General features: G+C 45.5%; 68 protein-coding genes (2 of these 68 only partly in view). 48 read left to right on the top strand and 20 right to left on the bottom strand.

The genetic code is table 11. The features are described from left to right. Positions 1–1,125: the 3' end of an ExeM/NucH family extracellular endonuclease gene (locus tag NB504_RS10965; protein WP_258428892.1), read on the top strand. It extends 1,491 nt beyond the left edge of the window; only the last 1,125 of its 2,616 coding nucleotides appear in the window; the start codon falls outside the window, past its left edge; it ends in the stop codon at positions 1,123–1,125. 45 nt (positions 1,126–1,170) lie between these two features. Here NB504_RS10965 and NB504_RS10970 read toward each other — a convergent pair whose 3' ends face one another. Further along, positions 1,171–2,061 (bottom strand): LysR family transcriptional regulator, encoded by an 891-nt coding sequence (locus NB504_RS10970; protein WP_047690555.1) that lies wholly within the window; start codon positions 2,059–2,061, stop codon positions 1,171–1,173. Positions 2,062–2,396: 335 nt separating this feature from the next. On the opposite strand from NB504_RS10970, the gene NB504_RS10975 reads away from it, so the two are divergent. From NB504_RS10975 to NB504_RS11010, 8 genes are all read left to right on the top strand, one after another. Beyond that, positions 2,397–3,233 (top strand): TauD/TfdA family dioxygenase, encoded by an 837-nt coding sequence (locus NB504_RS10975; RefSeq protein WP_164996791.1) that lies wholly within the window; start codon positions 2,397–2,399, stop codon positions 3,231–3,233. After that, positions 3,230–4,666: an FAD-binding protein gene (locus tag NB504_RS10980; RefSeq protein ID WP_258428895.1), complete on the top strand. Its 1,437-nt coding sequence runs from the start codon at positions 3,230–3,232 to the stop codon at positions 4,664–4,666. The genes NB504_RS10975 and NB504_RS10980 overlap by 4 nt, the downstream gene beginning before the upstream one ends. Positions 4,667–4,742: 76 nt before the next feature. Then, positions 4,743–6,485, top strand: coding sequence for an L-tyrosine/L-tryptophan isonitrile synthase family protein (locus tag NB504_RS10985; RefSeq protein WP_258428896.1), 1,743 nt, complete (start codon positions 4,743–4,745; stop codon positions 6,483–6,485). Between the two features lie 310 nt (positions 6,486–6,795). Continuing rightward, the gene (locus tag NB504_RS10990) at positions 6,796–7,374 is read left to right on the top strand and encodes an aminodeoxychorismate/anthranilate synthase component II (protein ID WP_010318736.1); all 579 of its coding nucleotides are present in this window, start codon (positions 6,796–6,798) and stop codon (positions 7,372–7,374) included. Positions 7,375–7,752: 378 nt separating this feature from the next. Next, positions 7,753–8,964 (top strand): aspartate aminotransferase family protein, encoded by a 1,212-nt coding sequence (locus NB504_RS10995; protein WP_026027324.1) that lies wholly within the window; start codon positions 7,753–7,755, stop codon positions 8,962–8,964. 66 nt (positions 8,965–9,030) lie between these two features. Next, entirely contained in the window at positions 9,031–10,050 is a 1,020-nt protein-coding gene (gene astA, locus NB504_RS11000; protein WP_026028416.1) for an arginine N-succinyltransferase, read from the top strand. Positions 10,051–10,081: 31 nt separating this feature from the next. Beyond that, positions 10,082–11,539 carry a succinylglutamate-semialdehyde dehydrogenase gene (gene astD / locus NB504_RS11005; protein ID WP_017046749.1) on the top strand — a complete coding sequence of 486 codons (1,458 nt, stop codon included), beginning with the start codon at positions 10,082–10,084 and terminating at the stop codon, positions 11,537–11,539. A gap of 68 nt (positions 11,540–11,607) precedes the next feature. Continuing rightward, a complete protein-coding gene (locus NB504_RS11010; RefSeq protein WP_258428899.1) occupies positions 11,608–12,399 on the top strand; it encodes a DUF1338 domain-containing protein in 792 nt (263 codons plus the stop codon). Positions 12,400–12,474: 75 nt separating this feature from the next. On the opposite strand, the gene NB504_RS11015 is transcribed toward NB504_RS11010, so the two are convergent. The 9 genes from NB504_RS11015 to NB504_RS11055 form a co-directional block, all read right to left on the bottom strand. Continuing rightward, on the bottom strand, positions 12,475–12,888 hold the full coding sequence (locus NB504_RS11015) for a hypothetical protein (protein ID WP_017047285.1): 414 nt from the start codon (positions 12,886–12,888) through the stop codon (positions 12,475–12,477). Between the two features lie 10 nt (positions 12,889–12,898). Beyond that, positions 12,899–14,080, bottom strand: coding sequence for a porin (locus tag NB504_RS11020; protein ID WP_017047286.1), 1,182 nt, complete (start codon positions 14,078–14,080; stop codon positions 12,899–12,901). 76 nt (positions 14,081–14,156) lie between these two features. Further along, complete coding sequence (locus tag NB504_RS11025) at positions 14,157–15,776, bottom strand: methyl-accepting chemotaxis protein (protein ID WP_258428902.1); 1,620 nt, start codon at positions 15,774–15,776, stop codon at positions 14,157–14,159. 205 nt (positions 15,777–15,981) lie between these two features. After that, positions 15,982–16,614, bottom strand: a complete 633-nt coding sequence (gene crp, locus NB504_RS11030; protein WP_010318741.1) for a cAMP-activated global transcriptional regulator CRP — start codon at positions 16,612–16,614, stop codon at positions 15,982–15,984. 241 nt (positions 16,615–16,855) lie between these two features. After that, positions 16,856–17,725 (bottom strand): phosphoribulokinase, encoded by an 870-nt coding sequence (locus NB504_RS11035; RefSeq protein WP_010318742.1) that lies wholly within the window; start codon positions 17,723–17,725, stop codon positions 16,856–16,858. An 82-nt stretch (positions 17,726–17,807) separates the two neighbouring features. After that, the gene (locus tag NB504_RS11040; RefSeq protein ID WP_010318743.1) at positions 17,808–18,014 is read right to left on the bottom strand and encodes a YheU family protein; all 207 of its coding nucleotides are present in this window, start codon (positions 18,012–18,014) and stop codon (positions 17,808–17,810) included. A 59-nt stretch (positions 18,015–18,073) separates the two neighbouring features. Then, positions 18,074–19,081: a hydrolase gene (locus NB504_RS11045; RefSeq protein WP_258428905.1), complete on the bottom strand. Its 1,008-nt coding sequence runs from the start codon at positions 19,079–19,081 to the stop codon at positions 18,074–18,076. 56 nt (positions 19,082–19,137) lie between these two features. Beyond that, positions 19,138–19,617, bottom strand: a complete 480-nt coding sequence (locus tag NB504_RS11050) for a TIGR02444 family protein (protein WP_047690537.1) — start codon at positions 19,615–19,617, stop codon at positions 19,138–19,140. A 1-nt stretch (position 19,618) separates the two neighbouring features. Beyond that, complete coding sequence (locus NB504_RS11055; protein ID WP_017049199.1) at positions 19,619–21,538, bottom strand: ABC transporter ATP-binding protein; 1,920 nt, start codon at positions 21,536–21,538, stop codon at positions 19,619–19,621. Between the two features lie 132 nt (positions 21,539–21,670). Between NB504_RS11055 and kefG the strand changes: the two genes are divergently transcribed. The 37 genes from kefG to rplQ all read left to right on the top strand — a co-directional run bounded on the left by kefG (position 21,671) and on the right by rplQ (position 45,835). Then, positions 21,671–22,258 carry a glutathione-regulated potassium-efflux system ancillary protein KefG gene (gene kefG, locus NB504_RS11060; protein ID WP_174223808.1) on the top strand — a complete coding sequence of 196 codons (588 nt, stop codon included), beginning with the start codon at positions 21,671–21,673 and terminating at the stop codon, positions 22,256–22,258. Continuing rightward, positions 22,242–24,041, top strand: coding sequence for a glutathione-regulated potassium-efflux system protein KefB (gene kefB, locus NB504_RS11065; protein ID WP_013855911.1), 1,800 nt, complete (start codon positions 22,242–22,244; stop codon positions 24,039–24,041). Before kefG ends, kefB begins: the two co-directional genes overlap by 17 nt. Positions 24,042–24,072: 31 nt before the next feature. Beyond that, positions 24,073–24,273, top strand: coding sequence for a YheV family putative zinc ribbon protein (locus NB504_RS11070; protein ID WP_010318749.1), 201 nt, complete (start codon positions 24,073–24,075; stop codon positions 24,271–24,273). 97 nt (positions 24,274–24,370) lie between these two features. Next, positions 24,371–24,961 (top strand): peptidylprolyl isomerase, encoded by a 591-nt coding sequence (gene slyD, locus NB504_RS11075; RefSeq protein WP_088732892.1) that lies wholly within the window; start codon positions 24,371–24,373, stop codon positions 24,959–24,961. Between the two features lie 216 nt (positions 24,962–25,177). Further along, positions 25,178–26,119: an isoaspartyl peptidase/L-asparaginase family protein gene (locus NB504_RS11080; protein WP_013855914.1), complete on the top strand. Its 942-nt coding sequence runs from the start codon at positions 25,178–25,180 to the stop codon at positions 26,117–26,119. Between the two features lie 129 nt (positions 26,120–26,248). Continuing rightward, complete coding sequence (locus tag NB504_RS11085; protein WP_013855915.1) at positions 26,249–27,547, top strand: adenylosuccinate synthase; 1,299 nt, start codon at positions 26,249–26,251, stop codon at positions 27,545–27,547. Between the two features lie 218 nt (positions 27,548–27,765). Next, positions 27,766–28,401 (top strand): flagellar protein MotX, encoded by a 636-nt coding sequence (motX, locus tag NB504_RS11090; RefSeq protein ID WP_013855917.1) that lies wholly within the window; start codon positions 27,766–27,768, stop codon positions 28,399–28,401. 161 nt (positions 28,402–28,562) lie between these two features. Next, positions 28,563–31,010: a ribonuclease R gene (rnr, locus tag NB504_RS11095; protein ID WP_258428911.1), complete on the top strand. Its 2,448-nt coding sequence runs from the start codon at positions 28,563–28,565 to the stop codon at positions 31,008–31,010. Positions 31,011–31,027: 17 nt separating this feature from the next. Further along, complete coding sequence (gene rlmB / locus NB504_RS11100; protein WP_017042851.1) at positions 31,028–31,768, top strand: 23S rRNA (guanosine(2251)-2'-O)-methyltransferase RlmB; 741 nt, start codon at positions 31,028–31,030, stop codon at positions 31,766–31,768. 423 nt (positions 31,769–32,191) lie between these two features. Beyond that, positions 32,192–32,503 (top strand): 30S ribosomal protein S10, encoded by a 312-nt coding sequence (gene rpsJ / locus NB504_RS11105; RefSeq protein WP_001181007.1) that lies wholly within the window; start codon positions 32,192–32,194, stop codon positions 32,501–32,503. A gap of 14 nt (positions 32,504–32,517) precedes the next feature. Next, positions 32,518–33,147: a 50S ribosomal protein L3 gene (gene rplC, locus NB504_RS11110; RefSeq protein ID WP_013855921.1), complete on the top strand. Its 630-nt coding sequence runs from the start codon at positions 32,518–32,520 to the stop codon at positions 33,145–33,147. A 16-nt stretch (positions 33,148–33,163) separates the two neighbouring features. After that, positions 33,164–33,766 (top strand): 50S ribosomal protein L4, encoded by a 603-nt coding sequence (gene rplD, locus NB504_RS11115; RefSeq protein ID WP_010318759.1) that lies wholly within the window; start codon positions 33,164–33,166, stop codon positions 33,764–33,766. Further along, entirely contained in the window at positions 33,763–34,065 is a 303-nt protein-coding gene (rplW, locus tag NB504_RS11120) for a 50S ribosomal protein L23 (protein ID WP_010318760.1), read from the top strand. The genes rplD and rplW overlap by 4 nt, the downstream gene beginning before the upstream one ends. A 16-nt stretch (positions 34,066–34,081) precedes the next feature. Further along, positions 34,082–34,906 (top strand): 50S ribosomal protein L2, encoded by an 825-nt coding sequence (gene rplB, locus NB504_RS11125; RefSeq protein WP_013855922.1) that lies wholly within the window; start codon positions 34,082–34,084, stop codon positions 34,904–34,906. 20 nt (positions 34,907–34,926) lie between these two features. Beyond that, positions 34,927–35,205: a 30S ribosomal protein S19 gene (rpsS, locus tag NB504_RS11130; RefSeq protein ID WP_010318762.1), complete on the top strand. Its 279-nt coding sequence runs from the start codon at positions 34,927–34,929 to the stop codon at positions 35,203–35,205. A 10-nt stretch (positions 35,206–35,215) separates the two neighbouring features. Beyond that, a complete protein-coding gene (rplV, locus tag NB504_RS11135) occupies positions 35,216–35,548 on the top strand; it encodes a 50S ribosomal protein L22 (protein WP_026027327.1) in 333 nt (110 codons plus the stop codon). A gap of 19 nt (positions 35,549–35,567) precedes the next feature. Continuing rightward, positions 35,568–36,266 carry a 30S ribosomal protein S3 gene (rpsC, locus tag NB504_RS11140; RefSeq protein ID WP_010318764.1) on the top strand — a complete coding sequence of 233 codons (699 nt, stop codon included), beginning with the start codon at positions 35,568–35,570 and terminating at the stop codon, positions 36,264–36,266. Between the two features lie 11 nt (positions 36,267–36,277). After that, entirely contained in the window at positions 36,278–36,688 is a 411-nt protein-coding gene (rplP, locus tag NB504_RS11145; protein WP_010318765.1) for a 50S ribosomal protein L16, read from the top strand. Beyond that, positions 36,688–36,879 (top strand): 50S ribosomal protein L29, encoded by a 192-nt coding sequence (gene rpmC / locus NB504_RS11150; RefSeq protein WP_010318766.1) that lies wholly within the window; start codon positions 36,688–36,690, stop codon positions 36,877–36,879. Before rplP ends, rpmC begins: the two co-directional genes overlap by 1 nt. Then, positions 36,879–37,133, top strand: a complete 255-nt coding sequence (gene rpsQ / locus NB504_RS11155; RefSeq protein WP_013855925.1) for a 30S ribosomal protein S17 — start codon at positions 36,879–36,881, stop codon at positions 37,131–37,133. Before rpmC ends, rpsQ begins: the two co-directional genes overlap by 1 nt. Positions 37,134–37,293: 160 nt before the next feature. Continuing rightward, positions 37,294–37,665: a 50S ribosomal protein L14 gene (gene rplN, locus NB504_RS11160; RefSeq protein ID WP_010318768.1), complete on the top strand. Its 372-nt coding sequence runs from the start codon at positions 37,294–37,296 to the stop codon at positions 37,663–37,665. Positions 37,666–37,677: 12 nt separating this feature from the next. Next, positions 37,678–37,995, top strand: coding sequence for a 50S ribosomal protein L24 (rplX, locus tag NB504_RS11165; protein ID WP_010318769.1), 318 nt, complete (start codon positions 37,678–37,680; stop codon positions 37,993–37,995). 24 nt (positions 37,996–38,019) lie between these two features. Next, positions 38,020–38,559: a 50S ribosomal protein L5 gene (gene rplE, locus NB504_RS11170; RefSeq protein ID WP_010318770.1), complete on the top strand. Its 540-nt coding sequence runs from the start codon at positions 38,020–38,022 to the stop codon at positions 38,557–38,559. Between the two features lie 17 nt (positions 38,560–38,576). After that, on the top strand, positions 38,577–38,882 hold the full coding sequence (gene rpsN, locus NB504_RS11175) for a 30S ribosomal protein S14 (protein WP_010318771.1): 306 nt from the start codon (positions 38,577–38,579) through the stop codon (positions 38,880–38,882). Positions 38,883–38,911: 29 nt separating this feature from the next. Further along, positions 38,912–39,304 (top strand): 30S ribosomal protein S8, encoded by a 393-nt coding sequence (gene rpsH / locus NB504_RS11180; protein ID WP_010318772.1) that lies wholly within the window; start codon positions 38,912–38,914, stop codon positions 39,302–39,304. Positions 39,305–39,314: 10 nt separating this feature from the next. Next, positions 39,315–39,848 (top strand): 50S ribosomal protein L6, encoded by a 534-nt coding sequence (gene rplF, locus NB504_RS11185; protein WP_010318773.1) that lies wholly within the window; start codon positions 39,315–39,317, stop codon positions 39,846–39,848. 9 nt (positions 39,849–39,857) lie between these two features. Beyond that, positions 39,858–40,211, top strand: coding sequence for a 50S ribosomal protein L18 (rplR, locus tag NB504_RS11190; RefSeq protein WP_013855926.1), 354 nt, complete (start codon positions 39,858–39,860; stop codon positions 40,209–40,211). 14 nt (positions 40,212–40,225) lie between these two features. Then, positions 40,226–40,726 carry a 30S ribosomal protein S5 gene (gene rpsE / locus NB504_RS11195; protein ID WP_010318775.1) on the top strand — a complete coding sequence of 167 codons (501 nt, stop codon included), beginning with the start codon at positions 40,226–40,228 and terminating at the stop codon, positions 40,724–40,726. A 5-nt stretch (positions 40,727–40,731) separates the two neighbouring features. Continuing rightward, a complete protein-coding gene (rpmD, locus tag NB504_RS11200) occupies positions 40,732–40,908 on the top strand; it encodes a 50S ribosomal protein L30 (RefSeq protein WP_004398455.1) in 177 nt (58 codons plus the stop codon). Positions 40,909–40,913: 5 nt separating this feature from the next. Beyond that, complete coding sequence (rplO, locus tag NB504_RS11205; protein ID WP_010318777.1) at positions 40,914–41,348, top strand: 50S ribosomal protein L15; 435 nt, start codon at positions 40,914–40,916, stop codon at positions 41,346–41,348. A gap of 20 nt (positions 41,349–41,368) precedes the next feature. Continuing rightward, positions 41,369–42,703: a preprotein translocase subunit SecY gene (gene secY / locus NB504_RS11210; protein ID WP_017046739.1), complete on the top strand. Its 1,335-nt coding sequence runs from the start codon at positions 41,369–41,371 to the stop codon at positions 42,701–42,703. 27 nt (positions 42,704–42,730) lie between these two features. Next, the gene (gene rpmJ / locus NB504_RS11215; RefSeq protein ID WP_000868186.1) at positions 42,731–42,844 is read left to right on the top strand and encodes a 50S ribosomal protein L36; all 114 of its coding nucleotides are present in this window, start codon (positions 42,731–42,733) and stop codon (positions 42,842–42,844) included. A 147-nt stretch (positions 42,845–42,991) separates the two neighbouring features. Then, positions 42,992–43,348: a 30S ribosomal protein S13 gene (gene rpsM, locus NB504_RS11220; protein WP_010318779.1), complete on the top strand. Its 357-nt coding sequence runs from the start codon at positions 42,992–42,994 to the stop codon at positions 43,346–43,348. A gap of 20 nt (positions 43,349–43,368) precedes the next feature. Beyond that, entirely contained in the window at positions 43,369–43,758 is a 390-nt protein-coding gene (gene rpsK, locus NB504_RS11225) for a 30S ribosomal protein S11 (RefSeq protein WP_001118870.1), read from the top strand. A gap of 27 nt (positions 43,759–43,785) precedes the next feature. Continuing rightward, positions 43,786–44,406, top strand: coding sequence for a 30S ribosomal protein S4 (gene rpsD, locus NB504_RS11230; RefSeq protein ID WP_013855928.1), 621 nt, complete (start codon positions 43,786–43,788; stop codon positions 44,404–44,406). Positions 44,407–44,429: 23 nt separating this feature from the next. Next, positions 44,430–45,422, top strand: coding sequence for a DNA-directed RNA polymerase subunit alpha (locus tag NB504_RS11235; protein ID WP_010318781.1), 993 nt, complete (start codon positions 44,430–44,432; stop codon positions 45,420–45,422). A gap of 26 nt (positions 45,423–45,448) precedes the next feature. Further along, the gene (gene rplQ / locus NB504_RS11240; RefSeq protein ID WP_017042856.1) at positions 45,449–45,835 is read left to right on the top strand and encodes a 50S ribosomal protein L17; all 387 of its coding nucleotides are present in this window, start codon (positions 45,449–45,451) and stop codon (positions 45,833–45,835) included. A 180-nt stretch (positions 45,836–46,015) separates the two neighbouring features. On the opposite strand, the gene NB504_RS11245 is transcribed toward rplQ, so the two are convergent. Continuing rightward, positions 46,016–46,636: an FKBP-type peptidyl-prolyl cis-trans isomerase gene (locus NB504_RS11245; protein ID WP_010318783.1), complete on the bottom strand. Its 621-nt coding sequence runs from the start codon at positions 46,634–46,636 to the stop codon at positions 46,016–46,018. A gap of 235 nt (positions 46,637–46,871) precedes the next feature. On the opposite strand from NB504_RS11245, the gene NB504_RS11250 reads away from it, so the two are divergent. After that, positions 46,872–47,435 carry a LysM-like peptidoglycan-binding domain-containing protein gene (locus NB504_RS11250; protein WP_026027801.1) on the top strand — a complete coding sequence of 188 codons (564 nt, stop codon included), beginning with the start codon at positions 46,872–46,874 and terminating at the stop codon, positions 47,433–47,435. A 23-nt stretch (positions 47,436–47,458) separates the two neighbouring features. On the opposite strand, the gene NB504_RS11255 is transcribed toward NB504_RS11250, so the two are convergent. Further along, positions 47,459–47,911, bottom strand: coding sequence for a GNAT family N-acetyltransferase (locus NB504_RS11255; RefSeq protein ID WP_013855931.1), 453 nt, complete (start codon positions 47,909–47,911; stop codon positions 47,459–47,461). Between the two features lie 177 nt (positions 47,912–48,088). Here NB504_RS11255 and dbpA point away from each other — a divergent pair, with 177 nt between their 5' ends. Next, positions 48,089–49,474: an ATP-dependent RNA helicase DbpA gene (gene dbpA / locus NB504_RS11260; RefSeq protein ID WP_017042859.1), complete on the top strand. Its 1,386-nt coding sequence runs from the start codon at positions 48,089–48,091 to the stop codon at positions 49,472–49,474. A 50-nt stretch (positions 49,475–49,524) separates the two neighbouring features. Here dbpA and NB504_RS11265 read toward each other — a convergent pair whose 3' ends face one another. The 8 genes from NB504_RS11265 to cpdB all read right to left on the bottom strand — a co-directional run. Then, entirely contained in the window at positions 49,525–51,294 is a 1,770-nt protein-coding gene (locus tag NB504_RS11265; RefSeq protein WP_094145496.1) for a lysophospholipid acyltransferase family protein, read from the bottom strand. Between the two features lie 4 nt (positions 51,295–51,298). Beyond that, positions 51,299–51,751, bottom strand: a complete 453-nt coding sequence (locus tag NB504_RS11270; RefSeq protein WP_088721327.1) for a hypothetical protein — start codon at positions 51,749–51,751, stop codon at positions 51,299–51,301. 13 nt (positions 51,752–51,764) lie between these two features. Then, a complete protein-coding gene (locus NB504_RS11275; RefSeq protein WP_017042861.1) occupies positions 51,765–52,202 on the bottom strand; it encodes a YHS domain-containing (seleno)protein in 438 nt (145 codons plus the stop codon). Between the two features lie 10 nt (positions 52,203–52,212). Beyond that, positions 52,213–52,980: an NRDE family protein gene (locus tag NB504_RS11280; protein WP_129532841.1), complete on the bottom strand. Its 768-nt coding sequence runs from the start codon at positions 52,978–52,980 to the stop codon at positions 52,213–52,215. 1 nt (position 52,981) lies between these two features. Continuing rightward, positions 52,982–53,530, bottom strand: coding sequence for a hypothetical protein (locus NB504_RS11285; RefSeq protein ID WP_258428916.1), 549 nt, complete (start codon positions 53,528–53,530; stop codon positions 52,982–52,984). A gap of 34 nt (positions 53,531–53,564) precedes the next feature. After that, a complete protein-coding gene (locus NB504_RS11290) occupies positions 53,565–54,698 on the bottom strand; it encodes a D-alanine--D-alanine ligase (RefSeq protein WP_258428917.1) in 1,134 nt (377 codons plus the stop codon). Then, a complete protein-coding gene (locus NB504_RS11295) occupies positions 54,695–55,282 on the bottom strand; it encodes a DedA family protein (protein ID WP_017049187.1) in 588 nt (195 codons plus the stop codon). Before NB504_RS11295 ends, NB504_RS11290 begins: the two co-directional genes overlap by 4 nt. A 318-nt stretch (positions 55,283–55,600) precedes the next feature. Next, positions 55,601–55,785, bottom strand: partial view of a 2',3'-cyclic-nucleotide 2'-phosphodiesterase gene (gene cpdB / locus NB504_RS11300; RefSeq protein WP_258428919.1) — the 3' end only. The gene runs 1,777 nt beyond the window's last position; 185 of the gene's 1,962 nt are visible here — the last part of the coding sequence; the start codon falls outside the window, past its right edge; it ends in the stop codon at positions 55,601–55,603.

Raw genomic sequence — 55,785 nt, forward strand, 5'->3', positions numbered from 1 at the left:
CAGCATGGTGATAATCGTGGTGCTAATAACCTTGCAGAATTTGAATTGCAGCAAGCGAAGATCGTTAATGCGATTGTACGTTTGGATGCCGATATTGTCGGTTTGATGGAAATTGAGAATAACGGTTTCGGTGCAGGTTCGGCGATTGCGCAATTGGTCAATCAGATCAACAGCCAGATCTCGGATAAGAAAAAGCATTACCGTTTTGTCGCGATTGATTCTAATCATGATGGTAAAGCCGATGCGCAGGACTCGCTCGGTACGGATGTGATCACCACTGGGGTGATTTATCGTGAAAAAGTGGTGAAGTTGACAGAAAATCGTGTAATTCCAATGCCAAGCCAACAAGCACCTGAAGTGTTGGATGACAAAGGCAAAGTGATTGAAGATGGTAAAAATTACCAGCGTGACACGCTTGCACCGACCTTCAAAGTTAAAGGTGGCAATGAGAAAATTACCGTCGCGGTTAACCATCTAAAATCCAAAGGCTCGGCATGTTGGGAAGATGCTGCACCAGTTGAGCAAGGTGGGCAAGGCGGTAAAGATCTTGATTTTCAAGGTGCATGTGAACAATTCCGTGTCGCAGCTGCAGTTGCTTTAGGTGAAGCGTTACAAAAAATAAAAGGGCATAAAGTCATTTTGGGTGATATGAACTCTTACGGTATGGAAGACCCGATGCTCGTATTGACGGACTACAGCCCGGAGAAGTATGGCAAAACCATTCGTGCGGCACGTAATACTTACATTGCAGGTACTCCTCAGTTTGGTGATGATGGCGCGTTGATTACTCACAATTATGGGTACCTTAACGCTGTGGCGATAAAACACCCAGAGAGCTGGAGTTACTCATTTAATGATGAAGTTGGCGCACTGGATCATTTGCTGGTCAGCAAAAGTTTGAAAGGCAAAGTGGTGGATGCGACCGATTGGCACATCAACGGTGGTGAATCGACACTGTTTGATTACAACAGTGAATTCAAAGGTGATTTGCCCAAATATCAAGATCATTTCCGCGCATCTGATCATGATCCTGCCGTGTTAGAACTGAACATCTATGGCGGTTCATTCAGCCTAGGAGCACTCTTCTCATTACTCGGCTTTGGTATGTGGCGACGTCGTCGTTAAGGCTTAAATTGCGCCCCGTTAACTGACGGGGCGTTTTTGTTTTGCTCAAGCTCGGATTTTTTCAATTAAATAATCAATAAATAGCCTTACTCGTGGCGCAAGGTGGTGACGGCTCGGGTAAAGAATGTTCATGGTGTTATCTGATAGATAATAATCTGGAAAAAGCCTGACGAGGTTAGGATCATTAATTTCGTCAGCGAGAAAATTGGCAATCAAGCCGATCCCCATGCCTTGTTGTACCATTGACATCGCACCAAGCGGCGCATTGCAGATATGTTTCGGGCGGGTTTTGATGTCGCATCTCACTCCCTTTGGATTGATTAGCGTGACTTTATCTTGAGGAAGATTCAATAAAGTTAACGCAACCCATGGGTGCTGCTCTAAATCTCGTAGTTTCCTTAATAAAGGTGCACTAGCTAAGTATTTTTTACTGGCGTATATCCCCATTTTAAAAGGCATTAATTCGCGGCCAACCATTGAGCAAGATGTCAGTTCACCCATTCTGATCAGCACATCTAATTGTGTGGCTACTGGATCTTGTAAACCATCTTCGAGTTGAATATCAAACAGCACATTGGGGTAACTCTCAGAAAATGTTGAAATCAGCGGACTTAAAATATAGCTGCCGACATCAATGGTTGTACCGATCCTAATCACGCCTGCCACATCGGTAGAAAAATGCTGGACGGCCCGTAGCGCGTCTTCTGCCAGCGGTAAGAGGCCATTGGTATGTTGATAAAATGCGTGCCCTTCAGTCGTTAGGCTAACTTTACGGGTAGAGCGATGCAGTAAACGTACGTTAAGATGTGATTCTAGCAAGCTAACTTGCTCGCTCACTTTCGATTTTGCTATACCTAACGATTCACCAGCCGAGGTAAACGAACCGTATTCAACCACTTTATTAAAAATGGCAATACGTTTTAACTCACTCAACATAATTGTTCCCTTATTGGTAACCTTTCGTTCTTGTTTTGTTATCTAGTCAACCTTTGTCATTCATCAAATAATGACAGCTCTAATTAGAGAGATATAAACCATTTTGGTTTCCTTTAAATACGGGTAAATAATAAATTTCTTCTGAATGATGGCACTATTGAGATATCTATTCCTAAATAAACTGGGATTAATAATTAAATTAGCAATGTCAATCTTATAAATATCAATATTGTGTAAATATTTTTAATATTATCCAGCCGAATTTTCGAAAATGATGGATGCAATGTTGTTTTATTTCTAACGTTTTATTAAAAATTAATTTAAAGGAACGGGTGATGAATTATCAGGTCACGAAGCTCCACCCTTTTGGAGTAAAAATAGAAGCAAATGGATTAAAAATTCCCATTAGCGAAGTACCAATAGCACTACTGCGTAAACTATTTATTGAGCATCAGTTGGTATTGATACGTGGATTTAAAGCCTTTGAACAGGCCGAGCAATTTGCGGAATATTGCGAGCAATGGGGAGAGATCAGTATTTGGCCATTTGGCAAAGTGTTAGATTTAATTCAAAAAGATCAGCCAAAGGACCATATTTTTGATAGTAGCTATATGCCGCTGCATTGGGATGGCATGTTTCGTCCTCAAGTGCCTGAATATCAGATATTTCAATGTGTTCAAGCGCCATTGCCAGCACAAGGCGGCCGGACGACCTTCACTCATACAACCAAGGCGCTACAGAACGCAACCGAACAGCAGCGCTCATTGTGGCGAAAAGTCACGGGGCACTACCAGCGAGAGATGGAGTTCTATTGCAGTCACACCATTTCCCCGATTATTGCTCAACACCCCTATCACTCACACGAGGTCATTCGTTACGCCGAACCGCATTTCGCTGAACGTGGCGATCTGCTAAACCCACCAAATGTGACCTTTAGTGGCATTGATAGTGAGCAAATAGCTGAGTTCCACCGTAGCTTACGTGACGCACTGTATGACCCTCGTCATTTTTATGCTCACGAGTGGCAAAATGATGATGTGGTCATTACGGATAACTTTAACTTACTGCATGGTCGAGAAAGCTTTTTATCGCATACCCCACGTCATATCCGTCGAGTTCAGGTGCTAAGCGATCCACCGTTTGATAACCCAAGTTTGGAGTCTTACCGATGAGTGATTACCACACTGATATTATGATCGTTGGAGCAGGCCCTGTTGGGCTTATGTGCCACTATTTAGCGCAGCGCTGCGGTCTGAACTCACAAGTTATTGATAAATCTAATGGGCCACTGGTGGTCGGGCGGGCCGATGCGCTTAATGCTAGAACTCTGCAGTTACTTGATATCGTTGACTTATTTGAGCCACTTTACGTGCAAGGCAAACCCTGTAATACCAGTTCGGTATGGGCTAATGGTCAATTTTTGTCACGCCAGTCTCATTGGTGGACAGCGCTGCAAGGCTGCTTCTATCCTCACTTTCTGATGTTGGGGCAAGCACATATTGAAAAAGCGCTAGATAGTGCAGTCAAAGCGCAGAACGCGGCCGTGCGCCGTGGTTTATCTGTGGTCGATATCACTGTTGATGAGCAAGGCTGCGTGACGGAACTGAGCAGTGGCGAGCGAGTTCGTTCACGTTACGTGATTGGTGCAGACGGTGGGCGCTCTTTTGTACGTCAGCATTTTTCGATTCCATTTGAAATCGAGAGACCAGAAATTATCTGGGCGGTGATTGATGGTGTTATTGAGTCAGATTTTCCGAAAGTGCCAGAAATCATCGTATTTCAGGCTGAGACGTCAGATGTCGCCTGGATTCCACGTGAAGGTGATTTGGATCGTTTTTATATCCGTATGGACACCGAAGAGTTTACTCAGCAAGAGGTTATTGCGCGAATTAACCGAGCAATGTCGCCGCATTCACTGACGTTTAAGCAGGTTGAGTGGTTTTCTTATTTCTCGGTTAAGGAGTCTGTTGCAGAACGGTATGACCACCAGCAACGGGTCTTTCTAGCAGGAGATGCCTGCCATATACATTCGGTCAATGGCGGGCAAGGGCTCAATACCGGAGTTGCTGACGCGTTCAATTTGATCTGGAAGCTCAATATGGTGTTGCGTGGTCAGGCATCCACTACGCTGCTGGACAGTTATCAGGCTGAGCGCCAACCAGTGGCTCGCAGTGTGATTGAAAGCTCTGGTGCATTGGTGCGTGCAACTAAATACTCAGAACGAGGAACCCATGCGGAGGACTATGTACAAATCGTTGAACAGCGAGCTGGTAACATCACAGGTATGGGCATTGGGTATGGCAATGGTGGCTTAAACGGTTCTCGAGTGTATGACTTTGAGATGCATCGTGATCAGCAGAGTTGCCGCTTTTATCAATGGCTAGATTACCGCTCCTTTACGCTTCTGTTGACTGGCGATGCGGAGTTACCACCAGAAATTCCTCCGTTTGTGCGTTGCCTTCATCTGTACGATCAGGCGAAGCCTGGGCAGTATTGGAGTGAGAGTTCATTCTACCAGGGGCAGGCTTTACTGATCCGCCCTGATGGTTATATTGCGGCTTTCGCGTCGCTTGCGCACGCGGCTGAACTGTTAGCTGGCCTATAAACTTTTTAACCGAGAGTGAAGGCCGAGGGTTCTGCATCATTCCGTCAATGGTCTTCGCCTTTAATAAGGAAACACTATGCTTGATCATCAACAGCAGCAATGTGTGGATAATATTGCTTTTATTTTATTAGACCAATTATTAGCACAAACAGACGCCACTTTTACTGGGTATCTGAAGTTAAAAAAACAGATAGCTCAGTGTGTCATTGAAAACAAAGTCATTACATTATTACTACCCGCCTTTCCATGTAAAACGAATAACCTAGATAAGGTATTAGGTTATAAGCCTGACTTGGGTGAATATCGAGTTTTACAAAAATTTGTTAATGCCATTCGTGATATTCAATCTGTCTATTCTTCAGGAGTGATGTTTTACATTTTTTCTGATTATCATACATTTTCTGATTATATTAATGTCGATTTAGAACATCACTACACTTATTCTGATGAATTACGGAATATGGTGGAAAATATGAACGCCAGTGATTGTCTAAAAATTATCAACTTTGAGCACTTCTCTGCGTTTGATGACTTAAATGAATATCAATATTTCAATGGATTAAAGCAGCGCTTTGGTGATGCGGAATATGAGCGTGATTTTGCACGTCTTAAACAGCATGATAATGCAATGCACCATACCTATCTGGGCTTGAAAAAATTCATGCATCAGGATCAGAAATATGCGCTTGCTCCGCTGAGTTATAAGAAACGACGTGAGCGATTAGCCCTTATGGCTAAAGGGATGATGGTGCAAGGACGTGCACTCGATAATTTCCTCAATACTCATTTGAGCCACGCTATCCGTCTCAGTATTCATGAACACCCAATGCAAGGCAAAAAATATTCGCTGTTTCTTTTTGATGAGCGATCGTTTAAGACACCTTGGCATACTTGTGTCTTATTTGATTCTTGCCACGGAGAATTTATTATTGATACGCAGGCCAATCACAAACAACGTGAAGGCGTGATTATTCCCGTAATGCATCAAGGAACGCTGTGGTGTTTACTGCGTTTCAATATCGAAGACGCTAACGAGGCACAGTTGATGCGTGAGGTAAAAGCCACTCTACAAACAGAGCAGTTTGGCCTGACGTTAGAGTCACACCATGGATGCTCACTGACCGCGCTACCGCAGGCTCAAGTGAGCCAATTGGTGAAGGCGTTCTCTGCTGTCTGTTTAAAAGGCTTTGGCCCGTTGCCTCAAGCTTCATTTTGGTCTTCGTGGTTTGCCGGAAATAATGCTCTGCTTCCGGAAGAATATGTTCGGAGTAGTACATTAGCAGAGCCCAGTTGGTACGGGCTCAAAACACCGTCAACGAGCATATCGCGTCGCTATTCTTATACTGACATGACTCCTGATGAATGGGCGATTTACTGTTCATCTGCTCCGCTGAAGGTTAACTTACTGGATGCCTCACTGGCTGCGTTGTGTCTTAATGGTCAAGCAAGTGGTTGGCTGAAAAATACCATTGTACAGTACGATGATATGGCTGCTTATCCTGTGATTATGTCGGGGGATTGGGGAATGAATTTACGCTGGAGCCCATCATTGGCGAAGCATATATCGTCGTCGACTGAAATTGACAATATCAATCAAGTAGCCAATGTTTTAACTCCTATTCTTGAACGTTCACAAGTACAGCATGTTTTTGATTTACAACTTGGCGATATATTACTGGTGAATAACCACACCGTACTTCGTTATGGCGTGTTATCCGAAACAGAATTAGCGGTGCGTCAGCCTTATTCGGTAAATTCCCCTTGGCAGCCTCATAACAAACAACCAAGTAGTGAGCATTTACAAGAAAGCCCTGCTTAAATAAACGACATTTTTAGGAAATAAGCATGAAGAGCCAAGTAAGCGGATTACTTGGCTTTATTTTTATCGATCATTAACTATGGGATAGATTTATTTTATCGTTGTTTCCATTCTCTTATTCGACCATACGATGAGAAGTGTTACTTTCAAATGAGAGCAAGTAAAATAATGATCACAACCGAACTGGTTACATAATAAACGAATGTGCAAATAGTGTATTTAGCACAGAATCGATAACTTCTTGCCTTTCCAAACCAGTATTGCACAATAGCGCCTCTCGCTGACTTTTACCCAGAGCGTTTTAATTCACATGTTACTTATCATCGATAACTACGATTCGTTTACCTACAACTTGTACCAATACTTCTGTGAGCTGGGAGTTCAAGTGACGGTGGTGCGTAATGATGAAATCGATATCGCTGGCATTGAAGCGCTCAGCCCAACGCATCTGGTGATTTCCCCTGGGCCTTGCACGCCGAATGAGGCGGGAATTTCACTGGCAGCGATTGAACATTTTGCGGGTAAACTTCCGATTTTAGGAGTCTGCCTTGGGCATCAAGCCATTGCGCAAGTGTTTGGCGGGCAAGTGGTGCGAGCCAAAAAGGTGATGCATGGTAAAACCTCACCGATCCAACACACCAACCGTGGCCTCTTTCTAGGGCTCAATAACCCGTTAACCGTTACTCGCTACCACTCGTTGGTGGTCAAAGCTGATTCTCTTGCGGACTGTTTTGAGCTCACCGCTTGGACTCAACAGGCTGATGGTTCGATGGACGAAATCATGGGTTACCAACATAAAACACTGCCAATTGATGCCGTGCAGTTTCATCCTGAATCAATTAAAACAGAACAGGGCCATCAACTGCTCGCAAATTTTTTGCGCCGTTGAGCTATTCTCAACCGGACTGCGATCACCTTTCTTAACATTTTCTTCATCATTTCTGCTGTTTTTTATCTTTGAAATATTATGCACCATACATCCTGTTGGAATGAGGGATAGCTTGTCGCCTCAAGGCCTTGTTGTGCTTATTCATATTATTTATAAAAAAGTGCTTCATAAAAGAGGTGACTTAATGCATAAATAATCATAAGTAGTGACGATTGTCGGTGGTTCTGCCGATCTAAAAGAATAAATCACTATTGAAATGGTTAATAATTTGTAAATACAATGCTGCATTAGCTAAAAAGCAAAACAATATCTTCCACTCAAGCGTTTAATAGGAAGATCGCAATCTGCTTGGCATGCGGTATCAAGAGGGAATGTGTAATGACAGTGGAAAATAGTGTAGATCGCAGTCTGTTTGATGAGGTGATGGTCCCTTGTTATAACCCGATGGAAATGATTCCAGTTAAAGGGCAGGGCTCTCGAGTGTGGGATCAACAAGGTCATGAATACATCGACTTTGCTGGCGGTATTGCAGTGAGTTGTTTGGGCCATTGCCATCCGGCGATGGTTGATGCGATCACCAAGCAAGCCAATAAGTTGTGGCATCTCAGTAACGTGATGACTAATGAGCCTGCTTTGCGCTTGGCGAAAAAATTAACGCAAGTCAGTTTTGCTGAAAAGGTGTTTTTTGCTAACTCCGGCGCGGAAGCTAATGAAGCGGCGCTCAAACTGGCGCGTCGCTGGGCCGCTGATGTCCATGGTGAACAAAAGTCAGAAATCATCGCCTTTAACCAAGGCTTCCACGGCCGCACTTTCTTTACAGTGACGGTCGGGGGGCAAGCGACTTATTCCGATGGATTTGGTCCTAAACCTGCGGATGTTACCCACCTACCGTATAACGATATTGAAGCGTTGCAAGCGCACATCTCTGATCGCACTTGTGCGGTAATGATGGAACCCTTGCAAGGCGAGGGTGGCATTGTGTCGCCTTCGGCTGAGTTTGTCCAAGCCGTGCGTGAATTGTGCAATAAGCACAACGCCCTGTTGATCTTTGATGAAGTGCAAACCGGTAATGGCCGCACTGGTGAGTTCTATGCTTATCAAGGATTGGGCGTCACGCCGGATATTTTAAGTACCGCGAAATCACTCGGTGGCGGCTTCCCTATTGGCGCTATGCTCACCACAAACGAATTAGCCGCGCATTTTAAAGTGGGCACTCACGGTTCGACTTATGGTGGTAACCCACTGGCTTGCGCGGTAGCGGAAGCGGTGGTGAATGTGGTTAGCCAGCCAGAAACCTTGGCTGGCGTGAAGGAGCGTGAAGCGCTCTTTCGTGAAGGATTGGCTAACATTAATGAGAAGTACCACATTTTTAGTGAAATCCGTGGTAAAGGTCTACTGCTTGGCGCGGCATTAAATGAGCAGTGGCAAGGTCGCGCTCGCGATATCCTACAAGCCGCGGGCAAGCAAGGTTTACTGGTGTTGGTTGCGGGTATGAACGTGGTTCGTATGACGCCTTCATTAGTGATCACCAAACAAGAAATAGAAGAAGGCTTAGCAAGATTAGATAAAGCTATTGCATCACTCATGTAGTGAAAAAGCCTAGCAGCCCAAGGTAGGATGCCTTGGGCCACTTCAAGCATCTGGAGGGAAGTATTGATGCTAGTTGTTCGCCCTATCGCAATGTCGGACTACGATGCGCTACACACATGCGCTATTGAATCCGGTCACGGGTTTACATCACTACCCGTGAATGAAAAACTCTTAACCAACCGTATTACTCATTCTGAATACAGCTTCGCTAAACCCGACGTCTCAGAGCCAGGAGATGAAGGTTACCTGATGGTCGGTTTTGATTCTGAAACCGGTGAGGTAGCAGGGACGACTGGCGTTGAGGCATCGATTGGCCATGACGTACCATTTTATTCTTATCACATCAGCACGATAGTGCATTCGTCGCCTAAGCTGAAGGTCAACAATACCGTCAAGTTGCTTACTTTTGGCAATAACTACACTGGATGCAGTGAAATTTGTACGCTTTTTTTACGTCCAGATTTTCGTCAAGGGTTGAATGGGCGTTTGATGTCGAAATGCCGTTTTCTGATGATGGCGGAACACCCACATCGTTTTTCTAAAACCATCTTTGCTGAAATGCGTGGTGTGTCTGATGCCGAAGGCAACTCGCCCTTTTGGCAATGGCTGCAAGAGCATTTTTTCTCGATTGATTTCACTATGGCTGATTATTTAACCGGCATTGGTAAAAAAGGGTTTATTGCTGATCTGATGCCCAAACTGCCGATTTACGTCAACTTATTGAGTAAAGAGGCACAGGCGGTGATTGGTCAAGTGCATGACAATACCCGTCCAGCGTTAACGCTACTCGAGCGCGAAGGATTCACCTGCCGTAACTATGTAGACATTTTTGATGCAGGTCCAACGGTTGAGTGCGATTTGCGCAATATCGAATCCGTACGTCACTCGGTGCGAGCTAAAGTGGAAGTGGCCGAGCATTCAAGCTCGCAAGATTATCTTATCTGCAATAGCTCGTTTGAAAACTTTCGTGCTACTGCTGCAAAAGGTGCTTATAACCGCGAAACGGAAACGGTGATCATCTCACCTAAAGTGGCGCAAGCTCTATTGGTTGATAGTGGTGATTTTGTTCGAATTTTGGCGCAGTAAAATAGGTACATTGGAAGGTAAGGATTAACAGATGACTCAGTGGATTGCAGGTGAATGGTTAGCTGGACAAGGCGAGGCAATGCTTTCGCTTAGTCCCTATAACAATGAGACGATTTGGCAGGGCGATAGCGCCACACCCGCGCAAGTAGAAGCTGCGGTAACGGCGGCAAGAGTCGCATTTATAGAATGGAAAAAACGTCCTTTTGTTGAGCGTGAGCAATATGTATTAGCCTTCGCTGAAAAAGTGAAACAGCGCAGTGAAGAGCTTGCGCAGATCATCGCCAAAGAGACAGGAAAGCCACTCTGGGAAACGCGTACTGAAGCGGCAGCGGTGGCGGGTAAAATCGCTATATCCATTCGAGCTTATCATGATCGCACTGGTGAAAACACACGCGAAGCAGCGGGTAATCAACTGGTATTGCGTCATCGTCCATTGGGCGTTCTTGCGGTTTTTGGTCCGTATAATTTCCCTGCCCACCTGCCGAATGGTCATATTGTGCCTGCACTTTTAGCGGGTAATACGGTTGTGTTTAAACCTTCAGAGCAGACTCCGTGGACGGGTGAGTTTGTGATGAAATTGTGGCAAGAAGCAGGCCTACCTGCGGGTGTACTTAACCTAGTGCAGGGCGCGAAGGAAACGGGTATTGCGCTTGCTCAGGCCAAAGGCATTGATGGCCTTCTTTTTACTGGCAGCGCCAATACAGGTCATTTACTCCATCGCCAGTTTGCTGGGCAGCCGGGGAAAATGCTGGCTTTAGAAATGGGCGGCAACAACCCAATGGTTATCTCTAAGCAGTATGGCGAGCTTGATGCGGCAGTGTATACCATTATTCAATCCGCATTTTTAAGTGCAGGCCAGCGCTGTACCTGTGCGCGGCGTCTTTATGTTCCAGAGGGAAATGAAGGCGATCGATTGCTTGAAAAGCTGGTCAGTGCCACTCAAAAATTGCGTATTGATCACCCCTTTGCTGAGCCAGCACCTTTTATGGGGCCACAAATATCACAAGCGGCGGCGCAGTTCATTCTTGCTGCTCAGGACAATTTACGCGCCTTGGGTGGCGTCAGCTTGCTGGCCGCGACACCTTTGCAGGCGGCGTTTGTCACTCCGGGCATTATTGATGTCACCGCAGTTAGCCAATTGCCTGATGAAGAGTATTTCGGACCATTGTTACAAGTCGTGCGTTACCAAAGCTTAGAGCAAGCGGTACAACTGGCTAATGAAACTCGCTTTGGTTTATCGGCAGGCTTAGTGTCGACCAATGATGCCGAATGGGACTACTTTGTCGATCATATCCGCGCTGGCATTGTAAATCGTAATCGACAATTAACCGGAGCCAGTGGTGATGCACCGTTTGGTGGGCCGGGAGCGTCGGGAAATTTAAGACCAAGCGCCTATTACGCGGCCGATTACTGCGCATACCCAATGGCATCAATGGAAGGCCGTTCGACAGAACTGCCTGCCACGCTCAGCCCTGGGGTTGAGCTATAGCAGTAAACTTTATCTAAAACCCCATGCCTACTAGCATGGTTTAAACCGAGCACAGACAAGGAGGCGTTATGACGCCAACCGTTTTATTTCAATCATTGTGGAATGACTACATTCAGCGCCTTTGCCCTTCTGCCGACAAAGTCCATCACTTGCTTCAAGAAGAGGAAGCGTTGATTAATGACCATATTGCGTTGCGAACCTTCAATGTTGCGCCATTAGGTATTGAAACGCTGGCTAAGCCTTTTCTTGCCTTAGGCTACGTTGCCTGTGGTGATTATGTGTTTGAAAGTAAGAAGCTGGTAGCGAAGCACTATGAACACCCTGATCCGACCCAGCCTAAAGTATTCATAAGCGAGCTGAAAGTGGAAGAGTGCTCGCCTGCGCTCCAAGGCATTGTGGAGAAGCTGGTACATCAAGTCGATAGCAATAAATTAAACAGCAGTGACTTTTTATATGGCGGTCGCCTGTGGCAACTAAGCTACAGCGATTATTTGCAGCTTGCCAACGAAAGTGAATACGCCGCTTGGTTGGCGGCGCATGGCTATGGCGCGAACCATTTCACTGTTAGTGTTAATCAACTGCAGGCGTTTAATGAAGTGAAAGCGGTCAATGATCACTTACGCCAAGCGGGTTTTACCATCAATAAAAATGGTGGAGAAGTGAAAGGTACACCTGATGTGCTGCTTGAGCAGTCGTCGACCATGGCCGATAAAGTATCAGTGCAATTTACGGAAGGAGTGGAGGTGATTCCCGGTGGATTCTATGAATTTGCTAAGCGCTATCCAATGGCCAACGGTGAACTCTATAGCGGTTTTGTGGCGGCCTCTGCAGATAAGATATTTGAAAGCACAAATAGCTAACAATAAGGGCTGATAAAGACACAGGCCAGTGGCATTACCTCCACTGGCCTTTTTTACAACAAAAGTAGCTTAGATTTAAGGTGTGTAAACCACTTTGACTTGGTCTGTGACTTCGCTTGAGTCGATATAACCAATTGCTGCTGCATTTTGGCTCACTTCAGCGATAGCTGCGGCACTTGAAGCAACGGTTTTGGGTGGGTTAGCTTTGCCAGTAAAAACCAATTTTGCCCAATAAGCTTGTAGCTGAGACTCTGATTTATTCGTGACCTTTTCGTGAAACTCAATGCGTATCGGCGTACCATCAGCGTACTCAATCACAATCGGTTCAGTGCCATTCGGGAGCTGTTTTAATTTGCCTAAAAATAGCTTTTTCACATCACTATCGCTTAGTTGGTCAACACCACTAAGGTTACTTATCACAACAGGTGCAGAGAATGCAGACAATGACAAGGTCGATAAGCTCAAGAGCATTAAGATAGTTTTAATCATTCTGCACTCCTTAAAAAACGCCATCAAGGCGAATAGAGTAAATCAAAGAGTCATCTTCTAATGCTTTGCCTGTATTGCCAAAGTTAGTACTACCGATGAGGCCTGAGGTATCACCAAAATTATCGATCATAGTGACATCTGCTTTAATGGATAAGTTAGAGAGCAAGTCATAACGGACACCAGCGGAGTATGCATTACGCTCTGCATCGAACAACCAAGCGCTTGGAATATTGGCTGTGCCAGTATTGATCAACTTACCGATGCGCTCGTCGTCATCTTTGGTTCTGAGTGTTGCTACGCTAACATAAGGCACCCAAGACTGAATCCGATAACCTAAGGTTGCATACGCGGAGTCGACATCTGAATATTGCCCTTCGACTTCGGTACGAGTTAGCTCTGTGACAAAGAGCAGTGAGCCATTGTCATAGCTTAAGCCTGTACCATAGAATTTAGCGATAGTATCTGGAGCGACAACTTGTTTAAATACGCTGTGTCCTGATGTGATTTTTGTCGTGCCGTAGACGGCTCGTATGGTTAGATAATCGTAATTCCAACCTAGACTGGCGCCATACATATAGTTGTATTCTGTATTATTGTCAGACGTTTTACTTTGGCCTGCAAAGGCTTGTAAGTAGAGGGTTGACTCATCCATTTCCACGTCATAGGCGATATCACCGCCTAAGTAAGAGTTGAATGGCACATTGCCATAAACTTCAACGGGCGGGCGAGCCCAGGGCTGGGCAAAGCCTACATCAATATAATCAGAGTACATATAGAGAGGTACACGCAACTTACCCGCTCTGACGGTAACGTAGTTATCAAATGTGTGTTTGAGATAAGCCCATTCTATGTCGGGTGAGAAGTCATCACTGCCACGTGCGATTAACTGAGTGACGAAACTGGTTTTATCCGCCAAACTAAACTCGGCTTGAAGCCCAACTAAACTCAGTTCATCAAAGCTATAACTGTCTCTGGAACTTGCATAGCCTAGCTTGTTACTCGAACGAGTCACTCCCACACTAAAGAACCCATTGAATTTGATACTGTCTTGCCAGCTACTGCTGGATGAGCTTTTCAGTATCGCCAATTCATTTTCTAGCTGCGAAACTCGTGCTTCAACCGATTCGTCGGCGATACTAAGCCCGGGTAATAGCATTAGGGCAGGGTAAAGGCTGTATTTTGCTTTTATCATGATTACTCCTATGTATCGAAAATGGCATCATGCCGTTCACTTTCACATACTGCAGAGAGTGAGTTTTACTGAGAATTTAAACTTTATATTGTCGAATAACATCGCTGAGGTTTTGTGTGACGCTTTGGATGTCCGTACTGATCTCATCCAGTGCTCGAGAGCCGTCAGACACTGAGCGGGAGATTTCATCCATATCTTGTATGTTGTCGAAAATGATTTTTGAAGTGCGGTTTTGTTCTTCTGTCGCGGCGGCAATTTGTTGGTTGAGCTGAACAATACTTTTAACTTTCTCCGTGATATTGACCAAAGCCACGCCAGATTGCTCAGACTCAGATACTGTATTGGAGGCACTTTGTTGCCCTTTGGTCATGGCATCCACAACTAATGATGAGCCCTTTTGTATTTTTTCAAGAACTTGTTGAATTTCTTCAGTAGAGGATTGAGTGCGAGAGGCTAAAGTCCGAACTTCATCGGCAACCACGGCGAACCCTCGCCCTTGTTCACCAGCTCGAGCAGCTTCTATCGCGGCATTTAAGGCAAGTAAATTCGTTTGCTCGGCAATGCTGCGGATGGTGTTTAAGATCACTCCCGCATTATTGGTATAAGATTCGAGCTCATTTACCACTTGAGCGGCTTGGTTGACGTCTTTGGCTAAGTGTTCAATCGAGACAATCGTGCTTTCTACAACTGCGCTGCCAGTTTGCGCCGTATCATTTGCTGAAGTGGCTTCTGAAGAAGCGAATGCTGCATTTTCAGCAATAGAGGTCACGCTATCGGAAAGAGAGTTCACCGCAGAAGAGACAGATTGCATGATGTTTTCTTGAGAGCGAACTTGTTGTGACGTGTTGGAACTGGTACTAGAAAGCCGTGATGAAACACTTTCTAAAGTGGCAATGGTTTCACGAGTTGAATTTAAACTTTTATGTATTTTAGAAATGAATTGGTTAAACCAATATACTAAATCGGCTACTTCATCACGGCCATTATAATTAATACGAACCGTGAGGTCGCCTTCCCCTTCGGCTATTTCTCTTAGCGATCCGGTGACTTGTTCAATTGAGCTAACTACGCTTTTTATTACGACCAATGCCACGATAATTAAGACGAGAATAGTTACCGCCCCTAAACCTATGCCGATGTGAATGGAACGTTGAGCCGATGAAATCGTCTCCTCTACGGTTTGATTGAAATCGACATTACTGGCTTCAACTAACGCTTTAAATTCACTATTTAATTGTTCTAAAAATTCGTTCGACTGTTTTGCTCTGGCAGGTAAAGTCGCAAAATCTGTGCTGCCATCAATAAGTGAGGCTGCAATATCAAACGCAATTTCTTGATAGCTATTGAGTAATCTCTTTAGGTTCTCAACGAGAGCCGCGTGTTGAGGTGACACTCTTTTTAAATTATTGAGCTCCTCATTGATTAAGTTCAAGTAGTTTTTAGCGCTGTCCATCAGTTCATCATCACCAGTGCTAACCGCAGTTTGCAGTGCTTGGTCTAGATTTTTTATAGTATTGCGAGCATTAGTTACTGAGCTTAATGCGGGGAAATATTCATCGCGTATCTGCTCAATACTGAGTTGAGTCTGGGTTTGAACTTGGTATTGTTGAAATAAAAATACGGCAAACCCGACAATGGCAATAATAGATAGAATTCCTACCTTATGCTTTATTTTTAATTTATGAGCAATATCCATATTTCCCACCATTCACATCGAGATTATTACGTACTATGTCAATACGTTAGGTATTTTTATCTGTGAAATTAGTATAGTTCAGATTTTTTAAGTGATGAACGGATGAGAGATAATTTAAGCGAATGGAAATAATTCAAAGAGTTGGCGAAATAAAAAAAAGAGCCAGTAAAACTGGCTCTTTAATCAAGGTGTTTGCGTTTGAAAATTAACGAGTTCCGTACACCACGATAGTTTTACCGTGGGCAGAAATTAAATTCTGCTCTTCGAGCATCTTCAAAATACGTCCCACAGTTTCACGAGAACAGCCTACAATTTGGCCGATCTCTTGACGGGTGATTTTGATTTGCATGCCATCTGGGTGCGTCATTGCATCAGGTTGTTTCGCTAGGTTGAGTAGCGTTTGTGCAATACGACCCGTCACGTCTAGGAAGGCTAAATCACCCACTTTTTGACTGGTGACTTGTAGACGTCGAGAAATTTGTGCAGACAGACGCATTAAGATGTCTGGGTTCACTTGGATAAGCTGACGGAATTTCTTAAATGAAATTTCCGCAACTTCACAAGGAGATTTTGCACGAACCCAAGCAGTACGCTCTTGGTCTTCTTCAAATAGACCAAGCTCACCGATAAAGTCACCTTGGTTTAGGTAAGAGAGGATCATCTCTTTACCTTCTTCGTCTTTAATCAATACCGCTACCGAGCCTTTGACGATGTAGTACAGCGTCTCTGCTTTTTCGCCCGCATGAATCAACGTGCTTTTCGATGGGTATTTATGAATATGACAGTGTGAAAGAAACCACTCTAGTGTTGGATCGGTTTGAGGTTTACCTAGAACCATAATATCTCACTTCCTCTGCAGGGTACGCTTGCCGCTTTCCATATTGTAGCTAAGCCTAAAATAAGCTTACTAGGATAAGAGCACTTTCCAAATGCTGCAAGCTAACTTGTGTTTCGGTTAAGGATAGTATCCTTTTTCAGAAACGATTTCTTGATTTTAATCGTGTCAGTGGCATGATTTTTTACGCAAAACTGTGCACATGATCACGGTATGAAAAGTAACCGTCAACTTGTCCGATCACTTAGCCAATTTTACCTGTTTCAATCAATTGCTGCAGGATCGGTCTGACGATCAATTCCATCGCAAAACTCATCTTGCCACCCGGTACCACAATGGTGTTGTGGCGCGACATAAAAGAGCCATCAATCATGGCGAGCAAATAGGGGAAATCAACATTCTTTATGCCGCGCAGGCGTATCACGACGAAGCTTTCATCCAAACTAGGGATGCCCTTGGCGTTAAGTGGGTTTGAAGTATCAACCGTCGGTACCCGTTGGAAGTTGATGTGAGTTCGTGAGAATTGGGGGGTGATGTAATTGAGGTAATCATCCATCGAACGGACGATGGAATCCATCACCGCTTCACGTGAATGGCCTCGATCACGAGTATCACGCACGTACTTTTGTATCCACTCAAGGTTAACGATTGGCACCATGCCTATCAAAAAATCGACATGCTGCGCGACGTTTACATCGCCATCGACTACACCGCCATGCAGACCTTCGTAAAACATCACATCCGAGTTTTCTGGTAAATCTTGCCAAGGTGTAAAGGTGCCGGGCATTTGATTGTAGGGCACAGCTTCGTCAAAAGAGTGTAGATAACGACGAACTTGGCCTGTGCCTAATTTCCCATATTGGCGGAAAAATTCTTCCAATGCAGGAAAATCATTGGCTTGTGGACCAAAGTAACTGATGTGCTTCCCTTGTTCGCGCGCTTTACGAATTTCCACATCCATTTCTGGCCGGGTAAAGCGGTGGAAGCTATCCCCTTCAACCCATGCTGGTTTTATGTTCATCATATTGAACATTTTGCGAAAGGCTTCAGAGGTCGTAGTTGTACCGGCACCGGACGAGCCGGTGACAGCGATAATTGGATGTTTTGCTGACATGACAAACCCTGTCTGTATGTAACGTACTTGTTATCGATGGCTGCAATATAGCACGAAAAGAGTAGATTGTTTTGTGCGGAAATTATTTACGCAATTGAATATCCACACTTTCGTGCAACTCAGAATAGACGATGATCGCTTCCCCTGTTGCGAGCTGTTTCTTTATTTGCTCGATTTTTTGCTGCAATGGTACTTCCTGCTCTCCGTAATCAGTACCTTCGCGTAATACAAACGTTTCAATCAAATTATCCAGTGTTTCAGGCGCAATGTGCTGCCAAGGAATAAGCATGACGACCTCTTAAACTGTCATGGAGAAAAGGGTATCGATTTAAAGCGATATGTGATTAATCATGCGTTGCATTGATGGTCAATAGGGTTGCCGTGACGCAGGTTTTCGTAATAAGTTGGAAGTGCTTCTTCGAGCCAAAATTTAGGCTTAAGCGCGCTACCGCTGAGAAAACCGACATGGCCACCTTGGGTAAATAAGCGGTAATGGATATTCTCTGGTAAAGAAAATTTGGGGATCACGGCATCCGTCATAAAGGGATCATCTTGCGCTTGAATGATTTGTAGCGGCACGCGAATTTGTGTCAGCTTTGAAAGGCCTGAGCACTGCTGGTAGTAATCCTGCGCATCTTGAAAACCATGCAAAGGCGCGGTGATGAGATCGTCAAATTCGTAAAGTTTTTTGATGTGTTTAATTTGATGGTGAGAAATACCTAACTCATTATGTAAAAGATGCTGTTTCTTTAGTGCATTTTTTTTCAATGATGTCAGTAAGTAAGCGCGATAAACCTTTGAAAATCCCTGTTCAATGCGTGTGGAACACGCTGCCAGATCGAGCGGAGCGGAGACAACGGTTGCCGCGCTAACGATCGGGTCGTGATTATATTGCGCTAAGTAATTAACCAACATATTGCCGCCAAGAGAAATGCCCACCGCGACGACAGGTCTATTCGGGCATTGCTTGCGTATGTATTCGAGCACAAAGCGTGCATCTTCAACCTCACCAGAATGGTAAGCGCGTGCCAAATGGTTCGGTTTGCCGCTACAGCCGCGAAAATGCATCATGACCGATAACCATCCCTGCTGTGCGAAGGCGTACATTAAGCCATTGGCATAAGGGCTATGAAAACTGCCTTCTAAGCCATGAAACAAGATAAATAGGGGTTTATTTTGTACTCGCTCTGAGCGCCAATCATCACTCCAAGCAAGGTCTAAAAAATCACCATCAGGTGTAAACAGCGTTTGCCACAGCGGCTCAAAACGTGCGCGTTTGCGCAATAAACGAGGAAGCAGAGTCTGAAGGTGTGGATTTGTTAGTCCAGTAGCAGCGATAAATGGAGTCATAACCATGGCGTATTATTTTTATGAATTGCGACCAGTATACACTGAGCGAGCAATTGATGTAGTTACGGTTTTTGAGAATGAGGTGCCGGGCTTTTAAAGGCGAGATGCAAATGCTCACAGCCAAGCTGGCGACAGTAACGCAGCGTTAATTGTTCACCATGGTTATTCTGCAATGCCAATGCGTTGATACATTCCACAAGATCAGCTTGCTGCTGCTTTTCAAGCTGCAGCTCAAATTGCAGCGCCTCGCGGTACAGCGTATCTGGCACCATGCTTTTCAAACGTCGTCTTAACTCTCGGTAACTGTGTAGCAGCGCTTCTGAACGGCCGATACATTGAGTGACATTTTGCCAGTCAGCATCGGCAACCGTCACTTGTTGCTCATCAAGCCATTTGAGTAGCAGCAATAAGTTGACGTTGCCGTGGAAGTTATTTTGTAAACTTAAGCACGCCTCTTTCACTTCTCGCACGCTGTAGTATTGCAAACTGAATTGCCATAAGCGTTCTAAGGTCAGTGATAATCGTACGTGCTCTTGGCTCATCTTAGCGACTGAATTCCTGCTCTAGTTGTTCGAGTGTCTCTTGTTCCGACATCCATTCCATTTCGATCGCTTCAAGTGCCGATTTACTGCGAGCTTGAAGCGCAATCACTTCGGTAAGTTTAGCTTTGTTTTCGGCTTCATACAGCGAAGTATCAGACAATTGCTCTTCAGTTTGCGCCAGTGCCGCGTTCAATGTGTCCATTTTCGCTTCGAGTTGTGTCAGTTTTTTGCGAATTGGTGCGGTTTGGATGCGAAATTCCGCTTCTCGGCGCTTTTGATCTTTTTTGGCTGCGGCACTGTTGCTGCTGTCTTTGGCAGGTTGCTGAGATTGAACTTCTCTACGTTCCGCTTTCTGTTGTTCTGTCAGCCACTTGTAGTAGTCGGTCAAATCCCCATCGAAAGGCGCGACTTGACGATCGTGCACCAAGTACAAGTCATCGGTGGTTGCGCGCAGTAGATAGCGATCATGGCTGACGATGACCATCGCACCTTCAAAGGTTTGCAGGGCAAACGTTAGGGCTTGACGCATATCCAAGTCTAAGTGGTTGGTGGGTTCATCAAGCAGCAGCAAGTTCGGTTTTTGCCACACAATTAGCGCAAGCACTAAGCGAGCCTTTTCACCCCCGGAAAACGGAGCGATTTTCTCTAGCGCTTTGTCGCCTTGGAAACCAAAACTACCCAGATAATTACGCAGCTCAAGTTCGTTTTTATCTGGGGCGATTTGCATCATGTGCTGCAGAGGGGTCTCTTCTGGATGCAGTGTTTCTAACTGATGCTGGGCAAAGTAACCAATTTTTACACCTTGCGAATAAGTGAGATCGCCGCCTTGTGGTTTTAACTCACCGGAGAGCAATTTAATTAATGTTGATTTACCCGCACCGTTACGCCCGAGTAATCCAATACGGCTTCCCGGTACAAGGTTGAGGCGAATTTTTTCTAAAATTAAACGTTCACCATACCCGGCGTAGACTTCGTCCATCATCATGATTGGGTTAGGCAGTGCTGAAGGCTCTCGAAATTCGAAATTAAATGGGTTATCAAATTGAGCTGGCAGCACTTTTTCCATTCGTTCCAACGCTTTGATACGACTTTGTGCTTGGCGAGCTTTGGAGGCCTTGTAGCGGAAACGGTCGATGTAGCTTTGCATGTGCACCATCTGCTTTTGCTGCTTCTGGTACATGGCTTGCTGCAAGATCAGTTTTTGCGCTCGTTGATTTTCAAACGATGAGTAGTTTCCGGTGTATTCATTCATGGTTTGATTTTCGATATGGATGATGCGTCCGACGATCGGATCAAGAAAATCGCGGTCATGGGAAATCAAGATCAAGGTGCCGGGATAGTTTTGTAACCAACGTTCAAGCCACATGACGGCGTCCAAATCCAAGTGGTTGGTTGGTTCATCAAGCAGCAGTAAATCCGAGCGGCACAACAGCGCTTGCGCTAAGTTTAAGCGCATCCGCCAACCACCTGAAAATTGCGTTAAACTCCATCCCATCTGTTCTTGGCTAAACCCCAAACCATCAAGCAGTTCAGAAGCACGGGCACGAATACTGTATCCGCCGATGGTTTCAATTTTTCCATGCAGCTCTGCAACCAAGGTTCCTTGGTCAGCCTCTTCAGCAACGCTGAGGCGTCGTTCTAATTCACGATATTCACGATCGCCATCGATGACATATTCAATCGCATTGCGATCAAGAGCCGGAGTTTCTTGGGCAACCCAAGCCAGTTCCCAGTGAGCTGGTTTACTGAAGGAGCCAGCGTCAATAGATAGCTCATCTTTGAGTAGGGCAAAGAGCGTTGATTTGCCACAGCCATTTTTGCCTACTAGGCCAACTTTATCTCCCGGCTGGATAGTTGCAGAGGCCTTTTCAAGGAGCGGTTTACCGCCGCGCAGTAATTGAATATCAGAGAAGGTAATCATAAAAATCTATTTTTCATATCGAGACGTTATCGCGTGGAATAGTAGGGGCAATAAGGATAAATGTCGATCATTATGCAAATTGCGTTATTATGCTTAATAACATATTGATAACTATTGGGAGCGCAGACAAAAATGTCCACCACCGTCATGCCTGACCAAATTACACCTAAAATATTGGTGATTTATGCGCATCCTGAGCCATTAAACTCCATCGCCAATCAAACCATGCTGCACAATATTGCGTCACTTTCCCACGTCACAGTACATGACTTGTATGCAACCTATCCCGATTTTTTTATCGATGTGCACGCAGAGCAGCAAAAACTACTTGAGCATGATGTGATTGTGTTTCAACACCCTCTTTATATGTATTCCTGCCCAGCGCTGCTCAAAGAGTGGTTTGATCGCGTGCTTGCCAAAGGGTTTGCCTTCGGCGGACAGACGGCGTTGCATGGTAAATACTGGCGTAGCGTCATCACCACGGGCGGAAAAAAAGAAGCGTTTGATGAGCGGGGCTACAACAAATACCCACTGGATCAAATTCTCCAACCATTTGAATTAACCGCGGCTCTGTGTTGTATGAACTGGATGGAACCGTTAGTTCTCTACTGGTCACGTAATGTGAGTGATATGGAGCGCTATCAACACGCTGAGCATTATCGACACTGGTTGCAACACCCACTGGCCACACAAGGAGAGCTTGATGGCGTTAAGCGGTGATTTTTTACAAAGCAGCGTGGTGTTTTTAACCGCGGCTGTGGTGGCCGTACCGATTGCTCAGCGTGCAGGGCTGGGTTCGGTGCTCGGCTATTTGTTAGCTGGTGTAGCCATAGGCCCTTGGGGGCTGGGTTTAATCAGTGATGTGCAAGCCATATTACACTTTGCTGAATTTGGCGTGGTGCTGCTGTTGTTTCTGATTGGGCTGGAATTAAACCCCAAAAAATTATGGCAGATGCGTGGGCCGATCCTTGGTTTGGGTGGCGCGCAGGTGGTGGTAAGTACCTTAGTCATTGCCAGTATTGCTTATCTATTAGGCGTTAACTGGCAGAGTAGTTTAGTGATTGGTATGGGCCTTGCGCTCTCTTCGACAGCAATCGCATTACGCGTAATTGAAGAACAAGGGCTAACGCGCAGTGAGGCAGGCCAGTCTGGTTTTGCAGTACTGCTTTTTCAAGATATCGCTGTCATCCCGATGTTGGCCTTTTTGCCTTTACTGGCAGGCAACGCCGGTGGAAGCTGGTTAGATGTGATTTGGATGTTGGGTGGCATTACCGCTTTGCTGGTCGGGGGGCATTTTCTATTGAGCCCGCTATTTCGTTATATTGTGACCAGTGGTGTGCGTGAACTTTTTACCGTTGCCGCCTTATTGTTGGTGATTGGGATTGCACTGTTAATGCAGCAGCTTGGCTTGTCAATGGCGCTCGGTACTTTCCTTGCTGGCGTGTTGCTGGCAGAAAGTGAATTTCGCCATGAACTTGAGATCGCGATTGAACCGTTTAAAGGGTTATTGCTCGGGCTATTTTTTATTGCCGTTGGAATGGCGGTTAATTTGGGCTTATTGGCGCAAGCGCCGCTGCAAGTGTTGGCGGCTGTATTAGGTCTAGTGGTGCTGAAAGGAGGAATCCTTTATCTCCTCGCACGTTTATCGGGTACGCGTTCTAAAGCACGCAGCAAAATGGCGGCGATCCTCAGCCAAGGCGGCGAGTTCGCGTTCGTGATTTTCACTGCGGCAAGCGCACAGGGCGTGCTATCACCGGATCAAGTGGCCTTTTTGCTCGTTGTGGTCAGTCTGTCGATGGTCACCACACCTTTATTACTGACGATTCAGGACAAATGGTTTGCGCGAAAATTGAACCTCAGCAGTGACGATGAGATGCATTCCGATGTCGTCAATAAACAGCCGCAAATTATCATTGCGGGTTTTGGCCGTTTTGGGCAAATTGTAGGGCGTTTGATGTACGCCAATAAGATTAAAATTACCGTATTAGAAAGCGATGCCAGTCAAATTAAATTATTGAGAGAGTACGGTTATAACGTTTTTTATGGTGATGCGACTCAACTTGAACTGTTGCGCGCCGCGGGTGCAGAAGAAGCTGAGGCGATTGTCATTTGTACCGATGCGCCCGATGAAGTGATGAAAATTGTCGAGCTTTGTCAGCACCATTTCCCGCAGTTAAAGATCTTAGCTCGCGCTCGTAGCCGGGTAGAGGCGTATCAGTTACTCAGCCATGGGGTCGATAAATACTCGCGGGAAACTTTCTTAGGCGCTTTGGACCTCGGCCGACAAGTACTGGTCGAATTGGGCATGCACCCTTACCAAGCCAAGCGCGCCGAAGCACATTTTAGAAAACTCGATAATGCGATGCTCAAAGAGCTGCTACCGCAACATAACCAAGACAAACAACTCGCACTGCGCGCCAAAGAGGCACGTAAAGAGCTAGAAGAAATATTTGGGCGTGAAATGGATAATGATCGCCAATCTCGTCATTATTGGGAAAAATAACGCCAATCAATATTCAGTTGTAGGATGTAACGTGAAACAGAAAAAACGCTTTATTGCCGGTGCAAAGTGCCCAAGTTGTCAGTCACAAGACACTCTGCGCTGGTGGGTTGAAAACAACATAGAGCTCGTTGAGTGTGTCGAGTGTGACTACCATGAGCAGCGAAAGCCCAAATCTGTAGAAAAAAGTGAACATGCTCGGCAAGAGATGATCGGGATTTTTAAACCAGAATAATTGAGTTTCTGGAATAGATCTTCATAATACGCCTCATACCGATCGATTTCTTAGGTTTGAAGATGACAACCTAGGAACAAACCTCCTTGGAGTTGTTATGAAAATTGAAAAGAACGTGGTTGTAAGCCTAGCCTACCAATTAGTATTGGAAGATGGTGCAGTCGTAGACCAATCAACAGTTGATGCACCACTAGATTACCTTCACGGTCACAACAATCTAATCACTGGCCTTGAAAATGAGTTAGAAGGAAAAGTTGTGGGCGATAAGTTCACAGCAACTATCGCTCCTGAAGAAGCGTACGGTGAATACAACGATGAGCTTGTACAACGTGTACCTGCTGAAGTTTTCCAAGGCGTTGATGAAATTGAAGTGGGTATGCGTTTTCTAGCGGATACTGACCAAGGCCAAATTCCAGTTGAAATCACGGAAGTGGATGGTGACGAAGTAGTAGTTGATGGTAACCACATGTTGGCTGGCCAAACATTAACGTTTGATGTAGAAGTCGTTGCGATTCGCGCTGCAACTGAAGAAGAGATCCAACATGGTCACATTCACCAAGCTGGTGGCTGTGGACATGGTCACGACCACGATCATGATCATGAAGGTGGTTGCTGTGGTGGTGAAGGCCATGACCATGGTGAGAAAAAAGAAGGTTGTTGCGGTGGCGGCAGCTGCGGTTCACATTAATCATTTTTTGGTTGGTAGTGCTAAAGTAGGCAGTAATAACCGACTGATACAATGAAATGGAAAGCGTTAATCGTCATGCGATTAGCGCTTTTTTGTTGCTTGTTAATTATTACAGTACTCACTTGCCGCCTACCTGCAACTTCAAGTTATTTGGGTATAGTTAATGTGTAGAACAGAAGTGTATTGCCTCTCAATTTATTAAGTTAAGGAATTCTCATGTCACAACCTTTTGCTATAGCAATTCATGGCGGCGCCGGAACCATCATTCGTCAACAGATGAGCGAATCATTAAAGCGCGATATTTTGAACACGCTAGAAAGTGCTGTCCGAGCGGGGCATCAAGTACTGGCACAAGGTGGTGATGCACTGGATGCGGTGGTTGAGGCTGTGAAAATACTTGAGGACTCTCCGTTGTTTAACGCAGGAAAAGGTTCGGTGTTAACGCATCAAGAGATGGTGGAGATGGACGCCTCTGTCATGCATGGCAAAATGATGGACGCAGGCGCGGTCGCTGGGGTTCGGCACATTAAAAATCCGGTGCAGCTCGCGCGTGATGTAATGAAGCACAGTGATCATGTGTTGTTGATTGGTGAGGGCGCAGAAGCGTTTGCTTTTACTCAAGGGCATCAATATACAGAACAAGATTACTTTTTTACTGAGCGTCGTTATGAACAGTTGCTAGCGATGAAAAGCAACAATCAATTTGCTTTGTCGGAATCAAAATTCCCAGATGACAAGAAATTTGGCACTGTTGGCGCAGTTGCATTGGATAAACAAGGCAACCTTGCGTCTGCTACTAGTACCGGTGGCATCACGAATAAAAAATTTGGTCGCGTCGGCGATTCTCCCATCATCGGTGCAGGAACGGTGGCTGAAAATGGCAATGTGGCGGTATCGACAACGGGCATGGGGGAATATTTCATTCGTAAAATGGTTGCCAGTGACGTTGCCGCTCGCATGCGTTATTTAAAAGAAGATGTTCATACCGCATGTGAAACCATTATTCAGGGTGAGCTTAAAACGCTCGGTGGTGAGGGTGGATTGATCGCCATTGATGCGCAAGGCGACATTCATTTTGCAATGAACAGTTCTGGTATGTACCGTGCTTGTGTTGATCGTCAAGGAGAGCTGATCGTAAAAATATATTCGGATGAGTAACTTACGTGCCTAATAACTGAATCATTTATTAAGTTATATTTTTATGACATTTTCGTGTTTAAAAAAGGACTGCAAGGAAAAGGATTCGGTGCTAGAATCCTTTTTTAACTAGCAATCAGACTTGGAAAGATGGGAAATAACGTAGTCGTTCTAGGCACCCAATGGGGTGACGAAGGCAAAGGTAAAATCGTAGACCTTTTAACTGAAGATGCAAAATACGTGGTTCGCTACCAAGGCGGCCATAATGCAGGCCACACTTTGGTCATTGACGGTGAAAAAACCGTTCTTCATTTAATTCCATCCGGCATTCTTCGCAATAAAGTGAAATGCATCATCGGCAACGGTGTTGTGCTTTCACCTGACGCACTAATCAATGAAATGAAGCCTCTAGAAGAGCGTGGTATTCCAGTCCGCGAACGTCTTTTCATTTCTGAAGCTTGCCCACTTATTCTTCCTTACCACATTGCGCTTGACCAAGCTCGTGAAACGGCTCGTGGTAAAAAAGCAATTGGTACGACAGGTCGTGGTATCGGTCCTGCTTATGAAGACAAAGTGGCTCGTCGTGGTTTACGCGTTGGTGACTTGTTCGATATGGCTTCATTTGCAGAAAAGCTAAAAGAAGTGATGGAGTTCCATAACTTCCAACTTGAGCATTTCTACAAAGCTGAACCAGTAAGCTACGAATCCGTACTTGAGCAAGCACAAGGCTATGCTGATTTGCTGACTTCGATGGTGATCGACGTGACCGATGAACTTGATGCAGCGCGTAAGCGTGGCGACAAAATCATGTTCGAAGGTGCGCAAGGTACTATGCTTGATATTGACCACGGTACATACCCATACGTAACGTCTTCTAACACGACTGCTGGTGGTGTTGCTGCAGGTTCTGGTTTCGGCCCTCGTCATCTAGGTTATATTCTAGGTATCGCGAAAGCTTACTGTACTCGCGTTGGTGCAGGTCCATTCCCAACCGAATTGGATGATGAAATCGGTAATCACCTAGGCACGAAAGGCCATGAGTTTGGTGCTACAACAGGCCGTAAGCGCCGTTGTGGTTGGTTTGATGCGGTAGCGATGCGTCGCGCCATTCAAATTAACTCAGTCACAGGCTTCTGCTTGACTAAACTTGACGTACTTGATGGTTTAGAAGAGCTAAAAATCTGTACGGGTTACCAAATGCCAGATGGCTCAATTGCTCAAGTATCACCAATGGCAGCTGACGCTTTTGAAGCGGTAACACCTATTTACGAAACTATGCCTGGTTGGTCTGAAAATACTTTCGGTGCTAAATCAATTGATGCCCTGCCACAAGCGGCGCTTGATTACATCAAACGTATTGAAGAGTTGACTGGTGTACCTGTTGACATCGTTTCTACAGGTCCAGATCGTAACGAAACCATTATCAAGGTTCACCCATTTTCAGTTTAATGGTTGATTGATAAACGTTTTTAAAACCGGCTTTCAGAGCCGGTTTTTTTATACCTGTATTGATGATATTTTGTCCTTGGTGTGGCAATAAATGGCCGAATAACGGCAAATTTTGTCTAAAGAGTTTGCCGCACTGGTCGATAAAGTTATCAAGCCCAGCCCTAGATGAAACTGAGGCTATAATTTTAAGGCTATCGATAGACATAAAGAGTGCAGGTATGAAGCTACGAACGGTAGCAGCTTCATTGTTTTTAGCGCTGACCTCATCCTTGAGTCATGCCAACGTGGCGGAAGTGGGTGAGCCAGTCCCTATTTACACCGAAGCTGAACTAATCAAGTTAATTGAGCAAAATAAACATTTAGAGCAAGTCAAGGCCGACAACTGCCAATTGGTAGAAGATATTGTTGCGCGTGCTACTCGCATCAGCCTGCCTTCCTACGAGTTTTTGTATGGAGATATGCTAGCGTGGGGGGTCTGTGTAGATCAAGATGTCGAACTTGGCTTGTACTATATGGAGAATGCAGCTCATCAAGGTTTACCCGCTGCGTTAGAGCAGCTTGGGCGTTATTATTCGCGTGGTACTTTAGTACAGCAGGATAAAGAGCGAGCCATTCCCTATCTGCGTGAAGCCGCTGCGATGGGCAATATTAATGCTCGTATCCATCTAGCTGAGCTTTTGCTGCGTGATTATGGCAGCCCGCTTGATTATGAAGATGCTTATCGCTGGCTTTATAATTCGGTGACTATCGATCAAAGAATACATTCTCGGATCTCTATGCTCCGGCAGGGGTTAGAGCAGCGAATGCCACAAAATGTGGTTGCGCGAGCCAAGCGCAGAGACACGTTTTGGTAGCCTTCATTAGTGCTTTTTTTATTTCGCCCACACGGTTGGGCGAAGTCATTTCTACGCTTTTCCTCTAACGCATTAGCCTATAATAATCAATACGCTGCTGTAGCTTCTGCCGTGAGTCAGTTATACTCTGGCTATCTCTCCTTGCTTTAGCAGGTCTGCCTATGTCTGAAATTATCAATAACGATCCTTTTGCGGATCGAGAATCTAGCAATTACGAAAATCCAATTCCAAGCCGAGAATTCATCCTCGAATTTCTAACCGAAGCCAATGTACCGATGAATCGTAATGATCTTTTTGAGGCATTGGGTTTGTCTGGTGAAGAGCAATACGAAGGGCTACGCCGTCGTTTGCGTGCGATGGAGCGAGATGGCCAATTGGTATTTACGCGTCGCCAATGCTATGCATTGCCAGAAAAACTGGAAATGATCAAAGGTCACGTAATCGGACATAAAGATGGTCATGGGTGGGTTCGTCCTGATGGCAGCGTTAGCAAAGATAACGATGTTTTGCTACCTCATCACCAAATGCGTACCATTATTCATGGCGACTACGTGCTGGTACAACCGACAGGCACGGATAAAAGAGGCCGTAAAGAAGGGCGTTTGGTTCGAGTGTTGGAAGAACGTAAAACCCAACTTGTTGGGCGTTTCTTCCTCGAAAATGGCTACTCTTATGTCGTGCCCGATGATTCACGCATCACTCAAGACATCTTGATCCCTAATGAGCACAAAGGCGGAGCTCGCATGGGGAACGTGGTGGTGATTGAAATTACCGATCGTGGTGCCAGAGCAAGAGGAATGACAGGCAGGGTTGTTGAAGTACTTGGGGAAAATATGGCTCCCGGTATGGAGACACAAATAGCGATTCGCACTCACCAGATCCCTCATGAGTGGCCGCAAGAAGTATTAAAGCAAGTCGAAAACCTGAGAGAAGAAGTTCCAGAAGAGGCGAAGCAAGGGCGCGTGGATTTGCGTCAATTACCTTTAGTGACTATTGATGGTGAAGACGCGCGTGACTTTGATGATGCGGTGTATTGCGAAGCCAAAAAAGGTGGTGGCTGGCGTCTCTGGGTTGCGATTGCTGACGTAAGTTATTATGTGCGCCCCGACACGGCTCTTGATAAAGAAGCGATCAACCGTGGTAACTCAGTTTACTTCCCATCGCAAGTCGTCCCTATGCTACCGGAAGTACTGTCGAACGGTCTTTGTTCACTTAATCCACAAGTCGACCGTCTATGCATGGTGTGCGAGATGACAGTCTCTGCAACGGGCAAAATTTCGGGTTACAAACATTACGAAGCCGTGATGAACTCTCATGCCCGTTTAACTTACAACAAAGTACACGCCATTCTTGAAGGGGATGAAGAGCTACGCGAACGTTATCAAGCCGTGGTTCCTCATCTTGAAGAACTCTATTCGATGTATAAGGTGCTAAAAGCAGCGCGTGATGAGCGTGGCGGTATTGAATTTGAAACGATTGAAACTAAGTTTATTTTTAATGCTGAGCGTAAAATCGACAGCATTGAACCTGTTGTCCGTAATGATGCGCACAAAATAATCGAAGAGTGCATGATCCTCGCTAATATTGCTTCAGCATCGCTGGTGGAAAAAGCGAAAGAGCCCGCTCTGTACCGTATCCATGAATCACCGGGAGAAGAGCGTTTGACCGGCTTTAGGGATTTCTTAGGCGAGCTTGGCTTGAACTTAGCGGGTGGGCTAGAGCCTTCGCCAACCGATTACGCTAACTTAATGAAACAGATTGGTGAGCGCCAAGACAAAGAGTTGATCCAAACCATGCTACTGCGCTCTATGAAGCAGGCTGTGTATAACGCGGATAACTGTGGTCACTTTGGTTTAGCGCTTAAACGCTATGCACACTTTACTTCACCTATTCGTCGCTACCCTGATCTCCTATTGCACCGTGCAATTAAATATCTGATTGCCAAAGAATCGGGCAATCATACCGACCGTTGGACAACCACAGGTGGTTATCACTACTCTTTTGATGATATGGACTTCTATGGTCAGCAATGTTCAATGACAGAACGACGTGCTGATGATGCGACGCGTGAAGTATCCGATTGGCTCAAGTGTGAATACATGCAAGATCATGTAGGCGAAGAGCTTGATGGAGTCATAGCCAACGTGACAGGTTTCGGTTTCTTCGTTCGTTTAACTGAGTTGCACATTGATGGATTGGTCCATATTTCAACGCTAGCGAACGACTACTATCAATTTGATCCAGTGGGACAACGATTGATCGGCGAAAGTTTTGGCAACATCTATCGCTTAGGTGATGCCGTTAAAGTCAAAGTGTTATCCGTCAACTTGGATGATCGTCAAATTGACTTTGAAATCGTGGGCACTAGCCGTAAGCTGCGCGGAGAAGGCAAGACAGCGAAGAAACGTGCAACGGATGCACGAGAGAAAGCACGTGGCAAGAAGGTGACGTCAAGTAAAGGAAAGGCAACTCCTTTAGTTGAAGCGACTAAACGCCCAGATGAAAAAAGTAGTGAAGGCTCAAAACCTGAACGAAAAAAAAGCAAAACAACAAAAGCACGCAAAAAGAAACCCGCGGCCAAAGCAAATAAAGCGCGTGCTAGTAAATAACGATCAATGGGTAAATCATGAGTAACGAATGTATTTATGGTATTCACGCGGTCAGCGCTGTACTTGAAAAAGATCCAGCGCGATTGATAGAAGCGTTTGTACTGAAAGGGCGACAAGATGATCGCCTGCTTCCACTGTTAAATGAACTGCAACATTGCGGTGTCTCTATTCAACAGATGGGACGTAAAACATTGGATGACAAGGCTCAAGGGGCGAATCATCAGGGCATCATTGCTCGTGTAAAACCAGCAAAGCAGCTTAATGAGCATGATTTAGAAGCAATCATCGCACAGCATGAGCAACCGCTATTACTTGTTTTGGATGGTGTTACCGATCCGCATAATCTCGGCGCATGCTTACGTAACGCCGATGCTGCCGGGGTCGCTGCAGTGATCGTACCAAAAGATAAGTCAGCACCAATGACAGCAACGGTCAGCAAAGTCGCTTGTGGCGCGGCTGAAACTGTGCCTTTAGTACGAGTGACGAATCTTGCACGTACCATGCGCGCCCTTCAAGAACAAGGCGTATGGTTTGTTGGCACTGCGGGTGAGGCGACGCATGACATTTACCAAGCCAAACTGACAGGGCCCCTTGCGATTGTTATGGGCGCAGAAGGGGATGGTATGCGCCGTTTAACGCGCGAAACCTGCGATGATCTGATCAAAATACCGATGGCGGGCACCGTTTCTAGCCTAAACGTATCAGTAGCGGCTGGGATCTGTCTGTTTGAAGCAGTGAGACAGCGCCAAGCTGTATAATTGTGCATTAGGGATAAAAGGATAGGGTAGTGAGTGCTCACCTCATCTTTCTATCCCTTCTATTACTTCCTTAGTGGAAGAAGAAATAGATAGTTTATAAGTTTAATTTCTACACAGCGCTTGCATGTGTAATGGTGATCTGTATAATGCACCGCACTGGTTAAATCCAGTTGTGAACCAATGAGCAGTGAGGAGTAAACTGACCTAGCTGTTAGTTTAGTAACGTATACTCAGCTTATGTTCGCAGTTAATACAATTAGCTCTGTTGCGTTTAGTAATAGATTAAAGTTAATCGAAAATTAACTGACAATGTGCCTAATTTTGGCACTACGGTTTCACATAAATCAATCGGCATTCTCTCGTTTTAACGAGTTTGAGTGGCGATATTGTTTGTGTAATTTTTAATTATTGGAGCTCTGTCTCATGCAGAACCAACGTATCCGTATCCGCCTTAAAGCGTTCGATTACAAACTAATCGATGCTTCTACAGCGGAAATCGTTGAAACAGCTAAGCGTACCGGCGCACAGGTTCGTGGTCCTATTCCACTTCCTACTCGTAAAGAGCGTTTCACTGTTCTTATCTCTCCACACGTCAACAAAGATGCTCGTGATCAGTACGAAATTCGTACTCACAAACGTCTAATCGACATCGTTGAGCCAACAGATAAAACTGTTGATGCACTGATGCGCCTAGATCTAGCTGCTGGCGTTGACGTACAAATCAGCCTAGGTTAAGGGAGATTAGAAGAATGATTGGTCTAGTCGGACGTAAAGTGGGTATGACCCGCGTATTTACTGAAGAAGGCGTTTCTATCCCAGTAACTGTTGTTGAGGTTGAAGCAAACCGTATTTCTCAAGTGAAAACTCTTGAGACTGACGGCTATGCAGCAATCCAGGTAACTACTGGTACTAAGAAAGCCAACCGTGTAACTAAACCAGAAGCTGGTCACTTTGCGAAAGCAGGTGTAGAAGCTGGTCGCGGTCTTTGGGAATTCCGTTTAGAAAACGGCGAAGAGTTTGAAGTTGGCACTGAGCTAAATGTAGAACTTTTCAACGAAGTTAAAAAAGTAGACGTTACTGGTACATCTAAAGGTAAAGGTTTCCAAGGTGCTGTTAAGCGCTGGAATTTCCGTACCCAAGATATGACTCACGGTAACTCTTTGTCTCACCGTGCACCGGGTTCAATTGGCCAATGTCAAACTCCAGGTCGCGTGTTCAAAGGCAAAAAAATGGCAGGTCACATGGGTGCTGAGCGTGTAACGACTCAAAACCTAGAGATCGTACGTGTTGACGCTGAGCGCAATCTGCTTCTTATTAAAGGTGCAGTACCAGGTGCAACTGGCGCTAACGTGATCGTCAAACCAGCTATTAAAGCATAACGTCTAGGAGTAAGTAATGGAATTGATGGTTAAAGGTGCTAACGCACTAACTGTTTCCGAAACTACTTTCGGACGTGAGTTCAACGAAGCCCTTGTACATCAAGTAGTTGTTGCGTATGCAGCAGGTGCTCGTCAAGGTACTCGTGCTCAAAAGACACGTTCAGAAGTTTCTGGCGGTGGCGCTAAGCCATGGCGTCAAAAAGGTACTGGCCGTGCACGTGCTGGTACAATTCGTAGCCCAATCTGGCGTACAGGTGGTGTTACTTTTGCTGCGAAACCACAAGATCACAGCCAAAAAGTAAACAAAAAAATGTACCGCGGTGCTATGAAGAGCATTCTTTCTGAACTAGTTCGTCAAGAGCGTTTAATCGTTGTTGATAACTTCTCAGTAGAAGCACCAAAAACTAAAGAGCTATTAGCTAAGCTTAAAGAACTTGAGCTTAACGATGTACTCATCGTTACTGGCGAAGTAGACGAGAATCTATTCTTAGCTGCTCGCAACCTATATAAAGTTGACGCACGTGACGTAGCGGGTCTTGACCCAGTTAGCCTAATTGCGTTTGACAAGGTTCTAATGACTGCAGAAGCAGTTAAGCAAGTTGAGGAGATGCTGGCATGATCAGTGAAGAGCGTCTACTAAAAGTTCTACGTGCACCGCACATCTCTGAAAAAGCAACTATGACTGCTGAGAAAGCGAACACTATCGTTTTCAAAGTAGCAAAAGATGCAACTAAGAAAGAGATCAAAGCAGCTGTAGAAAAGCTATTTGAAGTTGAAGTTAAGTCTGTAAATACTCTTATCACTAAGGGTAAGACCAAACGTCAAGGTCTACGCCAAGGTCGCCGCAGCGACGTTAAAAAAGCGTATGTGACTTTGAAAGAAGGTCAAGATCTTGACTTTGTTGGCGGCGCGGAATAACAGGAGTAGTTGAATAATGGCTATTGTTAAATGTAAGCCGACTTCCCCTGGTCGTCGTCACGTCGTTAAAGTTGTTAACGCTGACCTACACAAGGGTAAGCCATACGCACCTCTTCTAGAGAAAAACTCTAAGAATGGTGGTCGTAACAACAACGGTCGTATCACAGTACGTCATATCGGTGGTGGTCATAAGCAACACTATCGTTTGGTTGACTTCAAACGTACTAAAGATGGCATCCCAGCGAAAGTTGAGCGTCTAGAATACGATCCAAACCGTAGCGCAAATATCGCTCTAGTTCTGTACGCAGACGGCGAGCGTCGTTACATTATCGCACCTAAAGGTGTTCAAGCTGGTGATACAATCCAGTCTGGTGTTGATGCGCCAATTAAAGCAGGTAACACTCTGCCAATGCGCAACATCCCAGTGGGTTCTACTATTCACTGTGTTGAACTTAAGCCTGGTAAAGGTGCACAGCTAGCTCGTTCGGCTGGTGCATATGCTCAACTTGTCGCTCGCGACGGTACTTATGCAACTATCCGCCTACGTTCTGGTGAAATGCGCAAAGTACTTTCTGAAGGCCGTGCAACAATCGGTGAAGTTGGTAACTCTGAGCACATGCTACGTGAACTAGGTAAAGCTGGTGCTTCACGCTGGCGCGGCGTACGTCCAACTGTACGTGGTGTAGTAATGAACCCGGTTGACCACCCACACGGTGGTGGTGAAGGCCGCACATCTGGTGGTCGTCACCCAGTATCTCCTTGGGGTATGCCTACTAAGGGCTTCAAGACTCGTAGCAACAAACGCACCGACAAGTACATCGTACGTCGTCGTAATAAGTAATCTATATAAGAGGATAAGCCATGCCACGTTCTCTCAAGAAAGGTCCATTTATTGACCTACACTTGCTGAAGAAGGTAGAGAAAGCGGTGGAAAGCGGAGACAAAAAGCCTATTAAGACTTGGTCCCGTCGTTCAATGATCATTCCATCAATGATTGGTTTGACCATCGCTGTCCATAATGGTCGTCAGCACGTTCCAGTATTTGTCACTGATGAAATGATCGGTCACAAACTGGGCGAATTCGCACCAACTCGTACTTACCGTGGTCACGCTGCGGATAAGAAAGCTAAGAAGCGCTAAGGAGTAAATGATGGAAGCTATTGCTAAACATAACTTTGCTCGCATTTCTCCTCAGAAAGCTCGCTTAGTTGCAGATCTAATCCGTGGTAAATCTGTGGATCAGGCTCTTGAAATCCTAACTTTCAGCAACAAAAAAGCGGCTGTATTAGTTAAGAAAGTTCTAGAGTCAGCTATCGCTAACGCAGAACACAACGAAGGTGCAGATATCGACGATCTTAATGTCGCTAAAATCTTCGTAGATGAGGGCCCGGTCATGAAGCGTATTATGCCTCGTGCAAAAGGCCGTGCGGATCGTATCTTGAAGCGTTCAAGCCACATCACTGTTGTTGTAGCAGACCGCTAAGAGACTAGGAGAGTAAGCAATGGGTCAGAAAGTACATCCTAATGGTATTCGTCTTGGCATCGTTAAGCCTTGGAATGCTACATGGTTTGCTAACACCAAAGATTTCGCTGACAACCTAGACGGCGACTTCAAGGTACGTCAGTTCCTTACTAAGGAACTTTCAAAAGCGTCTCTATCACGCATCGTTATCGAGCGTCCTGCTAAGAGCATTCGTGTGACTATCCACACTGCTCGCCCAGGCGTTGTTATCGGTAAGAAAGGTGAAGACGTTGAGAAGCTACGCGCAGCTGTAGCTAAAATTGCAGGTGTACCAGCGCAAATTAACATCGCTGAAGTACGTAAGCCTGAGCTAGACGGCCAATTAGTGGCTGATAGCATCGCGTCTCAACTAGAGCGTCGCGTTATGTTCCGTCGTGCTATGAAGCGTGCGGTACAAAATGCTATGCGTCTAGGCGCTAAAGGTATCAAAGTGGAAGTAAGCGGTCGTCTTGGCGGCGCTGAAATTGCACGTTCTGAGTGGTACCGTGAAGGCCGTGTGCCTCTACACACTCTACGTGCTGACATTGATTACGCAACTTCTTCGGCTCACACTCAATACGGTGTGATCGGCGTTAAAGTTTGGATCTTCAAGGGTGAAATCCTTGGTGGTATGCCAGCTGCAAACGCTGTTGAGCCAAAGGCTGACAAGCCTAAGAAGCAGCGTAAAGGCCGTAAGTAAGGAGTCGACTGATGCTACAACCTAAACGCACTAAGTTCCGTAAGGTTCATACTGGTCGCAACCGCGGTCTAGCTAAAGGTACTGACGTAAGCTTCGGTACATTTGGTCTTAAAGCCGTTGGACGTGGTCGTCTAACTGCTCGTCAGATCGAAGCGGCACGTCGTGCAATGACACGTCACGTTAAGCGTCAAGGTAAAATCTGGATCCGTGTGTTCCCAGATAAGCCAATCACTGAAAAACCACTAGAAGTTCGTCAAGGTAAGGGTAAAGGTAACGTTGAGTACTGGGTAGCCCAAATCCAACCTGGTAAGGTTATGTACGAAATGGACGGTGTACCTGAAGAATTGGCACGTGAAGCGTTCCGCCTAGCGGCTCGTAAACTGCCATTCAAAACTACATTCGTAATTAAACAGGTGATGTGATGAAAGCACTAGATCTACGCGCAAAAAGCGCTGAAGAGCTTAACGCTGAGCTACTGAATTTGCTACGTGAACAGTTCAACTTGCGCATGCAAGCTGCAACTGGTCAACTACAGCAAACTCATACTTTGAAAGCTGTACGCCGTGATATCGCACGCGTTAAAACTGTTTTGACTGAGAAGGCAGGCGAATAATGAGCGACAAAATTCGTACTCAACTAGGTCGTGTTATTAGTGACAAGATGGATAAATCTATCACTGTTGCTATCGAGCGCATGGTGAAACACCCAATTTACGGTAAATTCGTAAAGCGTACGACTAAAGTACACGCACATGACGAAAACAACGAGTGTGGCCTAGGCGATACCGTTGAGATTCGTGAGTGTCGTCCTCTGTCTAAGACTAAGTCTTGGACATTGGTTAAAGTTATAGAAAAAGCGAAGATGTAATCATCGTTATTCTATGATTTTAAACGGCTCCAAAGTTTTTTTGGAGCCGTTTATTTTTTGTCTACCCAATCTTAGGAAAGGGTGGTACAATTCGCGTCCCTTTTAAAGAGGCAGCCCGACCCGAGAGGGTCTAGTTTTAATATTTAGCGGAGCACTAACAATGATCCAAATGCAAAGTACACTTGATGCAGCTGATAACTCAGGCGCGCGCAAGGTAATGTGTATTAAGGTTCTGGGTGGCTCTCACCGCCGTTATGCACATATCGGTGACATCATCAAAGTTACAGTGAAGGAAGCAATTCCTCGCGGTAAAGTTAAAAAAGGTGATGTACTGAAGGCGGTGGTAGTTCGCACCCGTAAAGGCGTACGTCGTCCAGACGGTTCTGTCATTCGCTTCGACCGTAATGCTTGCGTATTGTTGAACAATAATACAGAGCAACCTATCGGTACACGTATCTTTGGTCCAGTGACTCGTGAACTTCGCAATGCGAAATTTATGAAAATCGTGTCACTAGCACCTGAAGTTCTGTAAGGAGCGGCACACATGGCAGCTAAAATCCGTCGTAATGACGAAGTAATCGTTCTTGCTGGTAAAGATAAAGGCAAGAAAGGTAAAGTAACTAAGGTTCTCGTAACTGGTAAAGTTATCGTTGAAGGTATCAACCTTGTTAAGAAACACCAAAAGCCGGTTCCGGCTCTAGGTCAACAAGGTGGCATCGTTGAGCAAGAAGCAGCTATTGATGCTTCTAACGTTGCAATCTTTAACGCAGCAACTGGTAAAGCGGACCGTATCGGTTTCCGTTTTGAAGACGGCAAAAAAGTTCGTTTCTTCAAATCTAACGGTGAAATCGTTTCTAACTAATTAGAAGTAATTTGGAGTTCTACTATGGCGAAACTGCATGATTACTACAAGTCGTCTGTAGTGACTGAACTGACCAAACAGTTCGGTTACACAAGCGTCATGCAAGTCCCTAGGATTGATAAAATCACCCTAAACATGGGCGTTGGTGAAGCTATCAACGATAAGAAACTATTAGAAAATGCAGCAGCTGATATGGCTACGATCTCTGGTCAAAAACCACTGATCACTAAAGCTCGTAAATCTGTTGCAGGTTTCAAAATTCGTGAAGGCTACCCAATTGGTTGTAAAGTAACCTTGCGTGGCGAACGTATGTGGGATTTTTTAGAGCGTTTAATCTCTATTGCACTTCCACGTGTACGTGACTTCCGTGGTGTTAGCGCTAAGTCTTTTGACGGACGCGGTAACTACAGCATGGGCGTTCGCGAGCAAATCATCTTCCCAGAAATCGACTACGATAAAGTCGATCGTGTACGCGGTCTTGATATCACTATCACGACTTCTGCTGGTACCGATGAGGAAGGCCGTGCTCTGCTGGCTGCCTTTAACTTCCCATTCCGTAAGTAAGGTGAAGGGTTACTGTTATGGCTAAACAATCAATGAAAGCACGTGAAGTAAAACGTGCAAAGCTAGTAGCTAAGTTCGCAGAAAAGCGTGCAATGCTAAAAGCTACCATCAGCGATGTAAACGCATCTGAAGAAGATCGTTGGAACGCAGTTCTTAAACTGCAAGCTCTTCCACGTGATTCAAGTGCTTCACGTCAGCGCAACCGTTGCAACCAAACTGGTCGTCCACACGGTTTCCTACGTAAGTTCGGTCTAAGCCGCATCAAAGTTCGCGAAGCTTGCATGAAAGGCGAGATTCCTGGACTTCGTAAGGCTAGCTGGTAATTGCCACTTAATCATTTGGAGTAAATCTTATGAGCATGCAAGATCCGATTTCGGATATGCTGACCCGCATTCGTAACGGTCAGGCAGCAAATAAAGTTGCTGTAAAAATGCCTTCTTCAAAGCTTAAAGTTGCAATTGCTGCACTGCTAAAAGCTGAAGGTTATATCGCAGATTTCGCTGTTGAAGGCGAAGTAAAACCTGAGCTAGAAGTTACTCTTAAGTACTTCCAAGCTAAACCAGTAATCGAGCAAATCCAACGTGTTTCACGTCCTGGTCTACGCGTTTATAAGAAAAAAGACGCGTTACCAACAGTGATGGGCGGTATGGGTGTTGCTGTGGTGTCCACTTCCAAGGGTCTGATGTCTGACCGTGCTGCTCGCAAAGCAGGTCTTGGCGGTGAAATCATTTGCTACGTAGCGTAAGGAGTAGGATATGTCTCGTGTTGCTAAAGCACCTGTCGCTATTCCAGCTGGCGTAGAGGTGAAACTAAACGGCCAAGAAATCACTGTAAAAGGTGGTAAAGGTGAGCTGACTCGCGTCCTGAATAAAGGCGTAGTTATTGCACAGGAAGAAAACAACCTTACTTTCGGTCCTCGTGAAGGTGTTGCTAACGCTTGGGCACAAGCAGGTACTGCTCGTGCACTAGTAAACAACATGGTTGTTGGTGTTACTGCAGGCTTTACTAAGAAGCTTGTTCTTAAAGGTGTTGGTTACCGTGCTGCTATTAAAGGCAACTCAGTAAGTCTTACTTTAGGCTTCTCACACCCTGTAGAGCATGAACTACCAGCGGGTATCAATGCTGAATGTCCTAGCCAAACTGAAATTGTCCTAACTGGTTGCGATAAGCAAGTAGTGGGTCAAGTTGCGGCTGACATCCGTTCTTACCGTGAGCCAGAACCTTATAAAGGTAAAGGCGTCCGTTACGCAGATGAAAATGTGCGTAGTAAAGAAGCTAAGAAGAAGTAAGGTAACACTATGGATAAGAAAGCATCTCGCATCCGTCGTGCTACACGCGCACGTCGTAAGATTGCTGAACTGGGTGCAACTCGCCTAGTAGTACACCGTACTCCTCGTCACGTGTACGCTCAGGTTATCGCATCAAACGGCTCTGAGGTTATCGCAGCAGCTTCTACTGTAGAAAAAGCGATCCGTGAGCTAGTTAAGAACACCGGTAACGTAGACGCAGCTAAAGCGGTAGGTAAAGCTATTGCAGAACGCGCTCTTGAAAAAGGCGTATCAGCTGTTGCGTTTGATCGTTCTGGTTTCCAATACCACGGTCGAGTAGCGGCGCTAGCAGAATCTGCTCGCGAAGCTGGTCTGAAATTCTAAGGTAGGGTTGGAAGATGGCTAAAGAACAACAACAAGCTAGTGATTTGCAAGAAAAATTAATCGCAGTTAACCGTGTTTCTAAAACGGTTAAAGGTGGTCGAATCATGAGCTTTACTGCACTAACTGTAGTTGGTGACGGTAATGGTCGCGTAGGTTTCGGATACGGCAAAGCTCGTGAAGTACCTGCAGCGATTCAAAAAGCAATGGAAAAAGCGCGTCGTAACATGGTTACTATCGCTCTTAACGAAGGCACTCTTCACCACGCGGTGAAAGGTCGTCACTCGGGCTCTAAAGTTTACATGCAGCCAGCTGCAGAAGGTACAGGTGTTATCGCCGGTGGTGCGATGCGTGCTGTACTAGAAGTTGCCGGTGTACATAACGTACTTGCGAAAGCGTACGGTTCTACTAACCCAATCAACGTTGTTCGTGCAACAGTTGCTGGTCTAGTAGATGTGAAGTCACCAGAAATGGTTGCAGCTAAACGTGGTCTCACTGTTGAAGCGATTTCGGAGTAAGCACCATGGCAACTATTAAAGTAACTCAAACTAAAAGCTCAATTGGTCGTCTACCAAAGCACAAAGCTACTTTGCGTGGTCTAGGCCTTCGTCGTATCAACCATACAGTAGAACTTGAAGATACACCGTGTGTACGCGGTATGATCAACAAGGTTTACTACATGGTTAAAGTTGAGGAGTAATCAGAATGCGTTTGAATACTCTATCACCGGCTGCTGGTTCTAAGCACGCTCCTAAGCGTCTAGGCCGTGGTATCGGTTCTGGCCTTGGTAAAACAGGTGGCCGCGGTCACAAAGGTCAAAAGTCACGTTCTGGCGGTACAGTTCGTCCAGGTTTTGAAGGCGGTCAAATGCCTCTAAAACAACGTCTACCTAAATTCGGTTTCACTTCTCGTAAGAGCCTAGTGTCTGCTGAAATTCGTCTAGCTGAGCTAGCGAAAGTTACGGGTGACGTGGTCGATCTAAACAGCTTGAAAGCAGCTAACCTAATCACTAAGAACATCGAAAATGTTAAAGTTGTTCTTTCTGGTGAGATTAGCAAAGCAGTGACTGTGAAAGGTCTTCGCGTGACTAAAGGCGCTAAAGCTGCAATCGAAGCTGCAGGCGGTAAAATCGAGGAATAATCTCGAGGAACGAGGTACAGATGGCTAAGAAACCAGGACAAGATTTTCGTAGTGCTCAGAGCGGCTTAAGTGAGCTAAAGTCGCGCTTATTATTCGTAATTGGTGCACTTTTAGTATTCCGAGCCGGTTCTTTTGTGCCGATTCCTGGTATTGACGCAGCTGTACTTGCCGATTTGTTCGAACAGCAAAAAGGTACCATCGTTGAAATGTTTAACATGTTCTCCGGTGGTGCTCTTTCGCGTGCATCTATCTTAGCATTGGGCATCATGCCGTATATTTCGGCATCAATTGTTGTCCAATTGCTAACTGTAGTTCATCCAGCGTTAGCCGAACTCAAGAAAGAGGGTGAGGCAGGGCGTCGTAAGATTAGCCAATATACGCGTTATGGCACGCTTGTACTTGCAATATTCCAAGCTATTGGTATCGCAACAGGCTTACCAAACATGGTCAACAATCTGGTTGTTATCGACCAAACCATGTTTACCCTGATTGCTACCGTGAGTTTAGTAACTGGCACCATGTTCTTAATGTGGTTAGGTGAACAAATTACTGAGCGTGGAATCGGAAATGGTATTTCCATTTTGATTTTTGCAGGTATTGTTGCTGGATTGCCTTCGGCAATCGGACAAACGATTGAGCAAGCGCGTCAAGGTGAATTGCATGTGCTTCTTCTGTTGTTAATTGCGGTACTTTCTTTTGCTGTAATTTATTTCGTTGTTTTCATGGAGCGTGGTCAGCGTCGTATTGTCGTTAACTATGCAAAGCGTCAACAAGGTCGTAAAGTGTTTGCAGCGCAAAGTACTCACTTGCCATTGAAAATTAATATGGCGGGTGTAATACCTGCAATTTTTGCATCGAGTATTATTTTGTTCCCAGGAACATTAGCTCAGTGGTTTGGTCAAAATGGTGAGAGCAGCACATTCGGTTGGTTAACTGATGTGTCTTTGGCTCTTAGCCCTGGTCAACCTCTGTACGTTATGCTTTATGCAGCAGCGATTATTTTCTTCTGTTTCTTTTACACAGCGTTGGTGTTTAACCCTCGTGAAACAGCGGATAACTTGAAGAAGTCCGGTGCGTTCGTACCCGGCATCCGCCCAGGTGAGCAGACAGCGAGATACATTGATAAAGTAATGACCAGACTAACCTTAGCGGGTGCTCTCTACATTACCTTTATCTGTCTGATTCCCGAGTTCATGATGGTCGCGTGGAACGTACGTTTCTACTTCGGCGGCACATCACTACTTATCGTAGTGGTTGTGATTATGGACTTTATGGCACAGGTACAGACTCATATGATGTCCCAACAGTATGATTCTGTGTTGAAAAAAGCAAATCTGAAGGGCTACGGCCGTTAATTCAGATTTCACTTACGGAGTTTAGCAATGAAAGTTCGTGCTTCCGTTAAAAAAATCTGTCGTAACTGTAAAGTAATCAAGCGTAACGGCGTCGTTCGCGTGATTTGCAGTGAGCCAAAGCACAAGCAGCGCCAAGGCTAATTAGCAGAAATTTTTACTTGAAATATAAAGGTCGGTCGAGTATATTCCTCGGCCTACCTTTTGTGTGCAAAAGAAGTAGTATGCCGCAGCGTATCCTCGACGGGCTTTGCTGCGGATAATTTCTTATATAAGTACTAGGAGTGAATAGTGGCCCGTATAGCAGGCATTAACATTCCTGATCAGAAGCATGCTGTAATTGCATTAACTGCAATCTACGGCATCGGCAAGACCCGTTCGAAAGCTATCTTAGCTGATTTGGGTATTGCTGAAAGTGTTAAGATCAGTGAACTAACTGAAGAGCAGATCGATCTACTGCGTGATGGTGTAGCTAAATACACTGTAGAGGGTGATCTTCGTCGTGAAGTTTCCATGAACATCAAGCGTCTTATGGACCTTGGCTGTTACCGTGGTCTTCGTCATCGTCGCAGTCTACCACTACGTGGACAGCGTACTAAAACCAACGCTCGTACCCGTAAGGGTCCGCGTAAACCGATCAAGAAATAGTCGGAAGGGTATAGAGTACAATGGCAAAACAACCAACTCGCGCACGTAAGCGTGTACGCAAGCAAGTTGCTGATGGCGTAGCGCACATCCATGCATCTTTCAATAACACAATCGTAACTATCACAGACCGTCAAGGTAATGCTCTAGCTTGGGCAACTGCTGGTGGTTCTGGTTTCCGCGGTTCTCGTAAGTCTACTCCGTTCGCTGCACAGGTTGCTGCTGAGCGTTGTGCTGAAATGGCTAAAGAATACGGCCTTAAGAACCTAGAGGTTATGGTTAAGGGTCCAGGTCCAGGTCGTGAATCAACTGTTCGCGCACTGAACGCTGCTGGTTTCCGTATCACTAACATTGTTGATGCGACACCAATCCCTCATAACGGTTGTCGTCCACCTAAGAAACGCCGCGTATAACGTTTCTAGGAAGATTGGAGAAAGATCATGGCAAGATATTTGGGTCCTAAGCTGAAGCTTAGCCGCCGCGAAGGTACTGACTTGTTCCTTAAGTCAGGCATTCGTGCGATTGATACCAAGTGTAAAATTGACAACGCACCAGGTGTACACGGCGCTCGTCGCGGTCGTCTATCTGAGTACGGTGTTCAGCTTCGTGAGAAGCAAAAAGTTCGTCGTATTTATGGCGTTCTAGAAAAACAATTCCGTAACTACTACAAAGAAGCTGCACGTCTTAAAGGCAATACTGGTGAAAACCTACTTCAGCTTCTTGAAGGTCGTCTTGATAACGTAGTTTACCGCATGGGCTTTGGCGCTACTCGCGCAGAAGCACGTCAGCTAGTAAGCCACAAAGCTATCCTAGTTAACGGTAAAGTTGTAAACGTTCCTTCTTTCAATGTTGCGGTTAACGACGTTGTTGCAATCCGTGAGAAAGCTAAAAAGCAATCTCGCATTAAAGCAGCTCTAGAAGTTGCTGAACAACGCGAAAAACCAACTTGGATTGAAGTAGATGGCGGCCAAATGGAAGGTACATTCAAGCGTATGCCTGAGCGTTCTGACCTGTCAGCTGACATCAACGAACAATTGATCGTCGAGCTTTACTCTAAGTAAGGTTAAACTAAAGAGAGGACACAATGCAGGGTTCTGTAACAGAATTTCTTAAGCCACGTCTTGTTGATATCGAACAGATTAGCACGACACACGCAAAAGTAACTCTTGAGCCGTTAGAGCGTGGTTTCGGCCATACTCTGGGTAATGCACTTCGCCGTATTCTTCTATCTTCAATGCCAGGTTGTGCTGTAACTGAAGTGGAGATTGAAGGCGTACTACACGAGTACAGCACCAAAGAAGGCATTCAAGAAGATATCCTTGAGATCCTTCTGAACCTAAAGGGTTTGGCTGTTCGCGTTGCCGAAGGCAAAGATGAAGTGTTCATTACGCTGAACAAATCAGGCTCGGGCCCTGTTGTTGCAGGTGACATCACCCATGATGGTGATGTAGAGATCACTAACCCTGAGCACGTGATTTGTCATCTAACGGATGACAACGCTGAGATCGCTATGCGTATCAAAGTAGAACGTGGTCGTGGTTATGTTCCAGCTTCAGCTCGTATCCATACTGAAGAAGATGAGCGTCCAATCGGTCGTCTACTTGTAGATGCTACTTACAGCCCAGTAGACAAAATTGCCTACTCTGTGGAAGCCGCTCGCGTAGAACAACGTACTGATTTAGATAAGCTCGTTATCGATATGGAAACGAACGGTACTCTAGAACCTGAGGAAGCAATCCGTCGTGCAGCAACTATTCTTGCTGAACAATTGGATGCGTTCGTAGATCTTCGTGATGTACGTGTACCTGAGGAGAAGGAAGAGAAGCCAGAATTCGATCCAATCCTACTGCGTCCTGTAGACGATCTTGAACTAACAGTTCGCTCTGCTAACTGTTTGAAAGCAGAAGCGATTCACTACATCGGTGATCTAGTACAGCGCACTGAGGTTGAGCTACTTAAAACGCCAAACCTTGGTAAGAAATCTCTTACAGAGATTAAAGACGTGCTTGCATCACGTGGTCTATCTTTGGGCATGCGCCTAGAGAACTGGCCGCCAGCGTCTATCGCTGAAGATTAATCGATACTAGTTAGAAGGATTAGGTCATGCGCCATCGTAAGAGTGGTCGTCAACTCAACCGCAACAGCAGTCATCGCAAAGCGATGTTCAGCAACATGGCTAGCTCTCTAGTACGTCATGAAGTTATCAAGACTACTTTGCCAAAAGCAAAAGAGCTACGTCGCGTCGTTGAGCCTTTGATTACACTAGCTAAGACTGACAGTGTTGCAAACCGTCGTCTAGCATTTGCTCGCACTCGTGATAACGAAGTTGTGGCAAAACTATTTAACGAACTAGGTCCACGTTTTGCAGCTCGCCAAGGCGGCTACACACGTATCCTAAAGTGCGGTTTCCGTACTGGTGATAAAGCTCCAATGGCATACATTGAGCTTGTCGATCGCCCAGAAGTAGCTGTAGAAGCTGCTGCTGAGTAATCAGTTCGTATAATTAAAAAAGCCGAGTAGTAATACTCGGCTTTTTTGTATGCGTAGATTTTATCTTTGAACACGAGCTAACCAGATAAGTATGCGTAGTGTCGTTTTTGATAGATGCTAAGTAAGAGATACTAATAAAAAAAGGTCAGCGAATGCCAACCTTCTCACTATCAATTCTATTTATAGAATATCGAGTAGCTCTACTTCAAATACTAGAGCTGCAAAAGGAGGAATTGCAGCGCCAGCGCCACGCTCACCGTAGGCAAGATCTTGTGGAATATAGAGTTTCCATTTTGAACCCACAGGCATCAGTTGTAGTGCTTCTACCCAACCTTTGATTACACCTGTTACTGGGAATTCAGCTGGTTGACCGCGAGATACAGAGCTATCAAATACTGTACCGTCAGTCAATTCACCGTGGTAATGAACACGTACTTGCTTGTCAGATGTCGGGATATCCCCCGTACCTTCTGTAAGAATTTCGTACTGTAGACCAGATTCAAGCACGGTTACTTCAGGGCGTAGTGCGTTATCTGTTAAGAATACTTCACCGTCGGCTGCGGCTGCTTTGGCAGCTTCTTGGCGTAGAGATTCTGCACGCATGTGCAACTCTTGCAGTGCATTATTGATTTCATCAATTTCAATTGATGGCATGTCGCCTACTAATGCGGTTGCGATACCTGCGGCGATGGCGTCAACGTTAAGTCCTTCTAGACCACTACCCGCAAGTTGTTGGCCCATTTGTAGACCGATACCGTAGCTTGCTTTTTGCTCTACAGTGTCAAATTTTACTTCAGACATAAACAGTCACTCTTTTTATGTAAATAAACAAGTGCCAAAGGATATCAGTTTCAAGCATGGGATGAAATGCTAATGGGAAATATCCAATATTGAACCTTCAGGTTGTGACAAATCGCAGATCCCAAAGAAAAATGTTCAAGATTGTGTCAACGTTTACGTTATCGCCACCTTGGCTCTATACTGATCCCTCTTGAGTTTTTATACTGTAGCTCGACAGAAAAGGAGACGGGTTAAGATGAATCGTCGTCACAAGAAGAAACCGCAAACTGATTATTTAGCGTTTATCCAACAGAAGTGGCATGCATTCGATTGGCGTGGCCTTATTTTACGTGTTCGCACAGTTTGGCTGGCGCTGCCTAAGCTTCACCAGCGCGCTTTATTAGCGATCGTTCCAGTAGTGTGTTTGCTCATTATTATTCCTTTTCCTGAGCGAACAGAGCAGGCCGCTCTACCGAAAAGTAGTGAGCGTGTGGAAATCAGCATTAATACGGTTGGGTTGAGTGAACAAAAAACGCCTCAACAAACCGATCGTAAATCTGAGTTCTGGCGAGAGTACACGGTTAAGAACGGGGACACTTTGTCGCAGGTTTTTCGGGCAAATGATCTGCCGATGTCTGATCTTAATGCCTTAGTCAAAATTGAAGGCAGTGACAAACCGCTCAGCCAAATTACCCAAGGCCAATTAGTTCGCTTCAAACTCGCGGCTGATGGGCAGCTCGATATCCTACAACTTGAGAAAAACGATCAATCAGTGATGTTTTTCAGGCGCTCAGATGGCGGATTTGGCCGTAGTAAATAACACGCTTTGATCAAGGGGGTTATTTACTTGCTGAGCTGCATGTCGATATGCGGGATATCATCTTCTAGATACATCGCCGACGTTTGTTGAAAACCATAACTTTGATAGAAGCTAGCAAGATAGTGCTGTGCACCAATTTCAATATCTTGATTGGGCCACAGCTTCTGGCATTCGGCTAATGCTTGCTGCATTAATTGGTGTCCAAGGCCATTTCCTCTCGCTTCTTTTTGGGTTGCAATGCGACCAATGCTGACACTTGGGTAGCTAATCCCCGCAGGGAGTAAGCGCGCGCAGGCAACAATCTGCTGATCCTGTTCACCAATTAAATGAAAAACACCTGGCTGAATATCTTTATTATCCAATTCAGGGTAAGGACAGGTTTGTTCGACCACAAAGACATCGACGCGCAGTTTAAGTAGCGCATAAAGTTGATGAGTGGTTAATTGTGAGAATGAAAGACAGTGCCAAGTAATCATCGTAGTGCCCCTTTAAAAATGGATGTCGTTACTCTATCAAGCTTAAGTGCATGATTCATTAACAAAGGTTAAGAGTGAGCTACAAACTTGATGAATGATAAATAAAGATTCACTAGCCACACGAGGTTAAATAACGATAATAGGCGTTTAATTTTCGTCTAACGAAAGGACGGTCTCTTGAGTAATCTCTCTTTTTCAACGGTAAATCTACAACCAGAACTTCTTTCTAACCTCGATACTTTGGGATACACCAAGATGACGCCGATTCAGGCGTTAAGCTTGCCAACCATTTTGGCGGGTAAGGATGTGATTGGCCAAGGAAAAACAGGCTCAGGAAAAACAGCAGCGTTTGGTTTAGGCGTATTATCTAACCTCAACGTTAAGCGTTTTCGCGTTCAAGCTTTGGTGCTATGCCCAACGCGGGAGTTAGCCGATCAAGTCGCAACGGATATTCGCACACTCGGCCGCGCCATTCATAATATTAAAGTGCTCACCTTGTGTGGCGGCATGCCAATGGGGCCACAAATTGGTTCGTTAGAGCACGGTGCACATATTTTGGTTGGTACTCCGGGGCGTATTCTTGACCATTTAGACAAAGGTCGTATCGATCTCTCTGAACTCAATACGTTAGTGCTTGATGAAGCGGACCGAATGCTCGAAATGGGTTTCCAAGAAGCGCTGGATGCGATCATCAATGAAACGCCAACCAGCCGTCAAACCTTGCTGTTTAGTGCTACGTTCCCAAATCAAATCAAACAAATTGCGCAGCGGATTATGCGTGAGCCTGAAATGGTCAAAGTTGAATCCACCCATGATACGTCCAGCATTCAGCAATATTTTTATAAAGTAGAGGGAACAGAGGCGCGTGATCGCGCGTTAGAACTGCTGCTTTTACACCATCAGCCTGAATCTGCCGTGGTGTTCTGTAATACAAAGAAAGAAGTACAAAGTGTTGCTGAAGATCTACATCACAAGGGCTTTAGTGTGGTGGAACTGCATGGTGATTTAGAGCAGCGTGACCGTGACCAAGCTTTGGTGCAGTTTGCTAATAAAAGTATCTCCATTTTAGTTGCAACCGATGTGGCGGCACGTGGCCTTGATGTCGATAACTTAGATGCGGTATTTAACTTTGAGTTATCACGTGATCCTGAAGTGCATGTGCACCGCATTGGGCGTACTGGCCGAGCGGGCAGTAAAGGTTTAGCTTTTAGCTTCTTCAGTGACAGTGAAATGCACCGAGTGGCGATGATTGATGAATATATGGATATGCCCATCGAACCTGCTAAATTGCCTGATGCCAGTGCGCTAAACAACGCGCCTTATCAAGCCAATATGGTCACTATCCAGATTGATGGCGGTAAAAAGCAGAAAGTGCGCCCGGGAGATATTCTAGGGGCGTTGACCAGTAACGACGGTATTGACGGTCAATATGTCGGTAAAATTAACATGTTACCGATGCGCAGCTACGTTGCAGTCCATAAATCGGTGGCGAAAAAAGCACTGAAGAAAATGGAAAGCGGTAAGATGAAAGGACGCCAATTTAGAGCACGCCTTCTAAAATAAGCCCCTTCATTTAGAATTAAAGCCAGCGAACAACTCGCTGGCTTTTGCGTTTATGAGGGCTTTGAACTGAAAGGTGTCGAATTCAAATAAGCGCTGGCTTGCTCCTTACCCATGTATTTTGCCAGTGTATGCAGCGGAACTTGTTTCAAGTTCACTACAATTAAGCCATCTAACGCATTGTTAAACGCGGGGTCGACATTAAAACAGACGAGCTTGCCATTCATCCCTAAATATTGGCGCAGCAATACAGGAAGGCCCTTGCCATTTTCCATTTTTGCTAACACTTTCGACAGCAGAGAAATGCTTGCCAAAGAGGAGAGCAAGTTGGTTTGCCAAAATGTGTTCCCATTGCACCGTAGTGGAGTGGAAGGTGAAACCAAGGTTGCCTTTTCATGATCATAATGATGAATAGAGAGTGTGGCGGCCATTAATTGTCGCGCGGTGTGGCTGTAATCGTTGCTAATGCTTACTGGGCCAAACAAGTGCGTATATTGTGGATGACGCGCGACAAACGCAGCAATACCTTTCCACAGCATTAACAGTGAGTTGAGGTTGCGCTGGTATTTCGAGGAAACCACCGAGCGGCCTAGCTCAATACTGGTATCTAGTGTGTTGATGAAGGCTTCATCATACTGAAATAAGCTACGGGAATATAGCCCTGCTAACCCTTGCTTCGCTATCAGTTTATCCACTAACCCCAATCGATAAGCTCCAACAATTTGACGGTCTTTCTTGTGCCAAACAAAGAGCTGGTAGTAATGGCGATCATACTCATCAAGATCACAAGCTAAGCCGCTTCCTTCACCTACGGCGCGAAAACTCTCTTCACGAATTCGACCAATCTCTTGCAGTATGTGGGGTAACTGCTCGCTTGCGGCGCAATAGACAATCCAATCACCTTGCTCTAAGAGCTTGCTTTCGCTTGGCAGCGCGGCGAGATCTTGCTCGAGTTTCTCTACAATAAGCGCATCAATAATAGGAAGGGGCGATGTTACTAACTCTGGTGAGGATGGCGTTGCAGTGGGTGCTGCACTCATTAAATAGGTATTGAGACGCAGATAATGAACAATGTCCCGTTCTTGTTCAAATGCTTTTACTTCGGAATAGGGGATGGGATTGCCGATGGAAATTTCAATGTTGTGCGCCTGCTTATTCAGTAGCTCGCGGCCGAGCAATGCCGTTCGCAGTAGTGGATGAATTCGCCCCGCTTGATAAAACAGAGTGCTATTTTTACCATTAATAAAGATCGGGACGGTGGTGGCTTGGGCGCGTTTAACAAATTTGGCGACGGATTGACTCCATTCGATATCCGACAGTGTTTGCGATCCTTTGGGGTAAGTAGATACCTCACCAGCGGGGAAGATAATCAATAAGCCACCTTGAGCCAAATGAAGGTTCGCATCTCGAATGGCTTGCGCATTGGTGCTGCGAGCACTTTTGCTATTGAACACATCGACACCGATAAAGAGTTCACTAATTTCAGGCAGGCGCTTTAGCAACTGATTCGCCAGCACTTTAATATCGGTGCGTACTGAACCAATTAAATCGGCTAATATCACCCCTTCAATTGCGCCCAGCGGGTGGTTAGCGACGATCACTACCGGCCCTGTTTGTGGAATATTATCGATGCTGCCTAAAGCAAGGCGATATTCGATGTTGAGTGCTGCTAGCGTGTAGCGCATAAACTCAAAGCAAGAGGGTTTGGCAGGACGCTGCTGATACAGTTTATCCAGTGTTGCAAGCCCAGAGGCCCATTCAACAATTGATTCTGCGACGCCAAATGGAGTGTGTCGTGGTAAACGAAAAGGACTGGCTAGCATATAATTACACTCCTTTATTCAGCCACTGGTGCAATAAACCATCACCGTTTTTGAGATCACGTCGCACCAAAAAAGCCGCACATAACCAAACAAGGCAAGCCATCGCAAATAGCAGGCCGCTATCATTGCCGACCACTTCTCCTACTTGGTTAAACTCTGGCATCACAATGCCAAGAGGCGTAAATAAATGAAAGAAAATCGCACCACTCATAATGCCGACGCTCATCAGTGCACCAAGGCCATGCCAGCGGCTAAACAGCAAAATAGAGGCTATCAGTTCAGCCGTTCCGATTAAATATCCGCCATACACAGCAAACCAACCGAGGCCAGACCACGCACCTAAGGTGCTAAAAATATAGTTGGTTTCGTAAGAGCCGGAAAACTTAAAGACAAGCGATTGAATAAAAACAAACGCAATCAAGAGTGAGGGAAGATGTTGGCTAGCTTTAAACGTCATGGTGTGGCTCCTACTACTTAATTAAATTGGGCCAATTTTTATCGGCCTGTTGGATGTGCACCGCTTGGTTGGCATCCCATAATGTTTTGATCTTTTTGTCGTAATTGAGATAGAGCTTGCCGTCGACAATCGCCCATTGATTGGGATCTCCCGGAGCAAAATCGTTCTTTTCAGAGACGGCCCAAGCGCAGTAGCCGCCATATTGCGGCGCATATTGGTTAGGGTTATTCAGAAACAGTTCAAGGTTCTCTTTTGAAGAAAAATACCACTGCGCATTTTTATAAAGGGTCGAAAAATCGGAGGAGCCTTTTACTGGCTCTCCTTCGGTGAAGTAGGCGACGGTGTCATAGCCACTCAGCGCTTTATTGCTCAGAAAGCTGGTGTAAATTTCATCCTCAGCGAGGCTCACGCTGCTGACAAACAGCAGTAATAGTCCTAGTAAACGTTTCATTGTTGATTCCTCATAAATTGGCGACCCAAGGCGTGGTTTTGTCGACCTCATCGCGCTGCTGGTGGAGTGATGTCTCACTGAGCTGTAAGCAAGGTGAGCCTGAGATATAGGTCATATACTGCTGCTGTTGTGTGACGCGTAAATAGGTAAAGCTAACGGTGTGCGCATCTTGACGATGCATACAGGGTGCCCAATGTGGATGGGCGACATGGTGGTGGGCGTGAAACTTTAGTCGCTGTTGCACACTATCTTCCTCGGCGATTAAAGCTTGATAGAGCTGCGAGCGGTAGCGTTGCACTTGTTCTAAATCGACACTGGATGAAAATAGAGGCGATTGCGTCACCGCAATTTGGCTCTGTTCACCATTCCACGCCAGAGCCATTACATTGCCTTGTACATCAGTTAAATTAGGGTCGAAAGCAAGCAAAGTGAATGGTGCAAATTGCTGAAGATTAAGCTGTGTAAACGCTTGGATAACCTTCTCGACACTGATTTGACTGGATAAATGCTTAAGCAATTGACCGCGGCTCACTAAGCATTCGGCATCGGTTCCTTGGGGGATTTTACCTTGGTAATTATTGAGCAAGCACAAAGCCAAACCGCATTCATTAAGGCTGATCCAACTGCCTCCACCAGCAGGATCAATCGGCATCAACACTTCAACACCAGCTTGCGTGTATTGTTTAGGTGGCAACGCTAATGGGCGGTTTTTTTGTTCATCACGGTTAAAAAACAGATGATAGCCGTGTTTGTCGAGTAACCAAGAAACTGAGCACATGTTATTGCCCCCGAATGAAGGAGGCCGTGGCTGGCGCTAAGCCGAAAGCGGTATCGGTTTCTACATGCAGCAAATGAGCGACCACTTTAGCCATCGCAAAATGGTGCTGTGCATGCAAAGTAGCGAAGCTTAACTCTCGCTCCCATGTTGATGATAAAGAGCACACTTGCGTTTCCTGCAATGAGGTTTCAACAAGTACCGTAACGGATTTTTGGTGTGAGGCCGAGCACTGCGTTAACCATTGAATTAAATACTCAATTTCGGCCAAGGCCGCAGCACGGGACGTCTCAACGAGGTGGCCCCGACGGCGTTGGTTGTAATCAATAGTGCTAGTTGAGTTAGCCAGCGCATGAAACAGATCCAACCAATGACGAAAATGTTGCCCCACTGAACTGGCGACAATTGGCGTGGCTAAGTGGGTGTAGTGCCTATCTTCTAACTGTTCGAGAAACTGGTGCGCTTGTTCCAGTGTTTCAATGCCGCCTTGGATCACGGGGGCATGATTAGGCTGCGATGCGCTTTGTTGTGAACTTGTGGTGATTGCAAACATATTTCTATCCCTATGATTGTTCTTATGGATAAGGTTAATCCGTGCTTGGGTAGTGTTCGGTTAAGGCCTTTTCTTTGCGCCAAGCGTTCAGCAGTTCAGCCATTTTGGGTGTTTGATGGCCTAACTTTCGCTGTTGTGCACCAATGTCGAATAAGATTCGGTACTGTCTGAGTAAGGTCGAGAAGATCTCACGCAGCGGTGTTTCTCTATCCCAAATATGAGCGGCTTCACTGCTTGCGCCATTGATTTCCAAAATCGTGAACAGTTCTCCAGCCATCAATTGGTGAATATTGGCAAACTTGATATCGAGCCGCCCATAATGAAACCCGTCAACATTGTTAAAAATCTCATCCAGCTTGTTGGTGAGAGCGCGAGTAATGTAACGGTTACCATTGCGGAAAATCGATCCGCGACTATGGCTGCCCGCAAAGGCGAGTTGAAACTCCTGCCCTGCTTCAAGAACCCAATCGAGCTTCTCAAGGTGGCGAGGAAAATAGAGATGAGGGAGTTGCCCTGCGCGTGGGCAGCGTTCAATTAACTGCTTTAAAGTGTGAATGCCATCCCCAGTGACAAACGGGGCATACTTAAGTGTGATGGAAATAATGTTGCCTTGAGCCTCACCGGGATAGCGCACATAAAATACGCCAGCTTCAGCCTGATACGGCGCTTTTTGTTGCAGTAAAAAACGGGCGTTAATCGGGAATGATTGGATGTAGTCACTCAGTTGTTGTTCATTTTGCAGCAGTTTTACGCCAACGCCGCGGCAGCCTAAATCTGGTTTAGCGACAAGAGGGAAATCCAACGATGCTTGTTGCATTGCAGACAGAGCCTGTGCTGTTTGCTGCTGAGTGGTTTGATGGCTTTTCGTTCGGGTGATAAAGGGCGATATCCACTGCTGAGCGTATTCACCGGCTAGATTAAGAATGTCGTGTTTTGACTCTCCAACCATGCCGCTGAGCTTGATGCCGGGGTTTGCAATTAAGGGTAAGCCCCAGTTGCCATAACGCAGCCCTTGCAGCAGGCTTTGAATCACCACCGGAGTGTAGAAAAACCAACTGGGCAGAAATTCATAAGGAGAAATGCTGCGTTTGGTGTCTTGCTCTAAAAGCGGCATACCCGCGTTGATTTTGCCATGTGCAATGCAAGGTATTTCTAATTTGGCGTTCATGACAATCCTTTAGAAAATGATTTGTTGAGAAGACGATTGGTGAGCATTAATAGCCCAATCGCGATAGGAATAATGATCCATTGATAATGAGAGGGCTGTTGCCAAACCTGACTCCCTAGGTAATAAAGCGTTGAAAAAACGATCAGTGTCCACAGTGCTGTGGCCGTCAGTACGGAGCACAGAAATAGCGCCAACGGAATAGAAAAAAAGCCGCTCAAAGTAAAACCCACCGTTCTTAGGCCGGGGACAAAGCGAATAATAAACAGATTTAAAAAAGTATGATGGTGCAGCTTGCGACGGACGGTTCGAAAATGTTTATTGGTCAGCGCTTGATAACGAAGCGGACGAACGCGTTGTGCCACTTGGCCTAAGTAATACAAACCGAGATCGCCACTGACAATGCCGACAAAAATAGCCAACAACGCCAAGCCGGGGGGCATGAGATTTTGCAAAGCTAGTGTGGCGGCGGTGACAATAGCGACATCCTCTAACAAATAGGAAAGCAAAATTACGCCGATGAATAGTAAAGTCAGTGAATGACTTTCGGCTGTTAGAAAGGTTTGAATGTCGATAGCAAGTGCCACACTTCCTCCTTAGCAAATTATGATCAAGTATAGAATAAGGCGCTGATTGCGCTTTTATTCTCATTACGAGGACAAAGACCTGCCAAAGAATAGAAAAATTGCATATTTGATGATTTTTTATAATTAAATTTAATCAAACTAATGTTTGAAAATTAAACAGAGGTTGTAACGAACCTTAAATGAAGCGTGGATAGTCAAGAACCATCAAGATCAGAGTTAGGGTTGTCGAGCGGTAAATAAAAAACGCAGCGAAAGGCTGCGTTTGTGAGGTGAAAGCGCCTTAATTCATTGGCCTCTTTCAATCGATTTGAGTGGGGGTTATTGGGTAAGGTCAATCTTGTAAACCGCAAAACCAACTTCATCGTTTTCCATCAAAGTCATTGGGTATTGGCCTTTCTCTTTGATGAACTGTGCTGCTTTCTCGCTTGGAGAGGTTTCAAAACGAATATCTAATGCGGTATTAGTTTTAATCGGAGCAAACGACCAGTTGTTATCAGCACTTG

The sequence above is a fragment of the Vibrio sp. RM-69-4 genome (genome assembly GCF_024743775.1).
Taxonomy (GTDB): Bacteria; Pseudomonadota; Gammaproteobacteria; order Enterobacterales; family Vibrionaceae; genus Vibrio; species Vibrio anguillarum.

Coding starts and splice junctions, on each gene's coding strand:
- rplR (WP_013855926.1), top strand. CDS start 39,858: ATGGATAAGAAAGCATCTCGCATCCGTCGTGCTACACGCGCACGTCGT.
- NB504_RS11275 (WP_017042861.1), bottom strand. CDS start 52,202: ATGAAACGTTTACTAGGACTATTACTGCTGTTTGTCAGCAGCGTGAGC.
- rplP (WP_010318765.1), top strand. CDS start 36,278: ATGCTACAACCTAAACGCACTAAGTTCCGTAAGGTTCATACTGGTCGC.
- NB504_RS11080 (WP_013855914.1), top strand. CDS start 25,178: ATGTCACAACCTTTTGCTATAGCAATTCATGGCGGCGCCGGAACCATC.
- rpmD (WP_004398455.1), top strand. CDS start 40,732: ATGGCAACTATTAAAGTAACTCAAACTAAAAGCTCAATTGGTCGTCTA.
- NB504_RS11045 (WP_258428905.1), bottom strand. CDS start 19,081: ATGGTTATGACTCCATTTATCGCTGCTACTGGACTAACAAATCCACAC.
- astA (WP_026028416.1), top strand. CDS start 9,031: ATGCTAGTTGTTCGCCCTATCGCAATGTCGGACTACGATGCGCTACAC.
- NB504_RS10995 (WP_026027324.1), top strand. CDS start 7,753: ATGACAGTGGAAAATAGTGTAGATCGCAGTCTGTTTGATGAGGTGATG.
- slyD (WP_088732892.1), top strand. CDS start 24,371: ATGAAAATTGAAAAGAACGTGGTTGTAAGCCTAGCCTACCAATTAGTA.
- rplC (WP_013855921.1), top strand. CDS start 32,518: ATGATTGGTCTAGTCGGACGTAAAGTGGGTATGACCCGCGTATTTACT.
- rpsJ (WP_001181007.1), top strand. CDS start 32,192: ATGCAGAACCAACGTATCCGTATCCGCCTTAAAGCGTTCGATTACAAA.
- NB504_RS11285 (WP_258428916.1), bottom strand. CDS start 53,530: ATGTTTGCAATCACCACAAGTTCACAACAAAGCGCATCGCAGCCTAAT.
- NB504_RS11020 (WP_017047286.1), bottom strand. CDS start 14,080: ATGATAAAAGCAAAATACAGCCTTTACCCTGCCCTAATGCTATTACCC.
- NB504_RS11280 (WP_129532841.1), bottom strand. CDS start 52,980: ATGTGCTCAGTTTCTTGGTTACTCGACAAACACGGCTATCATCTGTTT.
- rpsQ (WP_013855925.1), top strand. CDS start 36,879: ATGAGCGACAAAATTCGTACTCAACTAGGTCGTGTTATTAGTGACAAG.
- rpsN (WP_010318771.1), top strand. CDS start 38,577: ATGGCTAAACAATCAATGAAAGCACGTGAAGTAAAACGTGCAAAGCTA.
- NB504_RS10980 (WP_258428895.1), top strand. CDS start 3,230: ATGAGTGATTACCACACTGATATTATGATCGTTGGAGCAGGCCCTGTT.
- astD (WP_017046749.1), top strand. CDS start 10,082: ATGACTCAGTGGATTGCAGGTGAATGGTTAGCTGGACAAGGCGAGGCA.
- NB504_RS10970 (WP_047690555.1), bottom strand. CDS start 2,061: ATGTTGAGTGAGTTAAAACGTATTGCCATTTTTAATAAAGTGGTTGAA.
- NB504_RS11035 (WP_010318742.1), bottom strand. CDS start 17,725: ATGTCAGCAAAACATCCAATTATCGCTGTCACCGGCTCGTCCGGTGCC.
- NB504_RS11250 (WP_026027801.1), top strand. CDS start 46,872: ATGAATCGTCGTCACAAGAAGAAACCGCAAACTGATTATTTAGCGTTT.
- NB504_RS11025 (WP_258428902.1), bottom strand. CDS start 15,776: ATGGATATTGCTCATAAATTAAAAATAAAGCATAAGGTAGGAATTCTA.
- rplD (WP_010318759.1), top strand. CDS start 33,164: ATGGAATTGATGGTTAAAGGTGCTAACGCACTAACTGTTTCCGAAACT.
- rplW (WP_010318760.1), top strand. CDS start 33,763: ATGATCAGTGAAGAGCGTCTACTAAAAGTTCTACGTGCACCGCACATC.
- NB504_RS11085 (WP_013855915.1), top strand. CDS start 26,249: ATGGGAAATAACGTAGTCGTTCTAGGCACCCAATGGGGTGACGAAGGC.
- kefG (WP_174223808.1), top strand. CDS start 21,671: ATGTCCACCACCGTCATGCCTGACCAAATTACACCTAAAATATTGGTG.
- NB504_RS11245 (WP_010318783.1), bottom strand. CDS start 46,636: ATGTCTGAAGTAAAATTTGACACTGTAGAGCAAAAAGCAAGCTACGGT.
- rplO (WP_010318777.1), top strand. CDS start 40,914: ATGCGTTTGAATACTCTATCACCGGCTGCTGGTTCTAAGCACGCTCCT.
- NB504_RS10990 (WP_010318736.1), top strand. CDS start 6,796: ATGTTACTTATCATCGATAACTACGATTCGTTTACCTACAACTTGTAC.
- NB504_RS11290 (WP_258428917.1), bottom strand. CDS start 54,698: ATGAACGCCAAATTAGAAATACCTTGCATTGCACATGGCAAAATCAAC.
- NB504_RS11050 (WP_047690537.1), bottom strand. CDS start 19,617: ATGAGCCAAGAGCACGTACGATTATCACTGACCTTAGAACGCTTATGG.
- NB504_RS11265 (WP_094145496.1), bottom strand. CDS start 51,294: ATGCTAGCCAGTCCTTTTCGTTTACCACGACACACTCCATTTGGCGTC.
- NB504_RS11015 (WP_017047285.1), bottom strand. CDS start 12,888: ATGATTAAAACTATCTTAATGCTCTTGAGCTTATCGACCTTGTCATTG.
- kefB (WP_013855911.1), top strand. CDS start 22,242: ATGGCGTTAAGCGGTGATTTTTTACAAAGCAGCGTGGTGTTTTTAACC.
- crp (WP_010318741.1), bottom strand. CDS start 16,614: ATGGTTCTAGGTAAACCTCAAACCGATCCAACACTAGAGTGGTTTCTT.
- NB504_RS10975 (WP_164996791.1), top strand. CDS start 2,397: ATGAATTATCAGGTCACGAAGCTCCACCCTTTTGGAGTAAAAATAGAA.
- NB504_RS11040 (WP_010318743.1), bottom strand. CDS start 18,014: ATGCTTATTCCTTGGCAGCACATTGCGCCTGAAACACTGGATAATTTG.
- rpsH (WP_010318772.1), top strand. CDS start 38,912: ATGAGCATGCAAGATCCGATTTCGGATATGCTGACCCGCATTCGTAAC.
- rplV (WP_026027327.1), top strand. CDS start 35,216: ATGGAAGCTATTGCTAAACATAACTTTGCTCGCATTTCTCCTCAGAAA.
- rpsC (WP_010318764.1), top strand. CDS start 35,568: ATGGGTCAGAAAGTACATCCTAATGGTATTCGTCTTGGCATCGTTAAG.
- rpsS (WP_010318762.1), top strand. CDS start 34,927: ATGCCACGTTCTCTCAAGAAAGGTCCATTTATTGACCTACACTTGCTG.
- rplQ (WP_017042856.1), top strand. CDS start 45,449: ATGCGCCATCGTAAGAGTGGTCGTCAACTCAACCGCAACAGCAGTCAT.
- rlmB (WP_017042851.1), top strand. CDS start 31,028: ATGAGTAACGAATGTATTTATGGTATTCACGCGGTCAGCGCTGTACTT.
- rnr (WP_258428911.1), top strand. CDS start 28,563: ATGTCTGAAATTATCAATAACGATCCTTTTGCGGATCGAGAATCTAGC.
- secY (WP_017046739.1), top strand. CDS start 41,369: ATGGCTAAGAAACCAGGACAAGATTTTCGTAGTGCTCAGAGCGGCTTA.
- rplN (WP_010318768.1), top strand. CDS start 37,294: ATGATCCAAATGCAAAGTACACTTGATGCAGCTGATAACTCAGGCGCG.
- NB504_RS10985 (WP_258428896.1), top strand. CDS start 4,743: ATGCTTGATCATCAACAGCAGCAATGTGTGGATAATATTGCTTTTATT.
- rplF (WP_010318773.1), top strand. CDS start 39,315: ATGTCTCGTGTTGCTAAAGCACCTGTCGCTATTCCAGCTGGCGTAGAG.
- rpsD (WP_013855928.1), top strand. CDS start 43,786: ATGGCAAGATATTTGGGTCCTAAGCTGAAGCTTAGCCGCCGCGAAGGT.
- rplB (WP_013855922.1), top strand. CDS start 34,082: ATGGCTATTGTTAAATGTAAGCCGACTTCCCCTGGTCGTCGTCACGTC.
- NB504_RS11270 (WP_088721327.1), bottom strand. CDS start 51,751: ATGACGTTTAAAGCTAGCCAACATCTTCCCTCACTCTTGATTGCGTTT.
- rplE (WP_010318770.1), top strand. CDS start 38,020: ATGGCGAAACTGCATGATTACTACAAGTCGTCTGTAGTGACTGAACTG.
- rplX (WP_010318769.1), top strand. CDS start 37,678: ATGGCAGCTAAAATCCGTCGTAATGACGAAGTAATCGTTCTTGCTGGT.
- NB504_RS11055 (WP_017049199.1), bottom strand. CDS start 21,538: ATGATTACCTTCTCTGATATTCAATTACTGCGCGGCGGTAAACCGCTC.
- rpsK (WP_001118870.1), top strand. CDS start 43,369: ATGGCAAAACAACCAACTCGCGCACGTAAGCGTGTACGCAAGCAAGTT.
- motX (WP_013855917.1), top strand. CDS start 27,766: ATGAAGCTACGAACGGTAGCAGCTTCATTGTTTTTAGCGCTGACCTCA.
- rpmJ (WP_000868186.1), top strand. CDS start 42,731: ATGAAAGTTCGTGCTTCCGTTAAAAAAATCTGTCGTAACTGTAAAGTA.
- NB504_RS11235 (WP_010318781.1), top strand. CDS start 44,430: ATGCAGGGTTCTGTAACAGAATTTCTTAAGCCACGTCTTGTTGATATC.
- rpsE (WP_010318775.1), top strand. CDS start 40,226: ATGGCTAAAGAACAACAACAAGCTAGTGATTTGCAAGAAAAATTAATC.
- NB504_RS11010 (WP_258428899.1), top strand. CDS start 11,608: ATGACGCCAACCGTTTTATTTCAATCATTGTGGAATGACTACATTCAG.
- NB504_RS11255 (WP_013855931.1), bottom strand. CDS start 47,911: ATGATTACTTGGCACTGTCTTTCATTCTCACAATTAACCACTCATCAA.
- rpmC (WP_010318766.1), top strand. CDS start 36,688: ATGAAAGCACTAGATCTACGCGCAAAAAGCGCTGAAGAGCTTAACGCT.